We start from the raw sequence: 52,321 nt of genomic DNA on the forward strand, positions 1-52,321 counted from the left end.
GCCCCTTCCATATCTGCAGGGGAGATGATGAGTTTCGAGACCGGTACGCCAGGTTGCTCGGCCAGAGAGGCAGCTAGGGCAACGAGTCTTTGAGTACGTCTTGGGTCATTGAGGTGAGCTTGACCAAATTGCTTTTGTGCCCAGAGGGTTGGTTCTATATAAGTCATTCTAATCATCCTTGTTATTGCTTAGATGATCAGATCATGAAACATAAAATTAGTTCAAAAAAATCCCCAAGCAGAGGCTTGGGGATTTGTGTATAAGAGACAGGGTTAGGAGGGGGTGTACAGACCCTACCCCTTGAAGGGGAGGGAATTTTGACATTCTGTCCTTCGCATCTTTATGGCTGACAGCATTTAAATATAAATACTCCTCCACCCAAAACTGCACCGTTCATAAAGCATTCACATTCAATCGCTACGTTAGCTCAATATCTTCGAGAGCCGTCATGTGAAACCACTTAAACGCTATCAATACGAACGCTATGCCGTGCTGTGCAACCTTGCTTATCCCAGAGTGTTTAGGCAGACACGTTACGGTTTTGACCCGAACGGTCAGCACATCATCCGTAACCAGTTTGGTAAAATCATGATTCGAGTGCTGTGGAGTAAAAACCAAGAAGAGGCCGTGGTCGTCATCAAAGGTTCGCACAGTGTCAGTGATTGGCTTTTGAACTTTGCGATGTGGACACGCAGCTGTCAGCACTTAGGATTGGATTACCGTATTCATGCGGGCTTTTACCATCTCCTGCATCAAGAGAGCCTGCCAACGCGTAACGAAGATAAACTCGGCCTATCTGTTTTACAGCGGCTGGAAGCCGTCGTTGTTCCTCTGATCGAGAGCGGCAAACGCATTGCCATCACTGGTCACTCTTCGGGTGGGGCTATTGGGTGTATCTTTGCTGACTACATCGAAAAGAAATACCCAAAATGCATCAAACGCATTGTGACATTCGGCCAACCCGCGATTGGTAATTGGCGTTTTCGTCAACGCTACGCGCTTAGTCACAAAACCTATCGTATCTGTTGTGACCTCGACATCGTCACCTTTATGCCACCCATTCCTTTAATCTATTGGCATGTGGGTAAATTGCTGTGGCTTTACAATGGGCGTATTTACGAAAACACACCAACGTTCATTCGATTAGGCAGGTCTTTATTGAGCTGGCTAGTTCGCCCCTTCTCTTATCACCTCATGAGTAAATACATCCGCAATAAAGATTTCTTCGATGAACGATAGAAGCTAGCACCGAACAAAAAACACGGTGACTTCAAATATTTTTCACACTAAACAATTATGGAAAATTAATTGTAATCAATTGAATTAAAATAATATTTATTATTAACCATGCAAATTCAATGGCAATTATTACGCAAAAATAGATTTGAACTCTAAACATTATCATGGCATTTTATATTTAACTAATCGTTCAATATAAAATAATCAGGATGAATTATGCCAAAGGTAGGGATGCCAGACATACGCAAACCTCAACTTGTCGCCGCAACAATGACAGTCATTGAACGCGTTGGATTACATGGCGCAAGTATCGCTTTAATCAGCAAAGAAGCAGGTGTCTCGACAGGGATTATCAATCACTACTTTGGCGGCAAGCATGGATTATTGGAAGAGACAATGCGTGTTGTTTTACGTGAACTTTCAACCACCATCACTCAGCATTTAAACCAACTCCCAAAAGAGGCTCATTACGAACGCATTAATGCCATCGTAACCGGCAATTTCAAAGGGTTCCAAGCGGAAAACCAAGTCGTTAAAACATGGTTAGCGTTTTGGGCTTACTCCATGCACGACGCACAATTAAATCGCCTGCAATACGTCAATGAACAGCGGTTACTTTCTCATCTTAAGATTGAACTCAAGCCGCTGCTCCCATCAGAACAAGTCAACCTCGTGGCTCATGGTATCGCGTCACTGATTGATGGCATTTGGCTACGCGGAGCATTAAACCCCAAAGGGATCGACCCTGCTCAAGCACATTCCATCATTAACGATTACCTCAATAAACAATTAGCGTTTTACGCGCAATAACAACTCACTTCAGGCCTTAAAATGGAAATACAATCGCTTTATATCAACGGAACGCTCCGATCTGCGACTTCAGGAGAACGTTTCGATACCTACAACCCAGCAACAGGTGAAGTGATAGCAAGATTGCAGCACGCCAGTGCCAATGACATTGAACAAGCTATCACCTCTGCCAAGCAAGGATTCGCGGTATGGTCAAGAATGACCGCAACAGAACGCAGCCGTATTTTGCTAAAAGCAGTAAAAATACTTAGAGAACGAAACGATGAACTTGCTGTACTTGAAGTTCTCGATACCGGTAAGCCGATTCAAGAAGCCAATTGCGTTGATATTGCGACTGGCGCAGACGTCATTGAGTACTTTGCAAATTTAGCCCCATCGCTTCAAGGCGAGCAACAGCCGCTCAATGGACATCAGTTTTTTTATACTCGCCGCGAGCCATTAGGCATCTGCGCGGGCATTGGCGCATGGAATTATCCGATTCAAATCGCGATGTGGAAATCAGCGCCAGCACTGGCTGCCGGCAATGTGATGATTTTCAAGCCCTCAGAGGAAACGCCATTAAGCGCATTAAAACTGGCAGAGATCTTCAGTGAAGCCGGAGTGCCAGACGGCGTCTTTAACGTGGTTCAAGGTGATTACCGCGTAGGTCAAATGCTGACGGCCCACCCAGATATTGCCAAAGTCTCTTTTACCGGTGAATCGGGTACCGGGAAAACCGTGATGGCAGACAGCGCTCGCAGCTTGAAGTCTGTCACTATGGAATTGGGCGGAAAGTCACCGCTCATTATTTTTGATGATGCCAAGCTTGATCAAGCTGTCTCCGCTGCCATGGTGGCAAATTTTTATACCCAAGGCGAAGTGTGTACCCATGGGACGCGCGTTTTCGTGCACGACAGCCTCTACGATGCGTTTGTCGCTCAGCTTAAGCTGCGTACTGAACAATTAGTGATTGGCGATCCTATGGATATCAACACCCAGATTGGCGCGTTAATTTCCAAACCTCATTTAAGCAAAGTGCTCACAGCGATTGAGCAAGCCAAAGCTAGCCAAGCAACTTTGCTCACTGGTGGTTATCAAGTTACCGATAACGGCCTAAATAAGGGCAATTTTGTTGCACCAACTGTTTTCATTGATTGCACTGATGACATGGCTCACGTGCAGCAAGAAATCTTTGGCCCTGTGATGTCAGTGCTTAAGTTTAGCGATGAAGACGAAGTGATCGCGCGCGCGAATGGCACTCAATATGGCTTAGCTGCAGGAGTGTTCACACAGAACCTTTCACGTGCACACCGAGTAATTCACCAACTTCAAGCCGGGATCTGCTGGATAAATACCTGGGGAGACTCTCCAGCAGAAATGCCTGTTGGTGGTTATAAGCATTCCGGAATTGGTCGTGAAAATGGCATAGAAACCTTGAAGCACTATACCCAAACCAAGAGCATTTTAGTGGAGCTAGATGATTTTGCTAGCCCATATGCTTAATCGTCAAAGGAGCCTTCTATGTTAAATCACTTTGATTACATTATCGTCGGCGCGGGCTCGGCGGGTTGTGTTCTTGCCGATCGCTTAACCGAGTCGGGCGAGCATCAGGTTTTACTGCTCGAAGCAGGTGGTAGCGATAAAAGCATTTTTATTCAAATGCCCACCGCCCTTTCTTACCCGATGAACAGCGAAAAATACGCATGGCAATTTGAAACCGAATCAGAGCCCTATCTCGACGGGCGTCAGTTACATTGCCCACGGGGAAAAGTACTCGGTGGCAGCTCGTCTATTAATGGCATGGTGTACGTTCGTGGCCACGCTTGCGATTTTGATGAATGGGAATCACTGGGCGCTGAGGGTTGGAATTATCAAAATTGTTTACCCTATTTTCGCCGCGCTGAATCTTGGATAGGTGGCGAGAACGCTTATCGTGGCGGCAACGGGCCCGTCGGTACTTGTAACGGTAACGACATGCAATTGAACCCACTTTATCAAGCCTTCATCGATGCGGGCAAAGAAGCCGGTTATCCAGAAACTGACGATTACAATGCTTATCAGCAGGAAGGTTTCGGACCAATGCATATGACGGTAGATTCTGGAGTTCGCGCCTCAACGTCCAATGCCTATTTACGCCGCGCGATGAAGCGACCGAACCTCACCGTAAAGACAGGAATTGTGGCACATAAGATCTTGATTGAAGAGCAAAAGGCCATCGGCGTTGAGTTTGAAAAATCAGGCAAGATCCAACAAGCGTTTTGCTTGCGAGAAGTGATGTCAAGTGCTGGTTCTATTGGCTCTCCTCAACTTTTGCAACTTTCGGGTATTGGCCCTAAAGCGCTGCTTGAACAAGTTGGTGTGAAACTGAAGCAAGACCTGCCTGGCGTGGGTCAAAACCTGCAAGATCACTTAGAGATCTATTTTCAATACCACTGCAAACAGCCGATCACACTAAACAGTAAACTCGGTTTAATCAGCAAAGGGCTTATCGGCACTGAATGGATCTTAACTCGTAAAGGATTAGGGGCAACCAACCACTTCGAGTCGTGCGCGTTTATTCGCTCTCGCGCAGGGCTCAAATGGCCAAATATTCAATACCACTTTTTACCTGCTGCGATGCGGTACGACGGCCAAGCGGCCTTTGATGGTCACGGCTTCCAAGTTCATGTGGGGCCCAATAAACCAGAAAGCCGAGGACAAGTACAAATTGTCTCTCGCGATCCAACGGTTTCACCCTCTATCGCATTTAATTACCTATCAACCGAACAAGATCGCCAAGATTGGCGCGATTGCATTCGTCTCACCCGCGAAATTCTAGCGCAACCAGCATTGGATACTTATCGGGGCGAAGAAATTCAACCGGGGGAAGAGATCCAAAGCGATGACGATATTGATTCATGGGTCAAACAGAATGTGGAAAGCGCTTATCACCCCTCTTGCAGCTGCAAAATGGGCGCAGATGACGACCCAATGGCGGTGGTGAATGAACAATGCCAAGTGCGCGGAATTCAAGCTTTACGCGTGGTGGATTCCTCGATATTCCCAAGCATTCCCAACGGGAACCTGAATGCGCCAACCATCATGGTCGCAGAGCGCGCCGCCGATCTTATTTTAGGCAAACCGCTATTAGCCAGTACTGAAGCTCCAGTATGGATTGCACCAGACTGGCAAACCAAACAAAGAATAAAACCACCAATGAGAAAGCCGGACGCTTACTCATAAAATTTATAAAGTCAGTCAAAAATACAAGGAAATAACATGTCTATTACTAAAAAAACCGTGCTCACACTTGCAATGACGACTCTGCTCAGCGCCAACGCTTACGCCAATCAATGCGATACGGTGCGCTTTGCTGATGTGGGTTGGACAGACATTACCGCCACAACAGCCGTGACCACAGAGCTGCTCAAAGGGTTAGGCTATCAGACAAAAATCGATTTACTCTCAGTACCCGTGACCTACTCATCTATGGCGAACGGTGACATTGATGTATTCCTCGGTAATTGGATGCCAACCATGGAAGGTGATATTGCCAAATACCGTGAAGCTGGAACGGTTGAAACTCTACGCGCTAACTTGGAAGGAGCAAAATACACACTCGCTGTGCCTAAGTACGTTTATGATGCCGGTGTCCAATCGTTTGCTGATATCGCTCAATTTTCAGATAAATTTCGCGGCAAAATATATGGTATTGAACCAGGCAATGACGGTAATCGCTTGATCCAATCGATGGTTGATGAAAACGCTTTTGAGCTGAAAGATTTTAGCGTTGTTGAGTCAAGTGAAGCGGGCATGGTGTCACAAGTGGCACGTTCAGTACGTCGTAATCAGTGGATTGTGTTTCTAGGTTGGGCTCCGCACCCAATGAACAGCAATGTTGAAATGGAATACCTTGATGGCGGTGACGATTACTTTGGCCCAAACTACGGTGGTGCAAATGTCTACACCAATGTGCGTCAAAACTACCTAGCACAATGCCCAAATGTCGGTAATTTATTAAAAAACCTGACTTTCTCTCTTGAAATGGAAAACCAACTGATGGAATCCATTCTCAACCAAGGCGTGTTACCAGAACAAGCCGCTCGCCAATGGTTAATCAAACATCCAGAAAGTATTGTTCCATGGCTAAAGAATGTAAAAACCAAAGCTGGAACACCGGCACAACAAGCTATCAGCAACTATTTAGCGCCATTTAAAGCATAAATTAATTTAAAGGAGGAGGTGATCATTTCACCTTCCAAAAGGCTATACCGTGAATTTTATTACAGAGAACAAAATCCCCTTAGGTCGTTGGATGGAAAGTGGCGTTGACTGGCTGACCATCCATGCAGCCACATTTTTTGATACTGTTTCCTACTTACTTGAGACCATCATTTTATCTTTAGTTGATGTGTTTAAATGGATGCCCCCTGCCGTGCCGATTTTAGTCACCGCAGCCATTGCATGGTATCTGCATCGTCAGATTTCATTGGTGGTATTTGTTATTGCTGCCCTACTGCTTATTCTAAACCTTGGCTACTGGCAAGAAATGCTGGAAACCTTTGTCTTGGTGTTTGCCGCGACAACGATTTCCGTATTAATTGGCGTACCATTGGGCATTATCGCCGCGCATCGACCATGGCTTTATACGCTGATGCGCCCAATTCTTGACTTAATGCAAACGGTACCAACCTTTGTTTACCTCATTCCAACGCTAGTTCTGTTCGGTTTGGGTATTGTTCCGGGGCTCATTTCAACCATTATCTTTGCCATCGCCGCCCCCATTCGCCTCACCTATCTTGGGATTACTAAAGTACCGGAAGAGTTAGTTGAAGCGGGTAAAGCGTTCGGCTCTAGTCGTATGAATTTGCTGCTTAAAGTAGAGTTACCAGCGGCTCTGCCTAGTATCATGGCGGGGATAACACAATGTATTATGTTATCACTTTCCATGGTTGTGATTGCCGCCTTAGTTGGGGCTGACGGCCTTGGCAAACCCGTAATTCGTGCACTCAATACCGTCAATATTTCTCAAGGTTTTGAAGCTGGTTTAGCCATCGTTTTAGTCGCCATCATTCTTGATCGTTTATGCAAAACCCCACATCAAAATAATAAGGACGCATAATCATGGATGCAATTACCATTAAAAACCTCGATGTTATCTTTGGTCAGAACCCAAATGAAGCACTGCAACGACTCGACGCGGGTAAATCTCGCCAAGAGATTATCGATGCCTGCGGTCAAGTCGTAGGGGTAAACAATGTCAGCCTTACTGTTAAAGAAGGCGAGATTTGCGTCTTGATGGGGCTGTCTGGTTCAGGGAAATCGAGCTTGCTACGCGCGGTGAATGGCTTGAATACCATCAGCCGGGGATCATTAGAATTAAAAGATGGCGAACGCTTTGTTGACCTTGCCAGCTGTGATAAAGCAACGCTTCAGCATTTAAGGACGAATCGTGTCTCGATGGTGTTTCAAAAGTTTGCCCTTATGCCTTGGTTATCGGTTTTAGATAACGTGGCGTTTGGCTTAGAAATGCAAGGAATGAGCAAGAAAAGACGCCACCAACATGCCCGTGCACAGCTTTCGATGGTTGGCCTTGCTGAATGGGAAGATAAATTCCCCCACGAACTTTCTGGCGGCATGCAGCAACGTGTCGGTTTAGCGCGTGCTTTTGCAATGGACAGTGACATCCTGTTAATGGACGAACCGTTCTCAGCACTTGATCCGCTGATTCGTGCGCAACTGCAAGATGAGTTATTAGAGCTACAAAGCAAACTCAACAAGACGATCTTATTTGTTAGCCACGATTTAGATGAAGCGCTAAAAATAGGCAATAACATCGCGATTATGGAGTCAGGAAAACTGATTCAGCACGGTAAGCCAGAAGAAATTGTCCTTACACCAAAAACGGACTATGTTAAAGAGTTTGTGGCACACACTAACCCTCTTAACGTACTGAAAGGACGTTCGTTAATGCAGCCCATCGAACAGTTAAAGCAACAAGACGAACGTTGGCAGGTCTGCAAAAAACAGGATGTTTGGGTCGCACAACATGATAAAACTCTGACACTATATGGAGCAACGTCGACCGATCTTATCCACTGGGATACCCAAGTCAGCGATATGTCGAACATTGATTCATCGATGATGATTATTACAACACCTGATATTGATATGCGTAGCGCGATTGAGTTGAAACATCGAACTCAAAATCCGATTCTTCTGATGGAAAATAATCAGCTCGTCGGCGTCTTAAGCGACCAAGAAATTTACAGTGCCCTACTGGGAAATTATCAAACCGAAAAGGCGGCTTAACACTCACCTCTGTGCATTGCTGTCAATGTCATGTTAACGCCATCATACCGATGGCGTTATTTTCTAAACAGGCTGTTGATTCTTAATCACATAGATCAAAAAAAGACGCTAAAAAGCGTCTTTTTTTGTTTTTGGAGGCGCGACCCGGAGTCGAACCGAGGTCTACGGATTTGCAATCCGCTGCATAACCAGTCTGCCATCGCGCCTTTAATTTTTTGTTGCTCTTAATGAGCAAAGAATAGATGGTGCCCCGGGCCGGACTTGAACCGGCACGACTCGAAAGTCGAGGGATTTTAAATCCCTTGTGTCTACCAATTTCACCACCAGGGCACGCAATTCTGGATTGCGATGCCGTCAACTGAATCAGTTACACACCATCGAAAATTTTTTGAAGTACATTCGCTAGCTTTATTATTAACAACATTTGGTTATTAACAACATTTGCTATTAAACATTGCTTTGCAGCTTTTAATAACTTTGCTCATCTTGCTGAGCAACTAACTCCTGACATTGTTCTTTTGGGCTTTGCCGTGAGAACGAGGCGTACTTTAACGGATTAAGAAAATGAGTCAACAATAAATTTTCCACTTATGAATCAAGTGACTAAGAATCGACCCGCAAAGGATAGAAGGCGAACAATTAGAGCAACAATCCATCAACTCTTAAAGTGATCGTTACCATTTTTTCATCAGTCGCCCGACGAGATTAGGATGGTATGCCCAGCAGTGATCAAACATCGCCATCAACTGTGGATTACCATAGCGAGACAAACTCACCGCATGGAAACGATTTTTTTGATGTTTTAAGGTCGCGATTTTTTCTAGTAGAGCTTCCGGCGGTTTAGGTGCGATGAAATCCGACAATACGACCAAATCTGCATTGCGGTATTTGTCACTGTTCATCAGTTCAACCGATTGTTCTAGCACAGGGTCTAAATCCGTTCCGCCGTGAAATGAATAACTTAAAAAATCACTCGCTTCACGCAAGCCATCTTGCTTGGTCAGCTCATAGGTAATTTGCTGAGTAGAAAACAGCATCACGTAGCACTCGCGCCTCTCAGCCAGAGCGATCTGCATCAGAGCATAAGCCATCGCTTTTGCACACTGTTCTGGGAAACCACTCATGGAACCAGAAGCGTCCACACATACGATGAACGGCCCTTTTTCAATCTCAAACTGTTTGTGCTCTGGTTGGTACGCTTTGACTTTACGCAAGGTGCGAGACTTGCCTTGCATGCGATAGTTCATCAAGCGCTTATCCACTAAATGCTTGTAGAAAACCACCTCAAGTTCAGGATAGGCAAGAAACATGGTTTCGTTGGGCAGCAGTTTGTTCAGATCATCACTTTCGTGGATGCCGACGATGTCATCCGTCGCTTCGTCCGATTTCTCCTCCACCATTTGCAGCGCTTCGGCTGGAGTACGGTTGAGATCCGGGTCATCTACTTCGCCAGCCATGCGCCCAAGCTGTTCAGCAATCTCTTGCAATCCTTTGTTCTTTTTCAAAAATTCCGCATGGCGTTTCATGACACTAATGTCTGTTTTACTGAGCTTCGCCGATGCCATATCCCACAAGCGACCGACGCTGCTTTCATCACCCGATTCCGTGACTTTATCCATGTTTTTCATGGTTTCCATACGCTGGTACAAATCGGCCAACACTTTTTCTTTGTTACTTTCAAGTTCGTTGATTTGCGCTTGTTTAATCGCATGGCAAAGGCTTTGATACCATTGGTCACAAAAGAAATGAGGGAACATGGGGTTATGCAACCCCTTGTTTTTTTCGATTAAACGACGTGCTTGGAGATAAAATGCTGAGTGCCATTCCAACTGTTTGATTATCTCGTTAATCCGGGTAAAGAAGGTCTCTTCATCCCAGTGAATTACTTCTTGGTATAAGGTCAGCTCTTGTTGAAAACGCTCAGTTTCACACACTTTTGTAATGCGTTTTTTGACACTACCACGCCACTTAGTTAGGTGATTTTTAACTGAATTCGCCACGCCGCGGTTTTCAGCCATCATCATCACTTGCGAGCGCGCAAGCAAATCATTCACTGCCGTATCAATGATGCCCGAATCGGCAATCATTAACGCTAAATTTAAACCATCGGCACCAAGCATCTTCTCTCCTTACGCAAAAAACTGGTTTAGGTTTTTAAAACGAAGCACCGTTTTTTCGCATTCGGTATGAGTCGATTCAAGTAATTGCTGTAGATGCTGCAGCGTCGCTTCCATAGCGGTGGGCAGCTCCGGATCAATGAAGTTATGCGGCAAAGCGCCGTGAAACTTAGAACGCACTTTACGCAAATGGTGTTCGGCATGTTGCAACTGTGCAACGGCTTGATCCGCTTTCGTAAGCCACTCTTGATAAAGACTTTCGTCTAAACCTTGCTCAGTCACCAAACTCACCAACACCGAGCGATTAGCAATATCTTTAAGAACGAGGTTATTACCAGCATCTAAATCAAACCTTAAGCGGCACAAATTGGTATTTTGATTTACATAACCATACACATCGCCATGCCCCTCTTTGATCGTTCTTTCAAGCTCGCTTTTAGGCACATAAACCCAGCGGCTATCGCCTTTTTCGGCCTCAGAGACGGACATATTGCTTTGCAGCAATACCAATTTGACCAAGTCATGAGCGGTGCCTACCTGATAGGTTTTTGCCGATTTGGTATCAAACTGATGCACTTGCTTTTTAATCAAACCGGATGATGTTTCCAGCGAGAGCAACATGCCAAATTCAGACTCTAGCTCTTCTTGAATCTCAGCCAGCTCTTCACGACACACTACGATTTGATGTTCAACTTCTTGTTGGTCAAAAGCATGTTTCAACGCAAAGTCGCGGATAACGCGGCGCACAATATCGCGAGAATCGGGGCTATTCCAAAGACAATCTTGCAGCAGCAGTAAATCAAGCGGGTTGATTGAGTCGCGGCCATTAAAAAACGCACTCGCTTTGAGCAGTTTCACCGCTTTTTTCCAACGGCGGTCTGAAACGTACATATCAATACTTGCCGCAGCGGGCTGGTTTTCAACGGCATGCTCTAGCATGTTTTTCAGCTCAAATAACTTTTCAAACACGTCATCTGTCAACAGTAAATCGTCAAGTTGTCGCTGCCATGAGTGATACTCTTCATCGGTAATCGCAAGCCCTTCAGGGATGCGCGCTTCTTGTGGCGTACCGACAGTTAGCATCGATTTGAAATTCTGCTTATTTTGAATACGGTTGACAAACACACGCACTAACATGCGATCGTACAAGGCGTCTAAACCACTCTCTTCATCCGGTAATTCGTTCGATGCCGAAACCAGAAGACGCATTGGTACACGTTCAATATCACTCCCATTTTTGAAGGTCTTTTCATTCACAACCGTTAATAAGGTGTTCAAAATGGCGGGGCCTGCTTTCCAAATTTCATCAAGAAAAACCACTTGTGCGGTAGGAAGATAGCCTTTGGTTAGGCGAACATAGCGCCCATTATCTTTTAATTCTTGAATGCTTAATGGACCAAATACCTCTTCTGGTGTTGAGAAACGCGTCATGAGGTATTCAAAATAACTGCTGTTATCGAAGGCTTGGATCAGACGTTTCGCAATCAAACTTTTTGCAATACCAGGAGGGCCGAGTAGGAAAACACTTTCCCCCGCTAAAGCAGCCAGTAGACAAAGTTTGATGGTGTCTTCACGCTCATAAACACCATCCGATAAAGCCTTAGCAAGCTTATTTATGCGCTCTGAAAGTAGCGCTTTTTGCGCATGAGATGCAGGAGTAAAATTGATCACTTAAGCGCTCCAAATGGTTTGTATACATAACTTTATACGACTGTTATTGTTTTGTTACAAATAGATTTTAGTATAAGCGCCCACTTATAGCAGATCTCTTTTCTGTGAAATTCTTCGAAATCAATGTTTGCATATATGAGACTGACATCACTGATTGTGCAAGCAATATTGATACTTAGGTTATCGTTTTACTTTGTCTTAGCCACAGATTCTCGGTAAGGTTGAACCCTTATCACCATATCAGTCATTGGCTAGCCACAATTAAAGAAGAGTTTGCATGAGCAAAACCATACATACATGGAAAACCATTTCATTAGTGCAAGAGGATGTCACCCTTCCTACGGGCAAAAGCATTGAGCACACCACCATAGTCCATCCGGGCGCGGCCGTGATTTTGCCGATCACAGAACAAGGCGATATTATTCTGATTAATCAGTTTCGCCCCTCACTCAAAAAGTGGTTGTTAGAGCTCCCAGCAGGCACTTTAGAAAAGGGGGAGCTTCCAGCCGAATGCGCGCACCGTGAGCTTGAAGAAGAGACAGGATATAGCGCAAGTGAGCTGATCACTTTAGGGCAAGTCACACCATTAGCTGGATTTTGTGACGAAATACAGCACCTGTTTGTCGCTAAACAGTTAAGCAAAACTGCACGATTATCATGCGACGATGATGAAGTCATTGAGGTGGTGACGCTTTCGATCCAGGAATTGGAGCAAAAAATCATCACTGGGCAAATCACAGATTCAAAAACCATTGCCTGCCTAAGTAAGGCGAAGCTGTGTGGTTATCTATAAAATACTTAGCCATCAATAAAGGGCTTATTTATCAATAAAGTACAAGCACAGATAAACATTGAAGTGAAAAAGCTTCTAGCAAAAATAGAAAAACGCATGAGGAGATTATATGGATTTTCGATCAGATACCGTTACTAAACCCACCGCCGCGATGCGTGAAGCAATGGCTAATGCCGACGTGGGTGATGATGTGTATGGCGATGACCCAACCGTCAACGCCTTAGAAGAGTGGGCCGCGCAGCGACACGGTTTTGAAGCGGCGCTATTTACCACGTCAGGCACACAAGCCAACCTGCTGGGTTTAATGTCACATTGTGAGCGTGGCGATGAGTACCTGTGTGGCCAACAAGCGCACAACTACAAATATGAAGCGGGGGGCGCCGCGGTTCTTGGCTCTATTCAGCCGCAGCCAATCGAAAATAACCCTGATGGCACGTTAGACTTCGATAAACTGCGCGCGGCCATTAAACCTGATGATGCCCACTTTGCTCGCACTCGATTACTTAGCCTTGAAAACACCATCAATGGCAAAGTTCTACCACTCGCCTATTTAGCGCAAGCACGAACGTTTGTTGATCAACACCATTTGGCACTGCATTTAGATGGCGCGCGCGTATACAACGCCGCTGTAGCGCTGGATGTGGATGTTAAAGAGATTGCGCAATACTTTGACTCAATGACGGTCTGTTTATCTAAAGGGCTTTCAGCTCCTATCGGCTCGCTGCTGTTGGGTTCAAAAACCTACATTGCCAAGGCTCGACGTTTAAGAAAAATGCTCGGTGGCGGCATGCGTCAAGCAGGCATTTTGGCCGCAGCAGGCCATCTTGCATTGACTGAACAAGTCACTCAGCTGAAGACTGATCACGACAATGCCCAATATTTAGCGCGCAAATTAGCGGACTTAAACGGGTTTTCCGTCAATCCAGATTTAGTGCAAACTAACATCGTATTTGCCAAATTAGCTGATTCTATCGATATCCATACAATTACCAATCAGTTGGCGCAAGATGGAATAAAAGTTTCGCCAGGTAATCCGGTACGTTTTGTGACCCATAAAGACGTCTCACGCGATGATATTGATTTTCTAATCAGCAAACTCTCCCTTTATCTCTGATCCAATTAACATTGTGCAGTCATAACCTTATCATCGGTTATGACTGCCAACGCGTTTTTCCGTGAAACTGCCTCTCAAATCTGGTACAACTGCGCTCGTTAAAAAATGAGACGAGTTAAAAAATGACCAAAAGACAAGGCCGCCGAAGTGCCACTGATGCCCAAAAAACCAAAAGAGACATTCTAGTGGTCGCTGCGGATCTGTTTTGCGAGCTAGGTTATGCACGAGTGTCATTACGAACGATCAGCGAAAAAGCTGGGGTTTCGCACAGTTTGCTGCGTCATCATTTCGGTAGTAAAGAGCAAATATGGCGCAGTATCAGCGATGGTCTCCATCTTTATATGGAGAATTATTTACGTCATATATTAAAAGAGATCCCAGCCAACACCCCCGCCAACGTGCAGTTGTATTTGTTCATTGTACGGCTGCTCGCGCATATGCTGACCGTCAAACAGCCGATTCAACTGATCGCCGATGCGGTAAGGCAAGAAGATGCTCTGTTTGATTATTTTATCGACAGTGCAGGTGAAATTGAGCAGCTCGTCGAACAACTTGCCGAGCAATACAACCGTGAATTTTCAGCCACACCAATAAAGGTGTGGGAGATAAAATGGCAGATGATCATGTACGCGCACGGCGCGGCGAGCCTCACGCCATTTTTAAAAGAAACATGGTCAGATGAAACTCAAGATGTGAACCAATGCTTACTAAAACATTGGCAACTCTTTAATGACTTGATGATCGCCAAGTTCCATATCGACGAAGCTCAGACGCTCTGTCCGAACTCCATCAATGAGTTGCTGTATGATATTGAATGTGACTGGGCCAGATAAAGCGGGCGCTTTATCGCTTACCTCTACCTGCATGGATGTTTAGTTTTGCTTTCATCTTTCTTTTTTCCGCTGAACGGCTAGGTTTACGGCTGCTACGCTCAGTCGGTAAGGCTTCCAACAAACTCGGCTCAAACCCTTTTAACCACTCTTGTGGCAGGCGTTGATTGAGTAAGGCCTCTATCGCTTCAAGCAGATACTCTTCATCTCGGCTCATCAAAGAGACCGCGAAGCCCGTTAGCCCGGCCCGACCTGTGCGACCAATACGGTGCACGTAATCTTCCGCTTTATAGGGCATGTCGTAGTTAACCACTTGCTCAAGTTGCTGAATGTCAATTCCACGAGCTGCAACATCGGTAGCGATCAACGCTCTAACTTTACCTGATTTAAAATCATCCAATGCTTTTTGGCGCGCCCCTTGGCTTTTATCGCCATTGATCGAGGCCGCTTTGATGCCGTCCAATTTCAGTTCTTTGGCTAGCTCATCGCTACCTTGTTTGGTTTTGGTAAATACCAAGACTTGCTGCCAATTACGTGAACCAATTAGATAAGCTAATAACTCGCTTTTACGTTTTTTATCCACTGGATAAACGATCTGTTTTACAGTATCAGCGGTCGCGTTGGCCGGTGAAATTTGCACGCCGACAGGGTCGCGCATCATTTTGTGTGCTAATGCTTTGATTTTGTCATCAAAGGTGGCCGAGAAAAACAGCGTTTGGCGTTCATCATTCATGCGTTTCAAAATACGTTGGATATCAGGCAAAAACCCCATATCGAGCATGCGATCGGCTTCATCCAGCACCAACACTTCGGTTTGCGTCAGGATAATGTTGCGCACAAAAAGATGATCAATTAACCGCCCCGGCGTCGCAATTAAAATATCCGCACCTCCACGTAAATTACGTGTTTGCACTTGCATGCTGGTTCCACCATACGCGGTGACAATCTTCAATGTAGTGCTTTGTGCATAAGCACTTAAGCTATCAAACACTTGTTGAGCCAGCTCACGAGTCGGAACCAAAACAAGCGCGCGCACAACTTTACTATTGGCTTCTCGCTCGGCTTGGTTATCAAGAAAACGTTGCAAAATAGGTAAACCGAAAGCTGCCGTTTTGCCGGTACCCGTTTGCGCCCCAGCCATGACATCTTTACCAGCCAAAACATGCGGGATAGCTTGAGATTGAACATCCGTCGGTTGTTCAAAACCTAAAGATTGCAGAGCGCTAACTAATGTGGTTGAAAGTCCTAAACGTTGGAATGGGTGCACAGTATCAGACATTGCAGCTTACCTATTGGAAATCAGGGCGCGGATTGTAACAAAGCGCAAGGTAATCGCCTATTCAAAATCAGCGGAAATCAATAGTGTTAAGGAATTGATACACGAGGGGGGAATGTAAGGAGCATAGCCAGCATAGGCTGCTGGCTGGTACTATTCTGCGCTCTGTTCAGAGCATTCATGAGATACAGAGTCATAATCGGATAAATCAAATCCGATCTCCATGGCGTCGAGCCACTCTAAGCACTCATCGTTTTTATATTGGTCACTCATTAATCGACCTCCTTTGATATTTACTGAGACGGGATTATCACGTCGCAAGATCCTTTTTAAATGATTTATATGACAGTTTTTTGAAAGCGAATAGTCAAATTAATCATCACCACAATATCTATCACAGCGAAACGATTTCGACCACTCTTATTTAGCCGCCATCTTGCCATGTAAACAAAAAAATACACTCATGGATTTTTATTTTTACAAAGCTGTTGAAAATGAATCCGAAGTTCTACAATATAGCCCAAAATGAGTGGATTAATGGTCAACACCCCGTTGTATTCATATATATCACTCCCTGAAACACAACATAACGTATAAAGAACTTTACACCATGACTCAATCAAAGATTTTCGGCAGTACTTTGATCATCGCAGGGACCACTATCGGTGCAGGCATGCTAGCTCTACCGCTCGCTTCTGCAGGTATCGGCTTTGGCACATCATTACTGATTATGATCGCCCTCTGGGCATTAATGGCTTTCACTGCATTGTTAATGGTTGAAATCCATCAATATGCAGACAAAGACGCCACCTTACATACATTGGCTAAACAGATCTTAGGGCAAAAAGGAAAATGGGTAGCGAGCTTTGCTATGCTATTTTTGTTCTATTCGCTTTGTGCAGCTTACATTGCTGGTGGCGGCGCACAATTCACTCATCGCCTGACAGAGTTTGCTGGCATTGAGATCAGCAATCCGTTGGGCACCTTGCTTTTTACTTTACTGGTTGCACTTGTGGTGACGATCGGCACCAGCACGGTTGATAAAGTGAACCGCCTGCTGTTTGCCGGTAAAATGGTCGCGATGATTATAGTGCTCTCATTTCTTGCACCTAATGTTTCTCAGTCATACTTGCTTAGTATGCCACTTGAGCAAGGCTTAATCGTTGCTGCAATTCCCGTCATTTTCACCTCATTCGGTTTCCATGGCAGTATTCCGGCGATTGTGAATTACTTAGATGGCGACACCCCTTCGCTGCGCAAAGCCATCTTAATTGGTTCTGCTATCCCGTTGATTATTTACATTTTTTGGCAGATCGTCACGTTAGGTGTCGTTAGCCAACCTCAGCTGGTTGAGAATTCCGGCCTGAGTGCGCTAATTGTGACATTAGGGCAAACCGTTCATCAATCCAATTTAAGCAGCATTATTGGCGTGTTTGCCGACCTTGCACTTTTGACGTCATTCTTAGGCGTAAGCTTGGGCTTGTTTGAATTCATGGGCGATACGATTAAGAAAAAGAACATTCCATTGCACCGTATGGCTGCCTCCGTCATCACCTATCTGCCACCATTAGTCTTTGCGCTATTTTACCCTCAAGGCTTTATTATGGCGCTCGGTTACGCAGCTATTGCGTTGACTATTTTGGCCATATTCTTACCGATTGTGATGGTGATTAAAGTGCGTTCAAACCAAGTATTCCAACTGCAGGGTGAAACACAATATCAAGTCAGAGGCGGCAAACTGGCTTTGACCATGACAGCAACCATTGGTTTGATGATCGTCACTTCGCAAATCTTTATTAGCCTTGGTGTGCTACCCGCTCTGGGTTAATCAATTAAAGTTAAAAGTGGGGAGAGTAATATTACTCTCCCCACTTTTTTTAACCTAAAATAAGATCAAAGTCTCAATCTTGATATTTAAGTCAACATTCATTTCATAAAATTCTGCACGAACACACACATTTAGCCTTAGTATATTTATAAAATTTACTATTACTTTTTTGCATATCGGAGCAGCAATGAAAGAAGTTCAGTTCAGGACGATTGACCGCGTGTTCATTAAAATGTCAATTAATGACAAGATGTGGGTGATCTTCGCTTTATTCCTCACCGCTTTAAGCTTTGTCGCAGGAAATCGCTATGTTGATTCACTGGCCCAGATAGAAGCGCAATCGAAGTTGGCCGTTGAGTACAAACTGCAAGGTCTGCTTGCCAGCGGCGCAGATCCACAAACCCTTTCAGCGGTTGAAACTCGCCATTCTTTAGCCGCAACTAGTTATCAAAAAGGGGTGATTACCGCCACAGCAAAACACAGCGATGGCAAAGTTTACGCACTGACAGAGAATCTCTCTTATCTTGAAAAAGACGCTCAGCGATCGGCACTCTCGACTTTTCTGTTGAGCTATTTGTGGGCAATCCCTTTTGCTATTTTCCTCTATTGGGTCGCTACTTTTATTGGCGGTGCATTGTGGGTGCTATACACAACAACCTTGAAAATTTCAAAAGGTGATTTAACTTCACGATTAGGTTTTCATCCCGGTCGAGATGAGTTTGGTACCATCGGCTGCGCGCTCGATAACGCCATGGACACCTTGACCGAACTGGTAGTTTCAGTAAAACAAAACGCCACCACTCTCGGTGAGACATCCAGCTCTTTTGCCCATGAGATGAAAGAGAGCGAGCAACAAATCAGTAGCCAATACGCTTCCTTGGATTCCGTCGCCACGGCCATGGAAGAGATGACGGCCTCGGCGCAAGAAGTGTCCACCATTTCCCAACAAGCCAATCGGCAAGCCGATCAAGATTCAAAACAAGCGGAAGAGAGCTCACAGCTAGTCCAGCAAGCAATTAATGAAATTTCCCAGTTGTCAAAATTCATTGAGCAAGCTTCTCATTCGGTTTCAACATTGAATGAAAATACGGTGCAGATTAACGATGTGATCACCACCATCAATGCCATTTCGCAACAGACAAACTTACTGGCATTGAACGCTGCGATTGAAGCGGCACGTGCTGGTGAACAAGGGCGCGGTTTCGCCGTGGTAGCCGATGAAGTTCGCACCTTAGCTAGCCGCACGCAAGCGGCTACTGTTGAAATTCAATCCATGATTGAGAAGCTGCAAACCGAAAGCCAAGATATCGCACGCATTACTGAGCAAACGGTTAGTCAAGCTCAAACCAGTAGTGATTTAGTCGCTAACATCGGCAATAACGTCAATCAAATTGCTGAATCAGCAAAAATGATCAATGACATGAGTATTCAAATTTCAACTTCAGCCGAGGAGCAAAGCGCCGTTGCTAATGATATTGCTGCTGAGCTGAGTGATATTCGTACACAATCCAATGCGATTCGCAGTGTTGCGCAAACCTCATCGCAAGGTGTCGCTAGCCTTGCAAACGCTTCGCGCAACCTTGGTGAAATTTTAAGCCGTTATCGGACCAACTGATCATTGGATTGCTTGAGTAACCAAGTCAGATCAAAATAGCCAGTCATTTGACTGGCTATTTATTTCATTCATCGCAGAGAAGTTGAAGCAAGAGCTTAAGACTCAGGATAACCTTGTGGATTATTTGACTGCCAACGCCACGTATCTTGTGTCATCGCTTCTAGGCTGCGAGTCGCTTTCCAACCTAGATCCGCCATCGCTTTGCTTGGATCTGCCCAACACTCCGCAATATCACCAGCGCGGCGTTCGACCAATTGGTACGGCACGCTTTTACCTGACGCTTGTTCAAACGCTTTCACCATCTCTAGTACACTGTAGCCATTTCCTGTGCCTAGGTTATAAATGTGCAAGCCTGCTTGTTGGCCTACTTTTTCCAGCGCAGCAATATGACCATCGGCTAGGTCCATTACGTGAATATAATCGCGAACACCTGTGCCGTCTTTAGTTGGGTAATCACTGCCAAAAACAGAGAGAAATGCTCTTCGACCCACGGCCACTTGCGAGACAAAAGGCATTAGGTTGTTCGGAATACCTTGTGGATCTTCACCTAACTCGCCTGATGGATGTGAACCTACAGGGTTAAAATAGCGCAGCAGTGTAATGCTCCAATCTGGGTTGGCTTTATGGAAATCGGCCAAGCACTCTTCAACCATTAACTTACTACGGCCATAAGGGTTGGTCGCGCTGGTTGGGAAATCTTCGGTAATAGGCACTGAGGCTGGGTCACCGTATACGGTTGCAGATGAACTAAAAACAAGTGCCTTCACGCCAGCTTCACGCATGGCCGCCACCAGTACCAGTGTGCCATTAACATTGTTATCGTAATATTCCAATGGTTTTTCTACTGACTCACCGACTGCTTTTAAGCCTGCGAAATGGATCACCGCTTGAATATTTTGCGCTTTCATCACTTCAACCAGTTGTGCTTGGTTGCGTACATCACCATGGACGAACAGCGGCTTCACACCGGACACTTTTTCGATGCGCTCTAAAACCGATGCTTTACTATTGTATAAGTTGTCAAAAATTACGGGCGTCATACCGGCGTGGATCATTTGAATGCAGGTATGGCTACCGATATACCCCATCCCGCCTGTCACTAATACTTTCATTGTTTTTACCTTCTGACATTGGTTGTGCAAGTTTAACGACTTTCAACCTAAACTTCACTTATAAATCAATCTGCTTTAATGTTTGTCTATCAGGCCAATTCGCTCTCTTTCGGCCCGTACTTATCGCCAAACAATGAATCGGATCACTGTATATTGCTTTTGATTACGGCAAGTTACTCAACATGGACACTCAAGGATGTGCAACCCGTGACAAAAAGAACAATCACTCTCAATTGTGACATGGGCGAGAGCTTCGGTGCATGGCAAATGGGCGCTGATGAGTTGGTGATGCCTTGGATTGACATGGCCAATATTGCGTGTGGCTTTCATGCCTCTGACCCGCACGTGATGAGCCGAACGATTGAGCTGGCGATTCAATTTGATGTAATGATTGGCGCTCACCCGGGTTACCCCGATTTGCAAGGTTTTGGTCGCCGTTCAATGAGTTTTAGCGAAGAAGAGATCTGCGAGTTACTGATTTACCAGATTGGTGCACTCAAGGCATTATGTGAGAGCAAAAATGCCGAGATAAGCTACGTCAAACCTCATGGGGCTTTATATAACGATATGATGCGTGACAAATCTGTCTTTCGCGCAGTGGTCGATGCAGTTTCTTGCTTCAATGTGCCCTTGATGATCTTAGCTTCAGGCAATAACCAAGATTACCTTGATATCGCCGATGCTTATGACGTTCCATTGCTGTTTGAAGCCTTTGCTGACCGAACTTATCTCGCTAATGGTATGCTCACTCCAAGAGGCCAAGCCAATGCAGTGCTGACTAATGAAGAGGCGATCATCAATCAAATTAAACAACTGGTTGATTACGGAAAAGTGACCAGTTCGGATGGCTTTGTGATCCCTATCGAAGCCGATACGATTTGCGTGCATGGCGATAACCCGACGGCGATTGAACTGATAGAGAAAATCCGAATTTGTCTACGAGAGCGTTGAACCATTACACGTGTATCTCCTAGCGGCTACAACGTCATCACAAGGAGTGTTAAGTGACATTGAACTACAGCATTGAACCCGTTGCGGAATGCAGCCTCTTATTGCGTTTTGCTCACCCGCCATCGGCCTATCTGTCACTCGATATCGGACAAGTTGCGCAACAGATCATGGTGCAGTTTTCTGCTTACCTGATGAATGTCACCCCTTCTTACACTACCATTTTGATCGATTACCTTCCTTATCGTATAAGTCAAAGGGAGCTAGAGCAGCAATTGATCACAGCGATCGCGGCCTTATCTTTAACTGTGGAAGCCACCCACAATTTGGTTGAGCTTGGCGCTTACTACGATGAAAGTGTCGGCCCAGATTTGAAGCGCTACCATGCGCTTGGTTTATCCACGCAACAAGTTATCGCACTGCACACTCAAACGGTCTACACCGTTTGTGCCGTCGGTTTTGCACCAGGCTTTGCCTTTATGGCTGAAGTAGATGAACAATTACGCTTACCGCGCCATGCCACCCCACGCCTTAGTGTGGCCAAAGGCAGCGTCGCGATTGCAGAACAGCAAACGGCCGTCTATCCGAACAACTCTCCCGGAGGATGGAATATCATCGCCAATTGCCCCCATGCGCTCTTTTCTCCTCATCAAACACCAATGACGCCTTTTTCGATTGGAACTAAAGTGAAGTTTACAGCAATGACTCGCGAGGAATTTTTATCATTAGGAGGTGAAATACCTCAATTAGCCGCGCAGTGGGAGCACCATTCATGAGCCCCCTACTACAGGTGATAAAACCCGGTCAACTGAGCTTAATTCAAGATTTTGGCCGCTTTGGTCTCAGTCATATCGGTGTTACTCAATCAGGACCAGTCGATGATTACGCCTACAGTTGGGCCAACCATTTACTGGGTAACCGAGTCAATTTAGCAACGCTTGAAATCACGCTTGGTCAGGCGGAATTTCATGTTGAACACCCATGTATGCTGGCAATTGCAGGTGGTGATTTATCGGCCACGTTAGATGGAAAACTGATTGGTAATTGGCAAAGCTTTAGCACGCAAGCTGGGCAAACACTAAAATTTGGCCTAGCCAAAAATGGCTTAAGAGCTTATTTGGCCGTGCGCGGAGGGTTCATTGTGCCTCACCATTTAGGTAGTGTTGCCACCGTACCCAAAGAACAGCTTGGTGGGTTAACGCAAAACGGCGTACCACTGCAAGCAGGCGATTCACTGCACTTTAATCCCCACGCTATCGATAACAAACCCGTACACATCACTTTTCGTTATAAGCCTGATTATAATCTGCCACTTAAATTACGCGTCATTGAAGGCTACCAAGCCCTGCAATTTTCATCGCAGCAACTCGATCGCTTTTATCAAACCAGCTTCACTGTCAGTCAGCATGCCGATCGCATGGGCTATCGTCTTAATGGCGATACGGTTACCCCACCCGCGACACCTATTTTATCGGAAGGAATTGCTTTGGGGGCGATTCAAATCCCGCCAGATGGCCAACCGATCATTTTACTCAACAATCGCCAAACCATCGGCGGTTACCCTAAATTAGGGTGTGTGGCTCGCATTGATCTGCCCCGTTTGGCACAAGCAAAACCGGGGCAGAAAATACGTTTTGTCAAAGGTGATATACAAGGCCTGCAAGAGGTTTGGTGCCAATGGGCGCGTTATTTCGGCTACTAACGACTATCACCTTGCTCCTTTAGAAAACCGCAAGGTGTTACCAATCAAACCATACCGACAATTTTTGCTAATTCTTCAGGATAAGCACGTGCCTTAGCTAACGCGATGGCTTTCTCTTCCACATGTTCAAGAGCCAAACTCATGCTGATTGGGTGACGAACTTCTATCGATTGTAGCAAATCTTCATCGTTCACTAACTGCCAATACTGAACAATTTTAGTTGCCGCTTCCAACGCAGATGAACCTTTGACCACTTCGATTCGCGCATAATTATGAGCTTCAAACGTAACATCAGCGGCTCGTAATGTGGCATCTTGGCCGGGAATTTGCTGCGCACCAAACAGTGGCTTACCAGCCACTTGTGCTTGAATATAGTGTGGGATGAACTGACTCATGTGGTGTATGGCTCGTTCACTGCGCTCTTGCAGTGCGTCCTGTTGCCAACCGTTCTTAATTTTGCGTTCGAGATAATCAGGCAATACGGGCTGTGATGATCCAGCTTGCGAGGCCACTAACCCATCTTTAAATAACGTGATTCCCTCAGTCATACCATGCAACTGAAATAGACCATCAGCATACGGTGTTAGCTGAGCCATTCCTTGTGGGGTGCCTCTTGGCCCGTGAAAAATCACTTCTGGCCATTGCTGGTCGCATTCTGCCCAACGGGTAACGTAAGCCGCTTTAAATTCCACCAAGCGTTGACGCGGAGCCTTAGCCAAATCATCGACTATTCCCGTTTCATAACCACATGCATTGACTAAATAATCGGCATGAATAACGTGTTCATGCTTTTGAGCATCCAGATAAACGAGCTGCCATTGCTCATCAATAAAATCAGATTTGATTAATTGAGCGTGCGTTAAAACTTGGCAATGAGGCATCGCCGCTAACGCAAGCTCAGCACTGGCCGCCAGCCGAAAAACACTCCAACCGTATTCTTGCACCGCAATGACTGGGTACTTCAACTGATTTAAATCTGCATGTTGAGCAAAAGGGATCACCCAATCATCGAATGATGTCGGTTGATCACTCTGTTGCTGAGTTGCTAATACCTGCAGTGCTTCACGGCTGTAGAGTTTGAAATACTCTTGGGGTTGACCAAGCTGCTGATTACGTGGGTCTTCATCAACCAATTGTTGATAGCTGCGCTGAATAAGCTCTAGCCTTGGCAATAAGGCTTGCGGCTCACCGCCATCACTATGCGGAACAGCAATCACAGTCGGTCGCTTATTCAGCGTGTGGGGATAGAGCCTGACGGTTTCAATCGACTGCTTAAGTAACTCAAGACACTGCTGCTGCGAAATTTCGCGATAGAGGTTACCGCCCGCGTGCAGATGGCAAATCGGCGGCCCATTGACGAGACCGGCGCTTTTCTCCAAAAGCAGCACATTGAGCCCCAGTTCTCCCATATGAACGGCGGCAGTGGCACCAGCCACACCCCCACCAATAATTGCGACACATGGAGAATCTGTATTGAACTTTTTATATGACATAAGATACGAGTACTCTGGAAAACCCGGATGCATTCTAAAGCTTGTAAAGCGTTATTAAAATCACATTTTTCACGTGGTCTTATCTGTTTTACGACTAACAAGCAATACGCATAATCGACAAATAACTTAAAAAATTGCTTGACTCAATAAAGCCAAAACGACGTTTTTTCAACCTTGTGAATAACAAAACTGCGCAACCCAAGGTAACTACGGGGCTAAGCGCAAATAGGCCGTTATCAAGCCGTCGAGTTATCCCAAACTTTATCCACTGTTTTTGTGGATAACTCAGTCTGGGATTATGGATACCGCTAGTTAAACTCTTTATTTATAGGGGTTAACAGCCGCTTAATTAAACTACTCACGACCAGCGATAATGTGCAAAACGTCGCCAAGGGTAGCACCAACCACATGCTGTAATGCGCCATAGGTTCTAGTTCAAAACCGAACTTCATGACGCTGGCCACCACCGCGTCAGAGCCAAGGCTTGCGACAACTCCGGCAATGAGCGCCATCAAACCGTATTCAGCCCAAATAGTCTGCTCGACGCGGCGCTTGCTGGCCCCTAAAGTGCGGTATAAGCGAATTTCTTGTTGCCTCTGGCTTAAACTTAAACGCAACAGAGTAAAAATCAGCAAAATACCAGCAATCACACCCATTGCAGCCAGCACTGTCACTGACCAGATAATTTGCGTCAGCAAAGTTTGAATCTTATCGCCCATTGCCCGGATATCCATCAAACTGACCGTAGGGTAAGTGCGAGCAAGGGTGGCAAGCAAGGCGTTATCTTGATCTTGCGCTCTGAAACTCACCAGCCACGTGGCAGGGATCTCCTGCAATAGGTCTGGGGTAAAAATGAAATAGAAGTTAGGCTTCATTTCTCGCCACTCGACTTGGCGAATGGAATTTACTTTCGCTTCCACGGTTTGGCTATTGATCACAAAGCCTAAACTATCTCCCAGTTCCAGCCCCAAATCACGAGCAACGTCCGACTCAACCGAAACGCCACCTTGCTCTGTCCACGATCCTGCCGTCAGTTGGTTATTGCTAGGTAGCGATTCTCCCCAAGTGAAATTGAGCTCTCGCCTCAACGCATCACTCCCCTCTTCACCTTGAGCTTGTTGCTTGGCCTCTATGCCATTAATGGTCGATAAACGCCCTCGGATGATCGGATAGGCTTGCGAACGCACAATGTTGGCGCTGTCTAACGTGTTAAGGTAATCATTAACTTCATTTGGTGAAATGTTGAGTGCAAATGCGTTATGAGCATCGCTGGGTAAGGTTCGCTGCCAATCAGAGAGTAAATCGGTACGCACTAACCAGATGATCGCCAATAACATTAACGATAGTCCTAACGCGCCGAACTGGACTCCGGTCGTGATTGCCGAACGATTGATTCGGCTGAGCGCTAATTTAAGCGCGGTAGAGAGCGGAAGACGTCCTAAACTACGAGCCACCAAAACACTGACCACAGCAAGCACCGCAAAAAGCGTCACGATCCCAGCCAACACAATCCACACTAAGAGATTATTCCAATAAGCCCACAGCATCGGCACTAACGGAATCAAGATGAGCAACCCATTACGGCGATGATTCGGTTTCGCTCGCTCTGTTTGCATGACATTGAGCGCACTGGTATCTAGCAAATGCAGTAAAGGAATGCCGAGTGCAGGAAAAGCGATCAATACACTCGCCATCAGCGCAATAAAAGCGGGTTTAGCGCCATAACTCGGTAAAGGCGTAGGCAATAAATCCACCAGCGGCACGCGTAATAAAGACTCTAGGCCAATGCCGATCAATACCCCAAGCACCGCAGCAGAAACAAACAAAATCACCACTTGTACGATCAACCATTGGCGGATCCAACGTTTGCTCGCTCCAAGGCTTTTTAACATGGCGATGGTTTTTTGCCGCGTAGAAACATAGTGCTGACAAGTCAGGACTAATGTGGTTGCCGCCATGATGATCACAATCGCTACGGTTAACGACAAATATTGCTCTGTGCGTTCAAAAACCTCATTCGTTCGGCTGGCGCTATTTCGGTCGCGCCAACGATCGCTAGGCGTTAAAGTAACGGGCTGTTTTACTGCTTCAATCTGTCCATCATCACCATTAATGAACACGCTAAATTGCACTCGGCTCCCCAATTGAAGTGCACCAGTACGAGCCACATCGTCTTGGTGGATCAACACCGCGGGCATCTGTTGAAACGGATTAAAGCTGAGTCCCGGCTCCTCAAGGATGCGTCCCGATACCGTAAAATCGGCATCGCCCAGCGTGACCTGATCACCAATTTGAACGTCTAATTGCGCAAACACTCGTTCATCTAACCACAGTTGATTCGGCGCAAGGTGCTGAAATGTCGTCACATCATCAGAAAGACGCATTTCACCGCGTAGCGGATAAGCACTATCCACTGCTTTGACAGTGACTAACTGCATACCGCGCTCACTGAATGCCATTGTCGCGTAACGCGTAAGTTGTGAAGACGGCAGTTGCAAGCGCTCGATCTGATCGAGCAATGACGCTGGGGGTGGGTTTGCGGAAACAAACACACTATCGGCAGTGAGTGCGTCTTTACCTTGTTTAATAATCACTTGCTCCATACGCTCAGCTAAGGCAGTCAGCGCAAAAATACAAGCAATGATCAAGGTTAACGCCACTGAAATAGGCCATAGCTGTCCGTGGCGGATTTCACCTAAGCTCCAGCGAATTAATCGTTTATTGAGTGAACGGCTCGACATCTCGCTCATTACCGCTCCTCCAACATACCGGCTTGCATGTGGAAAATACGATCACATTGAGCCGCAAGAGCGGGATCATGGGTAACCAGCACTAAGGTCGTTCCGTGCTGCTTATTTAATTCAAACAATAATGAAACCACTTTTGCCGCGGTTTCTTGATCAAGGTTGCCAGTAGGCTCATCGGCAAACAGCACTTTCGGATTGATCATAAAGGCTCTTGCTAGCGCGACTCGTTGCTGCTCGCCCCCTGAAAGTTGTGCAGGAGAGTGATGCATTCGATGCGATAAACCAACGGCCGTCAACAAGGATTTAGCACGATCCACATCCTCTTTTTCGCCTTTTAACAAACAAGGTAGCGTCACGTTCTCTAACGCAGACAAACTTGGGATCAGCAAAAAGCTTTGAAACACAAAGCCAACCGATTGACTGCGGATCGCCGCACGTCCTTCATCGTCCAGTTGAGACAATGGCTGACCCAATAGCTCTACCTCTCCGCGTGTCGGCGTATCAAGCCCAGCCAACAGCGTCATCAGGGTTGATTTCCCCGCACCAGACGTTCCGACTATCGCCACGCTTTCACCACTTTTGATCTCTAGGTTTACCTCTTTTAGGATTGTTAAATGCTCTTGATTGGTAGAGACTGTTTTAGATAATGAATGTGCCCTAATAACGGATGTTTGCATGACTCGACTTCTTTCCTTGATTTGTATTTTATTATTCTCGGCTAGCGCTAGTAGTACCACACTCTTGATATTGGGTGATAGTTTAAGCGCCGGTTACCAAATGCCGATTGAAAAAGCTTGGCCTAGCTTGCTACCTAATGCGTTACAAGCTGAAGGTAAATCAGACATTGATGTCATTAATGCCAGTATTTCTGGCGATACAACGGGCAATGGCCTAGCCCGCTTACCGTCACTACTCACCCTGCATACCCCTGATGCGGTGCTTATTGAGCTTGGTGCGAACGACGGATTGCGTGGCTTCCCACCTCAATTGATCAGCAGCAATTTAACCGCCATCATTGGCCAAATAAAAAAAGCAGGCTCAACCCCTCTTTTGATGCAGATCCGCATTCCACCAAATTATGGCAAACGCTACAGCGATGCCTTTTATAGCCTCTATTCTGAGCTTAGCCTCCAACATACTGTGCCGTTACTGCCCTTTTTCTTAGAGCAAGTGATCATTAAACCAGAGTGGATGATGGCTGATGGCTTACATCCGACGGTCGACGCTCAGCCGTGGATCGCCAATTTTGTTGCGCAACATTTAGCAGAGCATCTCTGATTTTAATGCCTCAGCTCAATGAACTTTACCTAGTTTTACGATATTTTTTAGACCATTCCCCTAACCGCAAAGGTACAAACTATGCACATTGAACCTGTGATCAAAGGTGTGGTCGCTCGCTCTGCTCATCCACTAGGATGCGAACAAGCTGTGTTACAACAGATTAATTACGTAAAATCTTGCAGACCGATCACTCACGGGCCAAAACGAGTTCTCATTTTAGGCGCATCTTCAGGCTTTGGGCTCGCCGCCCGCATTGCCCTGACCTTTGGTGGTTCAGAAGCCGATACGATTGGCGTTTCCTTTGAAAAAACGCCATCAGAAAAAGGGGTTGGTAGTGCTGGTTGGTACAACAATCTCTTTTTTAAACAACAGGCCGAGCAAGCGGGTCGAGTCGCCGTCAATATCGATGGGGATGTTTTTTCACCATCAGTACGCGAGCAAGTGATTGAAGCGATAGAGACCTATTTTGAAGGGGAAGTCGATTTAGTCATTTACAGTATCGCCAGCGGCATGAGACCAAAACCCAATTCAGATCAGTATTGGCGCTCCGCCATTAAACCGATTGGTGAGGCCGTTTCTGGTGCGACAATATTACTAGAAAACGATACGTGGGTAGAAACCACCATTGCCCCTGCAAATGACGAAGAGATCGAAAGTACACTGAAAGTAATGGGTGGCGAGGATTGGGAAAACTGGATAGATACGCTGATCAACACTGAATCGATTGCACAAGGGTGTAAAACCATTGCTTTTTCATACATCGGCCCTCAGATTACTCACCCCATTTATCTTGACGGTACACTTGGACGCGCCAAAATTGATTTGCACCAAACCAGCCACTCTCTCAACCTAAAATTGTCTAACTATGGCGGCGGGGCTTATGCGACTGTTTGTAAAGCTTTAGTCACGAAGGCGAGCGTGTTCATTCCCAATTTAAGCCCTTACATTGTCGCATTGTATAAGGTGATGAAAGAAAAAGAGACGCACGAAGGATGTATCGAGCAGATGCAGCGTCTGTTTAGCGAAAAACTCTCTAGCAAAGGCAAAGTACCCGTTGATGGCGAACGACTGATCCGTATGGATGATTGGGAGCTCAACCCAGATACTCAGCAAAAAGTGGCCGATTTACTGGAGAAAATGGATCAGTACAACTTTAAGCAACTAGGTGACTACAAGGGCTTTAAGCGAGAATTCATGCAGCTCAATGGCTTCGACTTTGATTGTGTTGATTATGCTCAAGAAATTAATATCGACCATTATATCAAGCAAGCCGATTAACTCCTTCCGTATCATTTACGAGACACAGCTAACTATCTCAATGCCCCAATATTTTATTGGGGCTTTTTTTTGTTACATTGGCGGCGCGTTCTTATTCTTAATACCATACTATGGTCATAGGAGCGGATCTTGTCATCGTCAGTCTAGAGCAATGAATGCTCGGCTTTTTTAAGCTTTGTCGTCCAAAGGAATTTGATAATATGTCGAAAATAAAGACACATGAGATGCTCATCCCCTCTTCAATGATGGATGGATGGCAACGCATTGTGAATTTACTCGCTGAAATTTTAAACGTCCCGAGCGCATTGATCATGCGTGCTAGCCAGCAAAAACTCGAAATATTCTGTAAAAATACCAACGTCGACAACCCCTATCAAACCGGACATAAAGAACCCTTAGGACAAGGTCTGTACTGTGAAACTGTGATGCAAACACAGCAGGAACTATTGGTCCCGAATGCTTTAGCCGATGAAAAATGGATGCATAATCCAGATGTACCACTGGGCATGATTGCCTATTGTGGCATCCCATTAAAGTGGCCGAATGGTGATATATTTGGCACCATTTGCGTACTCGATAGCAAGGAGAACCATTTTGGCCCCACCTATCGGCAGTTACTGGAGAGTTTTCGCGATACCATTGAATCCCAGCTCACCACCTTATACCAACAAGTAAAACTTCAGCAGCTCAATGATGAGCTTCAGCTTCGCGTCGATAACCGAACACAAGATCTTGCTGATCTCAACTACTCGCTCACGCAAGAAATCGATAAACGCCGCGCCGCAGAACAACAGATTCAATATCAAAAGTGGCATGACATCAGCACAGGTTTTTTAAATCGCAACGCACTTGAACTGGAACTCAAAAATAGCCTTTTACAAGCAACAAAGCAGCATACCGAAGTTGCCGCCATTCATATTGGTTTCACTAATGCTCGTCATATTCAATCTCACTTTGGCTACCGAGCATGGGATCAAGTCATCGCTCGATATCGTGAGCGACTAGGACGCTGCGATAAAATTGAAATATTGACCGCTCGACCCACGTCGACAGATTTAGTCTTGATCGTCAAAACAAAACTATTAGCGCGTCACTTGGAAAAGTTGTGCCATAAATTGGTCGAAATCGGTCATTCTGAATTTAAGCTCGATGACCATAATGTTCATCTTCATTCCTATATTGGTATTGCAACGAGTTTAGACACTGACAATGCTATAGAACTGCTCAAACAAGCTTCTGCTGCCATGGTCTCTTGCAAAGATTCCGGTCATAAGTTTTGCTATCACTCGCAAGTGTTCAGTGACTCACTCCGGCAAATCAACCAATTAGAAAGCTACTTATTACGAGCAGTGCGCAACGATGAGCTCATGCTCTATTTTCAACCTAAGGTCTCTCCAACCACTCATCGCTGGACGGGGGCAGAAGCGCTACTACGTTGGCGGCACCCTGTATTGGGCGATATATCCAATGAAACCTTAATTCACATGGCCGAACAAAATGGACTGATTTTTGAAGTGGGTAACTTTGTCCTGCGATCGGCCATCGAAAAAACGAGCCAATGGGCAAAACAGGTCGATAATTTCAAAATGGCTATTAACGTTTCAGCCGTCCAATTGAAGAATGCCCAATTTGCAGACCAAGTTCGTGAGCTACTGAACACCTACCAACTTCCAGCTCGGTACTTAGAGTTGGAAGTAACAGAAAGCTGTTTGATTGCGGATGAAGTGGTGGCTCGCAACACACTGCGAATTCTACACCAACTAGGTGTGACGTTGTCACTTGATGATTTCGGCACGGGCTACGCCTCTTTCAGCTATTTGAAAAAATTTCCCTTCGATTGCATAAAAATAGATAAAAGCTTTGTACATCAATTGGATCAAAGTGAGGAAGATAAAGAAATTGTTCGCTCAATCATTCACGTTGCCAAAAAATTAAAGCTGAAAGTGATCCTCGAAGGGATTGAAAATCAAAGCCAAGAAGACTTTATCATCAGTGAAGGGTGTGAGTTTGGCCAAGGCTATTTCTATGGTAAACCGATGCCTTGTGACGAGTTTGAGGCTGGGCTACTGAACCAAAATTATGCACACCCTGTCGAGACAAAGGTTTTGTAGGATAAAGGAATCCCTTATCATGTCTTTACTCTCAGTGTGGCGGTTCCTATAATCGCCGCCTTTCCTTTCCAAACGAGCGATATCGAGATGGATTTATTAACATCAATTCTCAAAAAGCTAGAAAAACAGAACTACCGCGCCTATCAGCAGATCAAAGGTCAATACGAATTTGGTGATTTCACCTTGCATATCGATCATATCCAAGCGGACCCTTACGCTTCTGCATCTCGCTTTCGCGCTACTCGAGCATGGTCTCTGACCGGTCTGGAATGGTTAAAAGAGAAATCACCTGCTTATCAAATGGCTGCAAGAGATTTTATCGCTCGTAGTTTTGCGGAGTTTGCTAAGCAAGAGAACCATATTGCCATCGCATTGACGGGCCAAACGGTGCTTGATAGTACAGCTGTTCTCTTTACGGAGCATGGTATTGAGCTTCGTTTTCGCATCAATTTACCCGCTGAAGGTCGTGACATTCTGGCCAAGAAAGCGCTCAACATCATCACCTTCTACCTGCCAAAATTCATTCGCCGGGCCACCATTGAACGTGAACTGGATAAAGATGCCCTACTTGAGCATTGCGCTGTGATCGAAGATCAAGAAGCAATGCGTGCACAACTGGCACAGCACAATCTGGTTGCTTTTGTGGCCAATGGCAGCGTATTACCTCGCTTGGCAGGTAACTGTGATCTGCCGATGAAAGACGCCGTTACTTTCCAAGCCCCCACATCGTTAGAAGTCGAGCTTGAGACACCAAACCAAGGCAAAATTAAAGGACTCGGCATCCCCAAAGGTATAACCCTTATCGTCGGCGGTGGTTTTCACGGTAAATCGACTTTGTTAACGGCGATTGAGCGTTCAATTTACAACCATATTCCCGGCGATGGCCGTGAGCGAATTGTTACGGATCATCAAGCCATGAAAATTCGCGCTGAAGATGGCCGTTGCGTACATAATTTAAATTTGTCCAACTACATCAATCACCTACCTATGGGTAAAGAAACCTCCGATTTCAGCACTCAAGATGCGTCCGGTTCAACATCGCAAGCAGCGTGGTTACAAGAATCCATTGAATCTGGCGCTAGTACATTACTGATTGATGAAGATACTTCCGCCACCAACTTCATGATCCGTGATGAGCGTATGCAAGCGCTGGTCAGTAAAGGTGATGAGCCCATTACACCATTGGTTGATCGTATCGGGCAACTTCGCGATGATTTGGATATCTCAACACTGATTGTTATGGGGGGATCCGGTGATTACTTAGATGTCGCCGATACTGTCATCCAGATGCATGACTACCACGCCGTTGATGTGACTAACAAAGCTAAAGAAGTCATCAAACAGCATCCAACTGCTCGTCACAACGAGTGTGAAACGCCACTGGCTATTTTCCCAGAACGCGCTGTGAATCGCACTGCGCTGCAAAAATTACTGGTTGATGGTAAATTCCGAGTCTCTGCCAAAGGCGTTGATTCGCTTCGCTTTGGCAAAGAATTTACGGATTTAAATGCGTTAGAACAATTGGAGTCACCTTCTGAAGTCAATGCGATTGGCTGGACTTGGTTCCAGTTTGCGCAGACTCCGGGGTGGTCAGCGCAACCAAGCAAAGAGATGATGGCTTTATTAGCAGGAACATGGCACCAAAATATGCCAAACCACGGTGATTTGGCGAAACCGCGTGTCATCGATGTGATGGCGGCGTTGAACCGTATGCGCAAGTCGCAATTTAAAAACCACCAGTAAAGATTAACTCCCTATAACAAAAGCAAAAAGAAGCGAGAGATCGCTTCTTTTTTACTTCAGTACCTTATTGCTTCAGTACATTACAGGTAGTTAGCTTAGGTATGCCTTACAGTGCCAGTTGACCTTATTCGACAAATATCTTGTCTAGAGTTTAAGGTTTGGGCTTTAACTATTTTGCCGCAAAATATTCCATGCTTCACACAACACTCGAAACGTTTCAGCATTGCCATTGTCTCTATCTGGATGCCACTTTAGTGCCAACTTGCGCCATGTTTTTCGGATTTCAATTTGCGTCGCTTCCACTGGTAATTTAAACAGCCTCAATGCTTGAAGACGATTCATATTAAGGTTACTCGTTCCACCCATTGCTTTACGGTAACGAGTCCAAAATTCGTTCAACAAGCGGCGCACTTCTCCTTCATCAGCCTCATAATTTTTCCACTGAGTGTAATAATCACGCAATGGATCATCTGGGTCGATTTCGCAACTAACGGCACGATGCGCAGGCATTAGTACAATGTCCATTGCTGATACTTGTAACCACTTTTCAGGGTAAAGCGTCTCTTGAAGCTGATAGAGCGCGTTCATGATCAAAAAATTACGCTTAAAGAGGTCTTTTTCAGGTGCGCTATCAAGTACAGGCATGAATCCCTGTTCACTTAAATGTGCCGCTAACGTATGGACTTTCCAACCGGAAGGCTGTTTACGCAACACCTCCAACATTGGCCAAAGCAGCGGATTTTCCATGTAAGATTGAAACTGAGCGGTAAGTTCTAAGCTTTCAGACATACTTTCGGGCCTACTTTGGGACATAGTCTCGACGTTCATATTAAGGTTCTCTTTTCATTCAAATCCAATATCGCTTTTTTGTCGAGTTTCTTACCGCATATTATCTTGGCTTTTTGAACTAGAGTCCGTTTATCACACGCACTATCTATCAATACATAAAAAGAGAAAGATCGAGTTGTTGCATGATCTTCTCCACCTTGCTGATCTCTTTGCTAAGACGATGCGAAAATCAATCACAAAACGAAGGTAGATACACACATCTCAAACACAAATTTCTACGTCTATAAGATACAGAATTCAACAAAATTGAACATCGTGCAAAATAGTGGCACTATCCATCGGTATTTTGTGATAGGAAAAAACATGTCTCTCAACTTCTCACGCACGCTTTTATTTTTGACGGCGATCTACGGTGTACTCTTTCTATTTTCAGCGATCGCGCCAGTTTCTCGTGCTGTCTGGTTAGCAGAAATCATCCCAGCGCTAGGGATCTTAGCACTCGTCTATTGGGCTTCAACAAAACTACGCTTTAGCTCAACGGCTTATATTCTGATGTTTGTGTGGCTCAGTTTGCATACCATTGGGGCTAAATATACATTTGCAGATGTTCCGTTTGCTTGGTTCAACGAACTGATCGGATCATCTCGTAATAATTTTGATCGCGTCGCTCATTTCTCAATTGGCTTTTATGCCTACCCTATCGCTGAATATTTAATTAGAAAGCAGCTCTGTAAACCGCTAATTGCCTCATTGTTCGGGCTTTTTTCTATCATGAGTATCGCAGCAGGTTACGAAATTATTGAATGGTGGTATGCCTCAATCGCGGGTGGTGATGAGGGAATCGCTTTTCTGGGTTCACAAGGCGACATTTGGGACGCACAAAAAGACATGTTATGCGATACCCTTGGGGCAATGACGGCACTTTGCCTATTATGGTTTAGGCCAAAATCAAACATTCCTTACAGTGAAGTATGAAATGCCTCTAATTTTTGGAACTAAGGTAAATATTACCGAGAGCAAGTTTTGATTAGTGTTTATTCTGTGAGTACGGAGAACATGACTCTCCCTTTTTGCTGCTGAGAATTGATTATGAAAAATATAAATAAAACACTTGAAAAAATAGACTGCTGTCCACTTTGTCAACATGACGAATACTTTATTTCCACAAACAATGAAAAGTTTATCTGCGCACAATGTGGTTTTAAAACCGACCACTTACAAAGCGTCCAGCAAATGATTGGTGTACACACAGCGCTAATCAGTCATAAACACATTCATTGCTTGGCCAACAATGTGCATTGAGCCATGGTTTAAGCTCGAGTAATGTGTCGATAACAACGACATTAGGCGCTTGAGAAAAACCCTGTGGGTTAAGAGGTGCTAGCTGAACGGTTGGTACCTCTGCATTGATACCCGCTTCAACCCCTTTTGCTGAATCATCCACATAAATACATTCTTGCAAAAGAAATCCCATATTCATCGCACAATAACGAATCAAATCAGGTTCAGGCTTCCAGCTATTCGCATCAAAGGCTGAAAAAATGCGTCCTTCAAACAAAGGGAGCAAACCGCTCCGTTGTAAAATTGATGATATTTTTTCTTTAGGTGCATTAGAGGTGACACAGTATTCAATACCCTGCTGGCGTAAATGCTCAAGTAGTTCTATCGCACCATCCATGGGTGAAAGATATTGCTCGAAGAGCTCATTAACTTTATCCCGATAAAGGTTCTCTAAAAGATCAAGATCGGCGTTAATGTTGGTATGTTCAAGTGCCTGAAATAGTATGTCCGCAATCTTCCCACCTTCAAAATGGTTACTCACTTGTGCAAAAGTAATGTGGGCTCCTAGTTGGTTCAATACATTGACTAGCGCTTCGCAGCACAAACGCTCACTATCAACTAAAGTACCTTCACAGTCGAAAATAATACATTTTATTTTTTTCTCAGTCATAAACACTTCCTTCATCCAATGCTTAATTTTAACCGCTAGGTGAATGTATAAAATGATTGAGTTAACAGAATGAAACGAAGATAAGAGTTGATATGCATAACTTATAGCCACATCACTCTTTGATACTCAATGGGGCGTATTTAGCCGGCTCGGTAATAGCTTGTCGTATCGGGATACAAATTACGGATTTGGATAAAATCATCCAAATGATTAAGCAACAAATTGACTAAAGTAGGGTCAAACTGAAAACCGCATTCACGTTCAAATAAACTTACTACATTCTCAAGCGGCCACGCTTCTTTATAACAACGCTCACTTAGCAAAGCATCGAACACATCCGCTATCGCAGTAATGCGAGCAAATATATGAATGTCTGTGCCTTTTTTCTGATTAGGATAACCTTTACCATCCCAACGCTCATGGTGTTCATGCGCGACAATCGCAGCTAATTTAGTTATATCACCTTCGCTTGTATTGAGGATGTTATAACCAGCGGTAGTGTGAGTCTGCATGATTTCCCACTCATCTGGTGTTAGTTTTCCAGGCTTATCCAAAATCGACTCTGGAATCGCAATTTTTCCCACATCGTGCATTGGGCTGATGATCTCGATCATTTCTACCTCGCGCTGCGTTAACCCGCACAAACGAGCCAGCAGCGCAGAGAGCCTTGCTACCCGCTTAACATGATTACCCGTTTCACCAGAGCGCGTTTCTATTGCTTCTCCGAGTAAATGAATCATTTCCCGCTGTACGGCTAATGTACGCTCTTGCAATACCACTATTTTACGGTTTTTGACGCCAAGCTCTCTTTTTTGTCTGAGGGTCACCCCTTGCATAACAATCACAACCAGCAAACAGAGAATAATAAAGCTAGCCGCGAGTAACACTTTCCAATGCTGTTCAAAATAAGAGAGAGGACGATTAAGAACCAACACATCCTGTGGCAAGGCTTTCATGTCAATCTGATGTCGCTGCATGGCTTGGTAATCAAAAACCGCTCTTGTACTGCTGATTTGCATGTCAACTGCGGAGGCCAAATCTAATGATACAAATTGGTTTAACGCCATCAAGATATCTTTTCCCAGTTGCTCAGAACGATTAACATGCCCTCCAACGATACCATCACGAATATAAAACTCCCAAAGTACAAAAATGGGGGCAGCGCTAGCTTGTGCTAGGCGGTAGGAAATCTCTTGATAAGTATGGTAAACACCTTGATTTATCTCTGTATTAAAGTGCGATAGCAGTACCGCATCATCAGGTGAAATCTGGAATAGCACCTTTTCTGCTTCAGCCAAAGTGATGGAGTTAATATCGATAAACTCGATACCTTTTAAAAGATCCGTAGCCAGCACTTCATCGACTTTTTTTCGGATCAATTGCGAAGTATGACTTTGATCTGATAAATAATAGATTTTCTTGAGTTTTGGCCGTAATGATTTGATTAAATGGAAGTTTTCTATGATAGCTTCAGATTCATAAATAATTTTATTGTACTTAGTCATGTCATCGAGTGTGGCACTTTTGTCGTTGATGCCAACCGCAACCATAGGCGTATCTGGTTTAAATAGGCTTGAGAGCCCTTTAGTGAACTTTAACGCATTGTCATCGGTAATAATAACCGCATCGAATGGATAATCACGATATTTAACGTGGAGGTATTTTTTGGCCTCCTCAAGATACTCTTGGCTATAAATTCTTTTTGTATCAAGGTATTCAATGGAGAGCTTAATCGGTGTTTTGCTGCTCTTAACTACAGCATCAATGCCCTTTTGAAATTCATATGTCCATTGATAAGATGATTCATATGAATGCAGCACAAGAATATTTTTAGGCTCCCAGCGAGTTGACTTAGCAGGAAACGACAAAAACAGCGCATAACAGACCATAGCAGTCCAACTAAGCCAATATGTTATTTGCTGTTTATTCATACATAGCTCTCCGTGCAGGCTAAAATTAATACCAAACCAGGCGCTATAGTACCAATTTCATCAGGACAAGCTACTGTTCTATAAAAACATTACCATTGCACTCATGATTAGCACGCCATTTTGCGAGCAACAACCGCGTGAATACATCTTCACCTCCAAATGCATTTTTATCCAGAGTAACGATGTCGGAGATGAGTATCTCATGTGAAGTGGAGGTGACGATACCAGCAGCCACAGGCTCCCCGTTTTGAAAACCTAAGTAAAGCTCGCAAGGTGCTGAATAAATGATTTGGGTAAAGAATTCGATAACTTTTGATTGATCGTTTTTATCGCTCCATAAGCTTGCTTGCAACAGAGCAAACCATATTGTCATCCGATGAAAATCAACCAAATAAACCTCTTCGAGCAACGATAGGTTAGGCTCCTCAGTGAGCTCAATAAAAGGGCGAGAACTGCGTTGAACAACCGCTTTTTGGTAGAGATCTCGACCTTGTAAGCTCTCTTCTGTTGGAAATTCGACATTCACTTGGTCAAATAGCCATTGGTTTTTAATGGCGGCAACGTCAGGTTGGTTAATCATTGTTATTTACTTCTTCTTCTAATTGTTGCAAGCAGGATACTGACCAGATCGATATGCGACAAGCCATTACTCACATTATCCTCATCTAAACTGCAGATATGCTGGCCAAAACATCAACATAACAGCCTATATCATTCTCCTTTGATGCTGCTATCATGTGCAGAAAGATGGATAAATGGATTATAGACATGAACAAGAAACTCATCACCACCGCATTCATACTTAGCTTTGGTTTAGTTGGCTGCGATAGCAATGAAGTTGGCGATGTATCGCTCGGATTTTTCACGCTTAAAGACGTAAAAATCGAAAATCTAAGTGATGATATTGTGACTGGTGTTACGTGCCATATTGCTTCAATTGAGGCTAATTTGAGTCTTTCTGATCCAAGTGATAGCTCAATCTCGTGTCGTCAGACTGGTGACATTACGCCAGAGATGATTGCAAAAATTGATAAGAGCAAATCAGGCGAAATCGTGTTTAAGAAGTCAAAAAGCATTTTCTTCAAGTCAATGAAAGTCAGACGTATCTACGATGCAGAAAATCAAACCCTGATCTACTTGTCTTATACTACCAAAGAAACAGATGGTAGCTTCAAGCACAGCCTATCGACCGTACCGCTTTGGGGGACTAAGGCTTATAGTACGGACATAACGCTCACTAAATAGCCGCTAACGCCTCGGCGATCTGGATTTGGCTCACTTTTTTATGTAATAAAAATGAAAGGAACCTTTCATATCCGTGATATGATGCGGTAAATTTTCAATTCTCATTTTTCAACATGAAGTTTCCTGGACAGCGTAAATCTAAGCACTATTTTCCGACTCATGCTCGTGACCCTCTCGTCAATCAAATTCAACAAACGGCTATGCTCCACCGCCCAACAGTGGTCGGTGTTGGGCAAACCATTGTTGATATTGAAGCTCGTGTAGACAATGAGTTCTTAGAGAAACATCAATTGAGTAAAGGTCACTCACTGGTGCTCGAAGAGAGCAAAGCCGATGCGCTCTATGAAGAGCTAGTCGAACGAGGTTTAATTACTCACCAATACCCGGGAGATACGATTGGCAACACACTGCACAACTACTCTGTGTTGGCCGATAGCAAATCCGTTTTGCTCGGCGTGATGTCCAAAAATATTGAAGTCGGCTCATACAGCTATCGTTATTTGTGTAGAACCTCATCGCGCATGAACCTAAACCATCTTCAAACTGTCGATGGTCCTATCGGGCGTTGCTACACCCTAATTTCTGATGATGGAGAGCGCACCTTCGCCATTAATGAAGGGCATATGAATAAACTTCGCCCCGATAGTGTTCCTGAAGAGGTTTTTGAAAAAGCTTCCGCTTTAGTTGTTTCTTCTTACTTAATGCGTGGAAAACCCGAAGATCCAATGCCACTTGCGGTCAAACGCGCTATTGAGATCGCTAAATCCAAGCACATTCCAGTGGTGTTAACCCTAGGCACTAAGTATGTAATTGAAGGTAATGCGAAGTGGTGGCAAGACTACATCAAAGAAAACATCACAGTCGTCGCCATGAATGAAGAAGAAGGTGAAGCATTAACTGGTGAGAAAGATCCACTGCTTGCGGCTAACAAAGCACTCGAATGGGTAGATTTAATCCTCTGCACCGCGGGGCCCGTAGGTCTTTATATGGCTAGCTACACCGATGAAAGCGCAAAGCGCGAAACTGAATTACCTCTCCTACCGGGTAATATTGCTGAATTTAACAAGTACGAATTTAGCCGTGCGATGCGAAAACAAGACTGCCTCAACCCAATAAAAGTGTATTCACACATTGGCCCTTACTTGGGTGGCCCATTGGAAATCAAAAACACTAACGGAGCGGGAGACGGAGCGCTATCGGCTTTATTGCACGATATGGCCGCGAATAGTTATCATCAACGCAATGTTCCAAACTCTGCCAAACACGATGTGCCGTACCTCACTTACTCTTCGTTATCTCAGATCTGCAAATATGCAAACCGTGTCAGCTACGAAGTACTCACACAGCACTCTCCTCGTTTATCGCGAGCATTACCAGAACGTGAAGATAGCCTAGAAGAAGCGTATTGGGATCGTTAAATCGTATGACTTCTACATGAATAAAAGCGACAATTTGTCGCTTTTATTATTTCCACAACGAATAAACCGCACGATGCGATCCTACGTTATTTAAGTCTCACCATTTCGTTTCAGAAATAACAACTTCCGTGAAATAAACTGATAACTTGTGCCTAATTGATGAATCAATAGTTTTATAATTGAGACATCTTAGTACAAGCGTTATAGTACTCTTTAAAGATGAGTCATAAAGGTTTTGGATCAAGACTCACAATTATCATCCATTGCTGCTTTCGCTTGAATTAGGATTAACATGACAATGTCATTTCCGCAGGAAGAGTATTCAATTTCAGACCTAGACAGTGCCGTTGCAAAGCAGCGTCTGGTTCATGTTCTCGATTTTTTTAGTCAAGGTCTGTTTTATATGAGCAGCGATGGAAACATGGTGCTCTATAATCCAACATTTTATGTACAATTTGGTGTAAACAGCGAAACTATTTCCTATGCTGATTGGCTGAGTTTGGTTCATCCTATGGATCGTGCACTGCTCAACAGCCGCGTCGACAAGCATATCAGCACCACTGAATCAAGGGAATCGATTCAATACCGAGTCAAAAAAGCAAATGGTCAATATATCTGGTTAGAGGGGAATGCGGTCACAAAAAGTGTGAACGGTGAACATTTTATGGTGGGTAGCCATAAAGATATCTCCGATCAAAAATTGATGGAAGATTACATTCATCAAGCTGCATTTTTTGACAGCTCATCAGGCCTCTATAATCGAAGTAAATTACTGCTCGATATTGATGAGAAAGCACTCAAAATTGGAGAGCCTTATTCACTTATCTACATCCAACTTGAAGATATTAAGTCTTATCTCAATCAATACGGCTCAGACATTGTTAAAGATTTACTGAATCACGTCGTCAGTGCACTGCGTGAACTGCCCGATGAATTTGCTGATTTTTACCGTATTCGCTCTGACGATTTTGCCATATTACTTAGAGGAGAACGCTCATACGATGAGCTCAAGCATATCTGCTCTCAAATAATGAAGCACTATTCGAAATCAGCCACGGAGCATGGGCACCTCTATGGTAATGATATTAGCATTGGTGTCTATCCTGAGATAAACCGTGCTATATCTGCCGATGAGTTGTTAAATATTGCATCACGAACTTGCCAATTTGCTAGTGCCAAAAATCATTCTCGTATCGAAATTTACAGTGGCCGAATTCAAAAAAACGTTGATCGTTATTTCTTCATCGAAAGAGGCTTAAAGGAAGCATTAGATCAACGTTCATTGTCCGTGAAATTCCAACCCATTATTCATGCACAATCAGGACAGGTATCCAGCTTTGAAGCCTTAGTCCGCTGGCGCTCAAAAGAGTTTGGTGAGATTTTCCCGGACGAATTTATTCCCGTTGCAGAAAAAAAGGGGCTGATTGTTGATTTAGGCTATTTTGTCTTCAAAAAAGCCTGTGAGTTTATTGGCCGTTACAATAAACAAAATGGGGTCAATATTCGGGTTAATATTAATGTTTCAGTCCTTCAACTTCTGAAAAGTGACTTCCCACAACAGATACTAACAATGGCTAAGACTTCCGGTGTATTGCCCTCTTCTATTGTGTTAGAACTGACGGAAACTGTCATACTCGATGGCGATAAAAATGCGATTAACCAGCTTCACTCCTTAAATGAAATGGGGTTTCAACTGTCGCTGGATGATTTTGGCGCTGGTTTTAGCTCACTCAATAGCTTCTTTGATTTGCCCCTCAATCAAATTAAAATAGACAAAAGCATTGTATGGAAAACACTGACTAACCCAGCATCAGAACAATATTTAGCCTTTCTCATCCAGTTTTGTCACACCAATGGCGTCGACATTGTTATTGAGGGGGTTGAAAATGGCGACATGTACCAAAAATTTAAAGAGATGGGGGCAACTTATTTACAAGGCTATTGGTTTTCAAAACCACTATCTTTAGCCAGTGCAAGCCGCTATACATTAAATGCTGTCAATGAATAAGCACAAAAAATAGCTTAGCTAAATTAAGCAATTACACCTAAAATTTGAAGAAGCAGAGCGGAAAGGAAATAGTAAACCCTGTGAGCCCGACTGCGACTTCAAATCGCTCAAAGAGCGTTGTTATTCTTTTTCTAGCACTAAGCGAGCATTGTGAGCTTGTATGGGCCGATTGTTATTTCTCATCACACTATGTAGTGCTGCACTTTGTTGCTGTGACAAACTTTTCGGCTGCTTGACCACCAACCATCTCACGCCTTCACTGCAAGGCGGCGTTGTGAGTGACCCATTAAAACGGTAATACTCATCTAGCTTAGGTAACAGTGACTGTACTGCTAACCCTTTTGCTAACGGCACACTCGTCCCAACTTTAGGCAACTCTGCAGTAAGCTGGGCTAATGGTTCATTCTGTGCGCCCGTTTCAAACATCACCGCCAAAACTGCCAGATTGCCAGCCGCATCAGCATGCACAAAATGCGCTTCTAAAGGATATTGCTGTCCTTTAATTAAGTTTTCAGAAGGGGTATGGAAGTGAAATTGTTTGAGTTCAAATTCTGTACCATCCACTACCAGTGTATTTTTCCCTGAAACTGAGGCTTGCAGCGTGTGTCCATTGTTGGTCAATGTACCCACAACGCCTGAATAGTGGATATCTAAAGATTTTAAATCAGCTTCAACGAGGCCATTGATATCAATTGGGCTTTGATTTTTGCCCATTTCACAAATTTTAGAAACATGTCCCCAATGTTCAGGACCACGTTCACCTTCATATCCCCATTCATTTGCTTGCGCCACATAGGTAAAGCAAACGCTAATTGCTAGGGTCAACAGTTGTTTTTTCATTATCGTTCCTTGAGACAGCTTGTTATCTAAAATGTAACATTCAGGTTAATATCACGAGCACATGGTAATACATTCTTCATACCGCATCCGTGGTGAAAAATAACATTACATTGACGTGACTAGTCATTCATTTCAGTTCGCGCTCACCCTTTCCATGGCTAGCGCCGAACAATGTTTTGGCAAAACTGTTCGATATGTTTTCGGGTGGTATTGGGGTTCATTAAAACCGCTTTTTCTCCCGGAATATGTAAACAATGTCCAGTGTCATCATAATGAGTGCGCGCAATCGAATCGACCCAATTGGTGTTAAGATGCTGGCCTTTATGAGATAAGAACTGATGACGATGGTAGAGCGTATTCTCTACTATCGAATCAACCATAGAAACCTGACGTGCGACGTTCATTTCTTGATCAAACATCGATTCAGCACACGTCACTTTCTGTGGGTCATAGAGACGAAAAGTAACACTTGGCCCTTGGTTTTCTACTGCTGCCACCTTGCAGTGTGGTAGAGCGGCTAATTGGCAGCGTAAATAATTAGCATTTTGCAATGTATGACCAATCACGGTTTGGTAGCCTTCGATACCTAAATGTTGCAGTGCTGAATAGGCAGAAAAAACACCCACGGCACTGCGTGAACATTCAATGGTCGATTGCAAATGGCTCTCTTCTCTTTGAGCATGTTCAAAGTAGGAGTAATAACCGGGATCTGTTTTTAATACCGCGAGATCGTGTTTGTTTTTGAGCATCACCAAGCTGGAAGTATAAGGGACATAACCCCATTTTTGAAAATCGACCGTAAATGAATCCGCTAATTGTAAACTTTTAATCCTCGGCAATAAGGATTCAATACCCGTCAGTGTTGCCCGATTAAGCGATAAAGGGTTGCGTTCAAAATCATACTCTTGAAAAAACAACATACTCCACCCAACAGCAGCATCAACATGAATATGTGGTTTTATCGAAATCGCATATTCTTGGCATCTTCTTTCTCTTATCGCATAAACCTGTTCAATATCATCAGTTGCGAAGGTATCGGTACTGCCAAATGTCAGCATTATGCTAGGAACAGCAATGCCATTTTTAAAACAGAAAATCAATTGTTGGTCTAATTCAGCCAAATCCATTTCATTGTTATCTTTAACTTTGATCCGAATCGCTTTACCTTGAACATCAACCCCCAACAACGACAAATTTGTCATGTTTGAATAGTGACCTGCTTCTGAATTGAATATCCTGTAATCTTCTCCCGCCAAACCATTCAGAGCTGACTTTGGCAACACTTTTCGAATACCTAATAGATAGCCGTACAAATTACAAAATGTACCTCCTTGTGTGAATACTCCAGTCGCTTGATCACTATCATAACCAGCTAAATGCGCGATTTGCCGCACGACTAATTTTTCCAGTTCAATGGCATCTCCCGCATATTCGCTATAAACCAAGTTAGGGTTGGCGATAGTCGCAAGTAGCGCACCGTGAATGGCCGGATCACAAGGTGTCGAGATCACATTTTCCACTGAGCGAGGGTCATCCCAGTTTTTTGAACGTTTGGCGGCATAAAGCGCTAAGTCGTTAAAAGGGTGAATGGCGTGGCTCGAGTGTCGAGGAATGGTGTTTGAATGCCGTAATTGTTGCTGCAATGCAGTATTTACCACGGTTGGCGCATCAATTTTTCGCTCTTCAAGCCAACGGGCGATCTCGTGAATACGATACAAAGGCCAACGATTGGGATCGCGAGCAAAAAAATGCGCTTTCACTGTCTGGAAAATTTGCTCAAACGCAGGGTTCAGTTGGTTGGCGTGCTCATCTAGCCACACGCTATAATACGCTGTTTTCATGATGCTCTCTCCATGCTTAATCCCAAATAAAACGCCGCGTTAGCGGCGTTTTATTACTTTAATTTAAAGTTGGAGACCAAGCGGTCAAGCTCATGGTTTGAGTAAGAGAGTGACTCTGTAGCACTGACGGTTTGTCTGCCACTCACCACCAATGATTCAACGATGTCTCTTATCGCTAGCATATTGCGACTGAGCTCTTCTGCGACTGTACTTTGCTGTTCGGTCGCAGCAGCAATCTGCGTACTCAAATCATCAATTTCGGAAACGGAAGTACTCATGATGTTTAAACTGCCAGAAACTTCAGACGTTTTATCTGCTGTGGTTTGACATTGGTTTTTAGTTTTGTCCATTGCGGCTACAACGCTATCAGTCCCTTCAAGTAGCTTGGCCAGCATATCTGATATTTCAGTAGTGCTGTTTTGCGTTCTTGCCGCTAAAGCACGAACTTCATCTGCAACCACCGCAAACCCACGGCCTTGCTCACCCGCACGCGCCGCTTCGATCGCCGCATTCAACGCAAGCAAGTTCGTTTGCTCTGAAATAGCACCAATCACGGTCAATACTTCGCTGATCTTGATCGCATCTTTGTTCATATTGGCAATGCGCTCAGACATCTGTTCAACATCACTCACCAATGAGCTGACCGTTTCAACCGCATTATTCACAATAATAATCGATTGTTTGGCCTCTTTGCTCGCCGAGTCAGTAATGTGATTCGATTGCGTGACGCTCTCTGCCACAGTACGTGCACTTTCACTCATTTCAGTAATGGCCGTCACCACTTGCTCTGTTTCAGATGAGTGCGAAAGCAGCATCCGCTCATTTTCCTTTGCCGTTTGACCTAACTGCTCAATATTAGAGGAGATGTTTTGACTGGCATCAGATATTTGCAACATCATTTTTTGTAGATTTTCTGAGAATAAATTGAAGCCTTGGCTTATCTGCGCTAAGTCATCATCACCATTCACCTCCAAGCGGCGTGTCAAATCACCAGAGCCTTTCGAAAGATCAAGTACCGCTTTTTTCAGGCGTAGCAAAGGCTTGTAGATATAATTAAGAATGACGAAGATTGCCGCGACGCTGATAATGAGCAAAATCACCCCAGTGTAAATAGCGCTACTTTGCGCTTCATACACATTAGCTAACGCCGTACCTTTGTCGACGAACACCATCATGGTCCAGTACATGTTATCGGTTAGGTTAACGCGCTTGAAATAACCATCAAATTCAATGCCTAAATAAGGAAATGACAAGTGACCAGCATCCTGCTGGCTAAAAAGTTTCTCCATTTCGAGGAAATTAGGGCTGACTTGCGAGGGCGTTCGTCCAATATCACTAGGATCATCACTAGCAAAAAAGACAGCATTCTTGTCGGTTAGTGTCGCTGCACCGCCGGCAAAGCGCATATTACTGACTTGGACAATAACCTCATCCAGTTGGATATCTCCCAGCAAAACACCAATGAAACGGCTTTGTTGGTAGACAGGCATAACTACACTAATAACCTGTTTACCGGTGATTTTATCTTCATAAATTTCAGTTACCTGAGCAGTTCGAGAGGTTTTTGCTTGCTGATACCAATCCCTACTGGTGAAATTTTGTTGACCTGTAACAACTCCGTTGTCTTTGTCAAACGACATATAGGCACGGCCATCGTCATACGCCATAATGACATTTGAAATTTGTGCACTCTCAGCTAACAATCGAACCAAGTTGACATTCTCTTGATCAGAAAGAGCAGATCGGAAATGTTGTGAACCTTTAACTACGGCTTGATAACGTGTTTTCACCCAAGATTCGAGTTCAGAAACGTGATAGTTGAGCTTGTTTTGAGTTTCTGTGGTTAAAGAGGTAATCATCTTCTCTTTTAACGACAGCATGTTGATGGTGCCCAAAACGATTAAAGAAATCGCAACGAGCAGTGCTACGCTCACATATATTCTGCTTTTAAAACCTAAAGTCATAGATTCACCCTCACCGTGTAACAGCTAGAAAGATTAAGGTGAAACTTGATCATATTATTAATATGAATGGTAGATCAATGTGACACCTAGCCAACCTAATAAAATTGGTACACGGCGAACACTTATGCAAGTTATGTCATTAATATTTATTATTGAGTGCGCAAAGTGAATTTTACATTGAAAGACAAGATGATGATTTTTAATGGAAATACGTTGAGATGATGGTTAAGAAAAACGCGCAGTGGTGATGCTGCGCGCTGACTTATTTTTTATGACGCCACATTTGGCTTAGAAGCCCAAACGTAAAGCAGCTCTAGAGCAATTGTCGCACCAGCCAAAGCCGTTAGCTCACTTTGATCGTACGGAGGAGAAACTTCAACAACATCCATTCCCACCAAATTAATACCGGCCAATGCACGAATGATTTTCAGCACTTTATCGGAATTCAATCCACCACATACTGGCGTACCCGTTCCAGGAGCAAAAGCGGGATCTAAGCAGTCAATATCAAACGTCAGGTATACGGGTTTATCACCAATAGTTTGACGAATATTAGCGACGATCTCTTCCACTGACATATCATTCGCTTGCATCGCATTGATGACATTAAAACCGTGGCCTTCATGCTTGTATTCGGTACGAATACCCACTTGCACAGAATGCTTGGCTGAGATTAACCCTTCCTTCGGCGCATGATAGAACATAGTGCCGTGATCATAAGCGCTGCCATTGGCATAGGTGTCAGTATGAGCATCAAAGTGAATCAATGCCATTTCGCCATAATATTTGGCATAAGCGCGCAATATAGGCAGCGTGATAAAGTGGTCACCACCTAAAGCAAGCATGGTTTTGCCACTTTTTAGAATTTCGCTAGTCGCCGCTTCTAAGCGATAAGTGAAATCTTCAGCGTCACCACAATCAAACACCAAATCACCCGCGTCGATCACTTTGGTATCTTGGAACAAGTTAAAGTTCCAAGGAAACTTTTTACCTTCCCATGCAAGGTTCACTGAAGCACGACGAATCGCATCTGGACCCATTCTCGCCCCCGGGCGACCTGATGTAGCCATATCCAAAGGTACGCCCAGTACCACGACATCGGCATCTGCACTTACTGGGTCTTTAACATAAGGACGACGTACAAACGTCATCGCATTGGAATACAGGGAATAATCAGTTTTAGTAAACAAATCATTCATTTAGAAATCCTCTAGATAGGTATAACCGCTCAAGCCTTGCTCAAGCTCTTGCAATACATTTTCTTGTTCTTCAACCGCCACACGCTGGCTAACTAATTCGCGGTAGTTTTTACGGATGGCATCCACATCAATATGAACATAGCGCATCATATCTTCAACCGTGTCTCCTTCGTTGATCGATACGATTTCAGTTTCGCCATTCTCTGCCATGTTCACCACCACGCTGTGTGTGTCGCCAAATAGGTTATGCATATCGCCTAAGATCTCTTGATAGGCCCCTACAAGGAAGAATCCCATCAAATACGGTTCATCGGCATTCCATGCTGGCACTGGCAGCGTCGTTTCAATACCTTGCCCCTCGACGTACTGCTCGATTGCACCATCAGAATCACAAGTGATATCCAGCATCACGGCGCGGCGATCTTCCACTTTTTCAAGGCCAGACAATGGCAACACAGGGAAAACTTGATCGATTCCCCACGCATCTGGCAATGATTGAAACAGTGAAAAGTTAACAAAAAACTTATCCGCCAAACGCTCATTCAGTTCATCCAAAATAGGACGATGGAAGCGGTTTTTGGTGCTCATTTGCAGTGTCAGTTCGTGATAAATGCGCAGCGATAGCTGTTCAGCCCAAGCACGGTGCTGAAGGTTAATAACGCCAGTCGAAAACTGGTTGTGCGCTTCCGACAGATCGCTTTGTGTATCGTTGTAAATTTCAATCAGTGCACGCGCATCAGAGCCTTCACTTAAGCTTTGCCAGTTACGCCACATGTTTTGTAGCAATACCGGAGCTTCTTCACCGACTTCTGGAATCTCTTCTGGGTAATACGCTTCTGTACCAATAACATTAGTGATAAGTACGGCGTGGTGCGCGGTAATCGAGCGGCCTGATTCAGAAATAATGACTGGCCTTGGCTGACTATATAACTGGCACACATCGCTCACCGTGCTTACGATATTGCGTGCATATTCAGCTAAACCATAGTTCATCGAGTTGGATGATTGACTGCGTGTACCGTCGTAGTCCACCGCTAAACCGCCACCCACATCGAAGAAGTCAATCTCCGCACCAATATCACGCAGCTCGCAGTAAAAACGCGCCGCTTCGTTCACGCCATTACGCACATCACGAATATTCGCCATTTGCGAACCTAAGTGGAAATGCACCAGTTGCAACGCTTCTAGTTGCTGCTCTTTTTTAAGGCGTTCGATAACGGTCAACACTTGAGATGCAGAGAGCCCAAACTTCGATTTTTCACCACCACTCGCCTGCCATTTCCCCGCGCCTTGAGAAGCTAAACGAATACGGAGCCCTAAACGTGGTTTCACGCCTAGGCTTTTCGCTTCTTTCAGCACGAGATCCAGCTCAGACAATTTTTCCAAAACGATGAATACTTTATGGCCAAGCTTTTCACCAATCAGGGCCAGACGAATGTACTCTCTGTCTTTGTAGCCGTTACATACAATCACTGAACTTGCTTGTTGGGCTAAAGCCAATACCGCCAATAATTCTGGCTTACTGCCCGCTTCCAATCCAAGCTGTTTAGTCTCTAGCTGCGCTTGGCTGGCTAAAATCTCATCTACCACTTCTTTTTGTTGGTTCACTTTGATTGGGTAGACCAACAGGTAGTTGTTTGGATATTGGTATTCTTCAATCGCCTGATTAAAGGCGTCACAAATGTTATGTACGCGTTGATGCAGGATCTGCGGAAAACGTACAAGCACAGGCAAATTTAAATCACGCGCTTCAAGCTGCTTTACGATCGAACTCAAGGGGGTTTGGTGCGCCTTATCATGGCGCGGCGAAACATAAACTTCGCCTTGATTGTCAATACCGAAGAAGCCTTGGCTCCAATAATGAACATTGTAGTCAGCGCGAACGCGATCTAATTTGGATGGTTGTTCCACATCTAATCTCACAAAAACAGAGAGTAAAAAGTGAATCAGAAAGTCTGATATCACGACTTGACGCCTGTAACGTCAGGCGCATTAACGGTTAAAAGCGTATGTGTGTCTAATGATAATAATTTGTCGTTAAGATTACGTTTGATTATCACCAGTTCGCTATAAAAAGTGGATGAAATTTAATACAAAATCAAACGTTGCCACTGATCAGCTCGTCAAACTTCTTATTGCCGTGTAGCCCTTCTAAATCAGCTTCTTCTGCAATTAAATCTCGCAATGAAGCGCTAATTTCCGTGGCTCTTTGTAAATCCTCAATCGCTTGTTCTTCGGCTCCGATACGCGCATACGCACATGCTCGTTGGTACAAGGCTGGCGCATTAGCATCATCTAACTCTAGCACGCGATTACATAGGCTCAGTGCCCAGTAGTATTCCCGAATTTCCATCGCAGCATCTGCTTTGTATGTCAACGCTTCCAAATCTCCGGGACGGATTTTTAAAATTTCGTCATACACTTCAATACGCTGCTCTGGTGTTTGGACACTTTGCGCTCTCAACCATAAGTTATGGATTTCATTAATAATTTCAATTTCACGGTTGTTTTCGGTAATGATGCGTGTTTTGCGCTTAAGATCTCGCTCCAAGGCGAGGAATTTTTTCTCATATTCCTGCGCAATTTGATTTAGCCGTTTATCGGCCAGCTCACGCGTGTTGTGCTTCACTTCTTTAAGTGACTGCCAACCAATTAATGCAACTAATGAGGCAACACCAGCGATGACATAGAAAAAATAGGTCACCGTCACATTCGAGTAATTCAATGACTTGTCTGCAACGGACAGTTCTCTGTCGGTAATTTGAATCGTGAGCCGCCGTTCAAGATCTTGTTGATCTTGTCTTAACGCTTTCAGCTCATCCAATATGTAGCGCTCAACCAAAGGACGATCCAGTATTGGTGATTCAGAATAGGGCTCTTCCTGTGCCAGTGTTGGGAAAGACGTTAGCACTATCAGGAACAAGAATAGCTGCAATAATTGCCGCACAATCGGTTGCTCATTTATTTTTCTCACTCTCTACCTCTTTCATCAGACACGTTGTCGATTTATTCGTCGCCATTTTCAAATCTGCACACCGATGGACCCAAATTTCTCTGGCCTGTCATCCACACACAACCATTTTAACTCAAACTATTTTTTGTTTTTTTAAATTTATTTTTGATATAAAAAATCAGTAAGTTAATGACAAAATAGCAA

42 protein-coding genes and 2 tRNA genes are annotated in these 52,321 nt (G+C 44.5%); 24 read left to right on the forward strand and 20 right to left on the reverse strand.

The features are described 5' to 3' along the window. Positions 1-158: IS4/Tn5 family transposase DNA-binding protein (locus AACT23_RS06415; RefSeq protein WP_217898076.1), on the reverse strand; the 158-nt coding region annotated here is incomplete at its 3' end. A 292-nt stretch (positions 159-450) separates the two neighbouring features. Here AACT23_RS06415 and AACT23_RS06420 point away from each other — a divergent pair. The 7 genes from AACT23_RS06420 (at position 451) to choV (ending at position 8,319) form a co-directional block, all read left to right on the forward strand. After that, a complete protein-coding gene (locus AACT23_RS06420; RefSeq protein ID WP_013867930.1) occupies positions 451-1,239 on the forward strand; it encodes a lipase family protein in 789 nt (262 codons plus the stop codon). 216 nt (positions 1,240-1,455) lie between these two features. After that, positions 1,456-2,049 (forward strand): transcriptional regulator BetI, encoded by a 594-nt coding sequence (gene betI / locus AACT23_RS06425; protein WP_017046103.1) that lies wholly within the window; start codon positions 1,456-1,458, stop codon positions 2,047-2,049. Positions 2,050-2,070: 21 nt separating this feature from the next. Beyond that, positions 2,071-3,531 carry a betaine-aldehyde dehydrogenase gene (gene betB / locus AACT23_RS06430; RefSeq protein ID WP_094127113.1) on the forward strand — a complete coding sequence of 487 codons (1,461 nt, stop codon included), beginning with the start codon at positions 2,071-2,073 and terminating at the stop codon, positions 3,529-3,531. Positions 3,532-3,549: 18 nt separating this feature from the next. Beyond that, positions 3,550-5,250, forward strand: a complete 1,701-nt coding sequence (gene betA, locus AACT23_RS06435) for a choline dehydrogenase (RefSeq protein WP_094127115.1) — start codon at positions 3,550-3,552, stop codon at positions 5,248-5,250. Between the two features lie 36 nt (positions 5,251-5,286). Then, a complete protein-coding gene (locus AACT23_RS06440; protein ID WP_094127117.1) occupies positions 5,287-6,231 on the forward strand; it encodes a choline ABC transporter substrate-binding protein in 945 nt (314 codons plus the stop codon). Between the two features lie 49 nt (positions 6,232-6,280). Beyond that, on the forward strand, positions 6,281-7,129 hold the full coding sequence (gene choW / locus AACT23_RS06445; protein WP_017048787.1) for a choline ABC transporter permease subunit: 849 nt from the start codon (positions 6,281-6,283) through the stop codon (positions 7,127-7,129). Positions 7,130-7,131: 2 nt separating this feature from the next. After that, positions 7,132-8,319: a choline ABC transporter ATP-binding protein gene (gene choV, locus AACT23_RS06450; RefSeq protein ID WP_094127118.1), complete on the forward strand. Its 1,188-nt coding sequence runs from the start codon at positions 7,132-7,134 to the stop codon at positions 8,317-8,319. A gap of 132 nt (positions 8,320-8,451) precedes the next feature. On the opposite strand, the gene AACT23_RS06455 is transcribed toward choV, so the two are convergent. The 4 genes from AACT23_RS06455 to AACT23_RS06470 form a co-directional block, all read right to left on the reverse strand. Beyond that, positions 8,452-8,525: transfer RNA gene (locus tag AACT23_RS06455), tRNA-Cys, on the reverse strand. A gap of 37 nt (positions 8,526-8,562) precedes the next feature. Next, a tRNA-Leu gene (locus AACT23_RS06460) sits at positions 8,563-8,649 on the reverse strand. 344 nt (positions 8,650-8,993) lie between these two features. Beyond that, a complete protein-coding gene (gene viaA / locus AACT23_RS06465) occupies positions 8,994-10,439 on the reverse strand; it encodes an ATPase RavA stimulator ViaA (protein WP_019283198.1) in 1,446 nt (481 codons plus the stop codon). 9 nt (positions 10,440-10,448) lie between these two features. Then, the gene (locus AACT23_RS06470; RefSeq protein ID WP_013867938.1) at positions 10,449-12,107 is read right to left on the reverse strand and encodes an ATPase RavA domain-containing protein; all 1,659 of its coding nucleotides are present in this window, start codon (positions 12,105-12,107) and stop codon (positions 10,449-10,451) included. 277 nt (positions 12,108-12,384) lie between these two features. On the opposite strand from AACT23_RS06470, the gene AACT23_RS06475 reads away from it, so the two are divergent. From AACT23_RS06475 to AACT23_RS06485, 3 genes are all read left to right on the forward strand, one after another. Further along, on the forward strand, positions 12,385-12,900 hold the full coding sequence (locus AACT23_RS06475) for an NUDIX hydrolase (RefSeq protein WP_017048791.1): 516 nt from the start codon (positions 12,385-12,387) through the stop codon (positions 12,898-12,900). A 109-nt stretch (positions 12,901-13,009) separates the two neighbouring features. Beyond that, entirely contained in the window at positions 13,010-14,014 is a 1,005-nt protein-coding gene (gene ltaE, locus AACT23_RS06480) for a low-specificity L-threonine aldolase (RefSeq protein ID WP_013867940.1), read from the forward strand. 122 nt (positions 14,015-14,136) lie between these two features. Then, entirely contained in the window at positions 14,137-14,847 is a 711-nt protein-coding gene (locus AACT23_RS06485) for a TetR/AcrR family transcriptional regulator (protein ID WP_013867941.1), read from the forward strand. A gap of 10 nt (positions 14,848-14,857) precedes the next feature. Here the strand turns inward: AACT23_RS06485 and AACT23_RS06490 are convergent, their stop codons facing one another. After that, complete coding sequence (locus AACT23_RS06490; RefSeq protein ID WP_017047353.1) at positions 14,858-16,123, reverse strand: DEAD/DEAH box helicase; 1,266 nt, start codon at positions 16,121-16,123, stop codon at positions 14,858-14,860. 607 nt (positions 16,124-16,730) lie between these two features. Here AACT23_RS06490 and AACT23_RS06495 point away from each other — a divergent pair. Together AACT23_RS06495 and AACT23_RS06500 are read left to right on the forward strand one after the other, a co-directional pair. Further along, on the forward strand, positions 16,731-17,948 hold the full coding sequence (locus tag AACT23_RS06495; protein WP_017046094.1) for an aromatic amino acid transport family protein: 1,218 nt from the start codon (positions 16,731-16,733) through the stop codon (positions 17,946-17,948). Positions 17,949-18,135: 187 nt separating this feature from the next. Further along, positions 18,136-19,563, forward strand: coding sequence for a methyl-accepting chemotaxis protein (locus AACT23_RS06500; RefSeq protein WP_176428619.1), 1,428 nt, complete (start codon positions 18,136-18,138; stop codon positions 19,561-19,563). Positions 19,564-19,658: 95 nt separating this feature from the next. Here the strand turns inward: AACT23_RS06500 and galE are convergent, their stop codons facing one another. Beyond that, entirely contained in the window at positions 19,659-20,675 is a 1,017-nt protein-coding gene (galE, locus tag AACT23_RS06505; RefSeq protein ID WP_029189705.1) for a UDP-glucose 4-epimerase GalE, read from the reverse strand. Between the two features lie 207 nt (positions 20,676-20,882). Here galE and AACT23_RS06510 point away from each other — a divergent pair, with 207 nt between their 5' ends. Genes AACT23_RS06510 through AACT23_RS06520 form a run of 3 tightly spaced genes read left to right on the forward strand, consistent with a single transcriptional unit; the run spans position 20,883 to position 23,325 of the window. Continuing rightward, complete coding sequence (locus tag AACT23_RS06510; protein ID WP_088721589.1) at positions 20,883-21,626, forward strand: 5-oxoprolinase subunit PxpA; 744 nt, start codon at positions 20,883-20,885, stop codon at positions 21,624-21,626. Between the two features lie 53 nt (positions 21,627-21,679). Beyond that, the gene (locus AACT23_RS06515; RefSeq protein ID WP_094127122.1) at positions 21,680-22,399 is read left to right on the forward strand and encodes a 5-oxoprolinase subunit B family protein; all 720 of its coding nucleotides are present in this window, start codon (positions 21,680-21,682) and stop codon (positions 22,397-22,399) included. Continuing rightward, on the forward strand, positions 22,396-23,325 hold the full coding sequence (locus AACT23_RS06520; protein ID WP_176428620.1) for a 5-oxoprolinase subunit C family protein: 930 nt from the start codon (positions 22,396-22,398) through the stop codon (positions 23,323-23,325). Before AACT23_RS06515 ends, AACT23_RS06520 begins: the two co-directional genes overlap by 4 nt. 44 nt (positions 23,326-23,369) lie before the next feature. Here the strand turns inward: AACT23_RS06520 and AACT23_RS06525 are convergent, their stop codons facing one another. The 3 genes from AACT23_RS06525 to AACT23_RS06535 form a co-directional block, all read right to left on the reverse strand. Further along, positions 23,370-24,851, reverse strand: coding sequence for an FAD-dependent oxidoreductase (locus AACT23_RS06525; RefSeq protein WP_094127126.1), 1,482 nt, complete (start codon positions 24,849-24,851; stop codon positions 23,370-23,372). 275 nt (positions 24,852-25,126) lie between these two features. Further along, positions 25,127-27,568 (reverse strand): ABC transporter permease, encoded by a 2,442-nt coding sequence (locus AACT23_RS06530; RefSeq protein ID WP_094127128.1) that lies wholly within the window; start codon positions 27,566-27,568, stop codon positions 25,127-25,129. Then, entirely contained in the window at positions 27,568-28,242 is a 675-nt protein-coding gene (locus tag AACT23_RS06535) for an ABC transporter ATP-binding protein (RefSeq protein ID WP_013867953.1), read from the reverse strand. The genes AACT23_RS06530 and AACT23_RS06535 overlap by 1 nt, the downstream gene beginning before the upstream one ends. Between AACT23_RS06535 and tesA the strand changes: the two genes are divergently transcribed. From tesA to AACT23_RS06555, 4 genes are all read left to right on the forward strand, one after another. Continuing rightward, the gene (gene tesA / locus AACT23_RS06540; protein WP_069212086.1) at positions 28,241-28,843 is read left to right on the forward strand and encodes a multifunctional acyl-CoA thioesterase I/protease I/lysophospholipase L1; all 603 of its coding nucleotides are present in this window, start codon (positions 28,241-28,243) and stop codon (positions 28,841-28,843) included. The genes AACT23_RS06535 and tesA overlap by 2 nt on opposite strands. A gap of 81 nt (positions 28,844-28,924) precedes the next feature. Further along, positions 28,925-30,124 (forward strand): enoyl-ACP reductase FabV, encoded by a 1,200-nt coding sequence (fabV, locus tag AACT23_RS06545; RefSeq protein WP_017043170.1) that lies wholly within the window; start codon positions 28,925-28,927, stop codon positions 30,122-30,124. A gap of 200 nt (positions 30,125-30,324) precedes the next feature. Beyond that, positions 30,325-32,235 carry a sensor domain-containing phosphodiesterase gene (locus tag AACT23_RS06550; protein WP_094127130.1) on the forward strand — a complete coding sequence of 637 codons (1,911 nt, stop codon included), beginning with the start codon at positions 30,325-30,327 and terminating at the stop codon, positions 32,233-32,235. Between the two features lie 87 nt (positions 32,236-32,322). After that, positions 32,323-33,978, forward strand: a complete 1,656-nt coding sequence (locus tag AACT23_RS06555; protein ID WP_026028209.1) for an ABC-ATPase domain-containing protein — start codon at positions 32,323-32,325, stop codon at positions 33,976-33,978. Between the two features lie 165 nt (positions 33,979-34,143). On the opposite strand, the gene AACT23_RS06560 is transcribed toward AACT23_RS06555, so the two are convergent. After that, positions 34,144-34,806, reverse strand: coding sequence for a DNA-J related domain-containing protein (locus AACT23_RS06560; RefSeq protein ID WP_013867958.1), 663 nt, complete (start codon positions 34,804-34,806; stop codon positions 34,144-34,146). 267 nt (positions 34,807-35,073) lie between these two features. On the opposite strand from AACT23_RS06560, the gene AACT23_RS06565 reads away from it, so the two are divergent. Both AACT23_RS06565 and AACT23_RS06570 read left to right on the forward strand, forming a co-directional pair. Further along, a complete protein-coding gene (locus AACT23_RS06565; RefSeq protein ID WP_064626276.1) occupies positions 35,074-35,742 on the forward strand; it encodes a DUF2238 domain-containing protein in 669 nt (222 codons plus the stop codon). Between the two features lie 114 nt (positions 35,743-35,856). Continuing rightward, positions 35,857-36,069, forward strand: coding sequence for a hypothetical protein (locus AACT23_RS06570; RefSeq protein ID WP_010318303.1), 213 nt, complete (start codon positions 35,857-35,859; stop codon positions 36,067-36,069). On the opposite strand, the gene AACT23_RS06575 is transcribed toward AACT23_RS06570, so the two are convergent. The 3 genes from AACT23_RS06575 to AACT23_RS06585 form a co-directional block, all read right to left on the reverse strand. Beyond that, positions 36,026-36,718 (reverse strand): HAD family hydrolase, encoded by a 693-nt coding sequence (locus AACT23_RS06575; RefSeq protein WP_176428622.1) that lies wholly within the window; start codon positions 36,716-36,718, stop codon positions 36,026-36,028. The genes AACT23_RS06570 and AACT23_RS06575 overlap by 44 nt on opposite strands. Positions 36,719-36,858: 140 nt before the next feature. Beyond that, positions 36,859-38,649 (reverse strand): HD domain-containing phosphohydrolase, encoded by a 1,791-nt coding sequence (locus AACT23_RS06580; RefSeq protein ID WP_094127134.1) that lies wholly within the window; start codon positions 38,647-38,649, stop codon positions 36,859-36,861. Positions 38,650-38,719: 70 nt separating this feature from the next. Then, positions 38,720-39,229, reverse strand: coding sequence for a hypothetical protein (locus AACT23_RS06585; protein WP_013867962.1), 510 nt, complete (start codon positions 39,227-39,229; stop codon positions 38,720-38,722). Positions 39,230-39,417: 188 nt separating this feature from the next. Between AACT23_RS06585 and AACT23_RS06590 the strand changes: the two genes are divergently transcribed. The 3 genes from AACT23_RS06590 (at position 39,418) to AACT23_RS06600 (ending at position 43,320) form a co-directional block, all read left to right on the forward strand. Then, positions 39,418-39,894 (forward strand): CreA family protein, encoded by a 477-nt coding sequence (locus tag AACT23_RS06590; protein WP_026028212.1) that lies wholly within the window; start codon positions 39,418-39,420, stop codon positions 39,892-39,894. A 113-nt stretch (positions 39,895-40,007) separates the two neighbouring features. After that, the gene (locus AACT23_RS06595) at positions 40,008-41,312 is read left to right on the forward strand and encodes an inosine/guanosine kinase (protein ID WP_013867964.1); all 1,305 of its coding nucleotides are present in this window, start codon (positions 40,008-40,010) and stop codon (positions 41,310-41,312) included. 292 nt (positions 41,313-41,604) lie between these two features. Then, a complete protein-coding gene (locus tag AACT23_RS06600) occupies positions 41,605-43,320 on the forward strand; it encodes a putative bifunctional diguanylate cyclase/phosphodiesterase (RefSeq protein WP_094127136.1) in 1,716 nt (571 codons plus the stop codon). Between the two features lie 120 nt (positions 43,321-43,440). On the opposite strand, the gene AACT23_RS06605 is transcribed toward AACT23_RS06600, so the two are convergent. The 6 genes from AACT23_RS06605 to AACT23_RS06630 all read right to left on the reverse strand — a co-directional run bounded on the left by AACT23_RS06605 (position 43,441) and on the right by AACT23_RS06630 (position 52,087). Beyond that, positions 43,441-44,160: a carbonic anhydrase gene (locus AACT23_RS06605; protein WP_094127138.1), complete on the reverse strand. Its 720-nt coding sequence runs from the start codon at positions 44,158-44,160 to the stop codon at positions 43,441-43,443. Between the two features lie 158 nt (positions 44,161-44,318). Further along, positions 44,319-46,001: a pyridoxal phosphate-dependent decarboxylase family protein gene (locus AACT23_RS06610; RefSeq protein WP_094127140.1), complete on the reverse strand. Its 1,683-nt coding sequence runs from the start codon at positions 45,999-46,001 to the stop codon at positions 44,319-44,321. Positions 46,002-46,054: 53 nt separating this feature from the next. Next, positions 46,055-47,965 carry a methyl-accepting chemotaxis protein gene (locus tag AACT23_RS06615; RefSeq protein ID WP_020977858.1) on the reverse strand — a complete coding sequence of 637 codons (1,911 nt, stop codon included), beginning with the start codon at positions 47,963-47,965 and terminating at the stop codon, positions 46,055-46,057. A gap of 269 nt (positions 47,966-48,234) precedes the next feature. Then, positions 48,235-49,164 (reverse strand): agmatinase, encoded by a 930-nt coding sequence (gene speB / locus AACT23_RS06620; RefSeq protein WP_094127142.1) that lies wholly within the window; start codon positions 49,162-49,164, stop codon positions 48,235-48,237. Then, positions 49,165-51,075 carry an arginine decarboxylase gene (gene speA, locus AACT23_RS06625; protein ID WP_026027469.1) on the reverse strand — a complete coding sequence of 637 codons (1,911 nt, stop codon included), beginning with the start codon at positions 51,073-51,075 and terminating at the stop codon, positions 49,165-49,167. Positions 51,076-51,262: 187 nt separating this feature from the next. Next, positions 51,263-52,087, reverse strand: a complete 825-nt coding sequence (locus AACT23_RS06630) for a tetratricopeptide repeat protein (RefSeq protein ID WP_228209362.1) — start codon at positions 52,085-52,087, stop codon at positions 51,263-51,265. Positions 52,088-52,321: the final 234 nt, after the last annotated feature.

The organism is Vibrio sp. V09_P4A23P171, assembly GCF_963875615.1.
Lineage (GTDB): Bacteria > Pseudomonadota > Gammaproteobacteria > Enterobacterales > Vibrionaceae > Vibrio > Vibrio anguillarum.

Excerpts from the sequence above, each read along its gene's own strand:
- betI (WP_017046103.1), top strand. The coding sequence starts at position 1,456 with ATGCCAAAGGTAGGGATGCCAGACATACGCAAACCTCAACTTGTCGCC.
- betB (WP_094127113.1), top strand. The coding sequence starts at position 2,071 with ATGGAAATACAATCGCTTTATATCAACGGAACGCTCCGATCTGCGACT.
- betA (WP_094127115.1), top strand. The coding sequence starts at position 3,550 with ATGTTAAATCACTTTGATTACATTATCGTCGGCGCGGGCTCGGCGGGT.
- AACT23_RS06440 (WP_094127117.1), top strand. The coding sequence starts at position 5,287 with ATGTCTATTACTAAAAAAACCGTGCTCACACTTGCAATGACGACTCTG.
- choV (WP_094127118.1), top strand. The coding sequence starts at position 7,132 with ATGGATGCAATTACCATTAAAAACCTCGATGTTATCTTTGGTCAGAAC.
- viaA (WP_019283198.1), bottom strand. The coding sequence starts at position 10,439 with ATGCTTGGTGCCGATGGTTTAAATTTAGCGTTAATGATTGCCGATTCG.
- AACT23_RS06475 (WP_017048791.1), top strand. The coding sequence starts at position 12,385 with ATGAGCAAAACCATACATACATGGAAAACCATTTCATTAGTGCAAGAG.
- ltaE (WP_013867940.1), top strand. The coding sequence starts at position 13,010 with ATGGATTTTCGATCAGATACCGTTACTAAACCCACCGCCGCGATGCGT.
- AACT23_RS06485 (WP_013867941.1), top strand. The coding sequence starts at position 14,137 with ATGACCAAAAGACAAGGCCGCCGAAGTGCCACTGATGCCCAAAAAACC.
- AACT23_RS06490 (WP_017047353.1), bottom strand. The coding sequence starts at position 16,123 with ATGTCTGATACTGTGCACCCATTCCAACGTTTAGGACTTTCAACCACA.
- AACT23_RS06495 (WP_017046094.1), top strand. The coding sequence starts at position 16,731 with ATGACTCAATCAAAGATTTTCGGCAGTACTTTGATCATCGCAGGGACC.
- AACT23_RS06500 (WP_176428619.1), top strand. The coding sequence starts at position 18,136 with ATGAAAGAAGTTCAGTTCAGGACGATTGACCGCGTGTTCATTAAAATG.
- galE (WP_029189705.1), bottom strand. The coding sequence starts at position 20,675 with ATGAAAGTATTAGTGACAGGCGGGATGGGGTATATCGGTAGCCATACC.
- AACT23_RS06520 (WP_176428620.1), top strand. The coding sequence starts at position 22,396 with ATGAGCCCCCTACTACAGGTGATAAAACCCGGTCAACTGAGCTTAATT.
- AACT23_RS06525 (WP_094127126.1), bottom strand. The coding sequence starts at position 24,851 with ATGCATCCGGGTTTTCCAGAGTACTCGTATCTTATGTCATATAAAAAG.
- AACT23_RS06530 (WP_094127128.1), bottom strand. The coding sequence starts at position 27,568 with ATGAGCGAGATGTCGAGCCGTTCACTCAATAAACGATTAATTCGCTGG.
- tesA (WP_069212086.1), top strand. The coding sequence starts at position 28,241 with ATGACTCGACTTCTTTCCTTGATTTGTATTTTATTATTCTCGGCTAGC.
- AACT23_RS06535 (WP_013867953.1), bottom strand. The coding sequence starts at position 28,242 with ATGCAAACATCCGTTATTAGGGCACATTCATTATCTAAAACAGTCTCT.
- fabV (WP_017043170.1), top strand. The coding sequence starts at position 28,925 with ATGCACATTGAACCTGTGATCAAAGGTGTGGTCGCTCGCTCTGCTCAT.
- AACT23_RS06550 (WP_094127130.1), top strand. The coding sequence starts at position 30,325 with ATGTCGAAAATAAAGACACATGAGATGCTCATCCCCTCTTCAATGATG.
- AACT23_RS06555 (WP_026028209.1), top strand. The coding sequence starts at position 32,323 with ATGGATTTATTAACATCAATTCTCAAAAAGCTAGAAAAACAGAACTAC.
- AACT23_RS06560 (WP_013867958.1), bottom strand. The coding sequence starts at position 34,806 with ATGAACGTCGAGACTATGTCCCAAAGTAGGCCCGAAAGTATGTCTGAA.
- AACT23_RS06570 (WP_010318303.1), top strand. The coding sequence starts at position 35,857 with ATGAAAAATATAAATAAAACACTTGAAAAAATAGACTGCTGTCCACTT.
- AACT23_RS06575 (WP_176428622.1), bottom strand. The coding sequence starts at position 36,718 with ATGACTGAGAAAAAAATAAAATGTATTATTTTCGACTGTGAAGGTACT.
- AACT23_RS06580 (WP_094127134.1), bottom strand. The coding sequence starts at position 38,649 with ATGAATAAACAGCAAATAACATATTGGCTTAGTTGGACTGCTATGGTC.
- AACT23_RS06585 (WP_013867962.1), bottom strand. The coding sequence starts at position 39,229 with ATGATTAACCAACCTGACGTTGCCGCCATTAAAAACCAATGGCTATTT.
- AACT23_RS06590 (WP_026028212.1), top strand. The coding sequence starts at position 39,418 with ATGAACAAGAAACTCATCACCACCGCATTCATACTTAGCTTTGGTTTA.
- AACT23_RS06595 (WP_013867964.1), top strand. The coding sequence starts at position 40,008 with ATGAAGTTTCCTGGACAGCGTAAATCTAAGCACTATTTTCCGACTCAT.
- AACT23_RS06600 (WP_094127136.1), top strand. The coding sequence starts at position 41,605 with ATGACAATGTCATTTCCGCAGGAAGAGTATTCAATTTCAGACCTAGAC.
- AACT23_RS06605 (WP_094127138.1), bottom strand. The coding sequence starts at position 44,160 with ATGAAAAAACAACTGTTGACCCTAGCAATTAGCGTTTGCTTTACCTAT.
- AACT23_RS06610 (WP_094127140.1), bottom strand. The coding sequence starts at position 46,001 with ATGAAAACAGCGTATTATAGCGTGTGGCTAGATGAGCACGCCAACCAA.
- AACT23_RS06615 (WP_020977858.1), bottom strand. The coding sequence starts at position 47,965 with ATGACTTTAGGTTTTAAAAGCAGAATATATGTGAGCGTAGCACTGCTC.
- speB (WP_094127142.1), bottom strand. The coding sequence starts at position 49,164 with ATGAATGATTTGTTTACTAAAACTGATTATTCCCTGTATTCCAATGCG.